Here is a 52,997-nt window from a genome sequence, read left to right as displayed (position 1 = left end):
CAATTCTTCCCGCGCATGCTGGTGGAAATTGCCCGCGCCGAGGAGCAGGTCGAGCTGGAATTGTATCTGGTGGAGGCGGGCGCTTGCGCCGAGGCCGTGGTGCAGGCGCTGGTGCAGGCCGCCGAGCGCGGTGTGCGGGTGCGCTGCCTGTTCGATGATTACGGCAGTCTCGCGTTTACCCTGCACCTGCGTCAGCGCCTGATTCAGGCCGGGGTCGAACTGCGATTCTACAATCGCCTGAGCTGGCGGCGCTGGGTCGGTAACTTCTATCGTGATCACCGCAAACTGCTGCTGGTCGACCAGCGTCTGGCATTCGTCGGCGGCACCGGTGCGACCGATGAATTCTGGACGCCGGAGCAGGACAGCAGCGAGTGGCATGAAGTGATGGTGGAGATCAGCGGCCCGCTGGTGCTCGACTGGCAGATACTGTTCGACCGCCAATGGATCGCCAACCGCCATCGCCGGGCCTGGAAACCGTCGGCGCATGTCGGCCTGCCACGCCTGCCCAAGATGCCGGACATGGGCGAGGGCATGGGCCGCGTGGCCTATGCCGACGCGCGCCAGCATCGCGACATTCTGCAATCGCTGTTTCGCGCACTGAACAGCGGGCAAAAGCGCATCTGGATGGCCACCCCGTATTTCCTGCCGACCTGGAAAATCCGCCGCTCGCTGCGCAAGGCTGCGGCCCGCGGTGTCGACGTTCGGCTATTGCTCACCGGGCCGCGCACCGATCACCCGTCGGTACGCTATGCCGGCCATCGCTACTACCCGCGTCTGCTCAAGGCCGGGGTACAGATCTTCGAATACCAGCCGTGCTTTCTGCACTTGAAAATGGTCTTGGTGGACGAGTGGGTAAGCATCGGTTCGTGCAACTTCGACCACTGGAACCTGCGCTTCAATCTGGAGGCGAATCTGGAGGCACTGGACCCGTCGTTGACGGCAGCGGTGGTGCAGAGTTTCGAGAAGGATTTCGGCCTGAGCCAGCAGGTCAGTCTGGAGGAGTGGCAGCGCCGGCCGTTGTGGCGGCGAGTGAAGCAGCGGATCTGGGGCTGGGTGGATCGGGTGGTGGTCAACATTCTCGATCGGCGTGGATAACCGCCGGACACCATTCCCCTGTAGGAGCTGCCGAAGGCTGCGATCTTTTGATCTTGCTTCTGGTTTAGAAACCCAAGATCAAAAGATCGCAGCCTGCGGCAGCTCCTACAGGGTGTACACCATCCCAATGCAGGAGCTGCCGCAGGCTGCGATCTTTTGCTTTTAACGGTTACAGCAACTCAAAACTCTGCTGCGTCACATCCTGCGAATCCAGGCCGATCTGCACGTTGAACTTGCCAGGCTCCGCCGCGTACTTGAGCTGGGCGTTGTAGAACTTCAGGTCATCCTCGGTGATGGTGAAGTGCACGACTTTCTGTTCGCCGGCCTTGAGCATGATTTTCTGGAAGTTCTTCAGTTCCTTCACCGGGCGGATCATCGAGCCGGTGACGTCCTGAATGTACAGCTGCACCACGGTTTCGCCGTCACGTTTGCCGGTGTTTTTCAGGGTGACACTGGCGTCGAGCTTGCCGGTGGTATTGAGCGTGGTCGACGACAACGCCATGTCACTCAGGGTGAACTGGGTGTAGCTCAAGCCGTAACCGAACGGGAACAGGGGACCGGTGGTGTCATCGAAATACTGCGAGGTGTAGTTGCCCGGTTTGCCCGGCGTGAACGGCCGACCAATGCTCAGGTGGTTGTAATAGGTCGGGATCTGGCCCACGGAACGCGGGAAGGTCACCGGCAGTTTGCCCGATGGGTTGTAGTCGCCGAACAGCACGTCGGCAATGGCGTTGCCGCCTTCGGTGCCGCTGAACCAGGTTTCCAGAATCGCATCAGCCGACTGGTTCTCTTCGAGAATGGTCAGCGGGCGGCCGTTCATCAACACCAGTACCAGCGGTTTGCCGGTGGCTTTCAGGGCGCGGATCAGCTCGCGCTGGTTTTCCGGGATATTCAGGTCGGTACGGCTCGAGGATTCGTGGGACATGCCACGGGATTCGCCCACCGCAGCAACGATCACGTCAGCGTCCCTGGCCGCCTTCACCGCTTCGTCGATCAGCACGTTAGCCGGGCGCGGGTCATCGACCACTTCCGGCGCATCGAAGTTGAGGAAGTTGAGGTAGTCGAGGATTTTCTTGTCGCTGGTGATGTTCGCGCCACGGGCGTAGATCAGATTCGCCTTGTCGCCGATCACCGAGCTCATGCCGTCGAACAGCGTGACCGACTGCGCAGGTTTACCCGCAGCGGCCCAACTGCCCATCATGTCGATGGGGGCCTTGGCCAATGGGCCGACCAGCATGACTTTCGCGTCTTTCTTCAGCGGCAGGGTGTCGTTCTGGTTCTTCAGCAACACCATGCTGCGACGTGCCACTTCACGGGCCTCGGCGCGGTGCAGACGGCTTTCGGCGTAGGTGTCGGCCGGATCATCCTCGGCCTTGCCGATGCGCAGGTACGGGTCCTTGAACAGGCCCATGTCGTACTTGGCAGCGAGCACTTCGCGCACCGCGTTGTCGATGTCTTTCTGTTCGATCTCGCCGGACTTCAGCAGCCCCGGCAGCTCTTTGCCGTACAGGGTGTCGTTCATGCTCATGTCGATGCCGGCCTTGATCGCCAGCTTCGCCGCTTCACGACCATCGGCCGCCACGCCGTGCTTGATCAGTTCGAAGATCGCCCCGTGGTCGCTGACAGCCAGGCCTTTGAAGCCCCAGTCCTTGCGCAGCAGGTCGTTCATCAGCCAGGTGTTGGCGGTGGCCGGAATGCCATTGACCGAGTTCAACGCCACCATCACCCCGCCAGCACCGGCGTCGATCGCTGCGCGGTACGGTGGCAGGTAATCCTGGTACATCTTCACCGGGCTCATGTCGACGACGTTGTAGTCGCGACCACCCTCGACCGCGCCGTACAAGGCGAAGTGCTTGACGCTGGCCATGATGCTGTCGGCGGCGCTCGGCGTGTCGCCCTGATAGGCCTTGACCATCACTTTGGCGATGCGCGAGGTCAGGTAGGTGTCTTCCCCGAAACCCTCGGAGCTGCGGCCCCAACGCGGGTCGCGGGAGATGTCGACCATCGGCGCGAAGGTGATGTCGAGGCTGTCGGCGGCGGCCTCTTTGGCGGCAATACGCCCGGACTGACCGATGGCGTCCATGTCCCAGCTCGATGCCAGGGCCAACGGAATCGGGAAAATCGTACGGTGACCGTGGATCACGTCGTACGCAAAAAACATCGGAATCTTCAGGCGACTGCGCATCGCCGCGTCCTGCATCGGACGGTTTTCCGGACGGGTGATCGAGTTGAAGGTACCGCCGATGTTGCCGGCGGCGATCTCTTTGCGGATCAGTTCGCGGGGCATTTCCGGGCCGATGCTGATCAGGCGCAACTGGCCGATCTTTTCATCGAGGGTCATTTGCTTCATCAGATTGCTGATGAACGCGTCCTTGTTTTCCAGGGGTACCGGGGTCGTGGCGGCCAATACTTGATGACTGGCCAGGCTGACGAACAGACCCAGCAAACACAGCTTCTTCATGAATTTTTTTCTCAAGGGCCCAAACGGCAATGCAATGCCGGCCAGCCAAAAGTTAGGGAGCGACTATTGTTGTTCGGGTGCAGGCTCAAAATGACCGAGCCGAAAACGCCCACCGACCGTCGGCAGCGTTAGCGCAGGGCCTCTTTTTAGCCCATCGGCCCGATGCAATCCAGTGGCGTGGCCGATTATGCCCCAACCGTCGATGCAGAAGGTTTCACGGTCGGTTTTTTATGGAATACGCCAGGGAGCATCATTGTGATGAATGTCAGTCCAACCTACCGCTCGCGTTTGCAGGTCGCCACGCTGCTGGTGATGGCAACGCTGTTGACCGCGTGCGGCATCAACAACATTCCGACCCTCGACGAACAGGCCAAGGCGGCCTGGGGCCAGGTCCAGAACCAGTATCAGCGCCGTGCTGACCTGATCCCCAATCTGGTGGAGACCGTCAGAGGCTACGCCAAGCATGAAGAAGCGACCCTGACCGCCGTGGTCGAGGCGCGGGCCAAGGCGACGTCGATCCAGGTCGATGCCAGCACCCTCGACAACCCGGAAAAACTCAAGCAGTTCCAGCAGGCCCAGGATCAGTTGAGCGGTGCGCTCAGCCGTCTGATGGTGGTCTCCGAGCGCTATCCGGACCTCAAGGCCAACCAGAACTTCCTCGCCCTGCAATCGCAGCTTGAAGGCACGGAAAACCGGATTGCCGTGGCGCGGCGCGATTTCATTCTGGCGGTGCAGAAGTACAACACCGAGATCCGCACCTTCCCCGGTCGGCTCTGGCACAGCGTGATGTACAGCGACCTGCCGATTCGCGAAACCTTCGAAGCCACCACCCCCGGTGCGGAAAAGGCCCCGGAAGTGAAGTTCTGATTCGAGGTTGCCATGCGTGTGTTGAAGATAGGCCTGGTGCTGATGCTGTGGCTGTTCGCCCTCAGCGCCCGGGCCGAGTTGACGTTCCCGGCGCTGAGCGGGCGGGTGGTGGACGAGGCGCAGATGCTCGAGCCCGCAGTGCGCGCGCAGTTGAGCCAACAATTGCAGGCTCACGAGCAGGCGACCGGTGAGCAACTGGTGGTGGTCACGGTGCCTGATCTGCAGGGCACCACCATCGAGGATTATGGCGTGCAACTGGGCCGGCACTGGGGCATCGGCCAGAAAGACAAGAACAACGGCGCGCTGCTGATCGTTGCCCGTGACGAGCGCAAACTGCGCATCGAGGTCGGTTACGGACTGGAGGATCGGCTGACCGATGCGCAGTCTTCGGTGATCATCCATCAGGTGATCACCCCGGCGTTCAAGGCCGGCAATTTCAGCAAGGGCATCAGCGACGGTGTGGCGGCGATGCTGGTGGTGCTCGGCGGCAATCCGCTGGACGAGCCGTCGACGGTGTATGAGTCGAGCGGCGATCCGCAGAGCGATTTTGTCTCGCGGCATCCGCTGTTGTTCGTTTTTCTGGTGGTGTTGTTCATCCTGACCGTGTTTGTCTGCCAGATGCTCGGTATCCTTCCCGCCGGCCGTGGCGGCTCCGGAGGCGGGGGCGGTTTCGGCGGTGGTGGATTTGGCGGCGGTGGCGGAGGCGGAGGCGGAGGCTTCAGCGGCGGCGGGGGCAGTTTCGGCGGCGGCGGTTCGTCCGGCGGCTGGTGAACACACAACAATAATGATCAGGCATTTTTCGACATGGCATTACTGAGCGAACACGAACAACGCAAAGTCGCCGAGGCGATCGCCCGGGTCGAGCGCGACACCGACGCCGAACTGGTGACCGTGCTGGCGGCCCGTGCCGATGACTACGCGTACATTCCGCTGCTGTGGGCCAGCCTGCTGGCGCTGCTGGTGCCGGGCATCGTCCATTACCTGAGCGGCTGGCTGACCATGCACAGCCTGTTGCTGGTGCAGTGGGGGCTGTTCATCGTCCTGTGCCTGCTGTTTCGTCTGCCGAAAATCACCACTCATCTGATTCCGCGGCGGGTGCGGCACTGGCGGGCATCGAACCTGGCGCGGCGGCAGTTTCTCGAACAGAACCTGCACCACACCGTCGGCAGCACCGGGATGCTGATCTTTGTCTGCGAGGCCGAGCGCTACGTGGAGATTCTGGTGGACGAGGGGATTTCCCGGCGGCTGGACAACAGCAGCTGGGATGCGATTGTCGCCGCGTTCACCGAGCAGGTACGCCAGGGCCGCACGCTTGAGGGGTTCGTGACCTGCATCGAGGCCTGTGGTGAACTGCTCAAAGTGCATGTGCCAGTGACGCAGGTACGCAATGAATTGCCCAATCGGTTGGTTGTGTTGGGTTGAGTCTCTGGGCGCAGTCATCCCCCTGTGGCGAGGGAGCTTGCTCCCGCTGGGGCGCGAAGCGGCCCTGAACCCGGTAAACGCGGTTTGTCTGGAGTAAGTAGTCGCCTGTTTTAACGACTGCTGCGCAGCCGAGCGGGAGCAAGCTCCCTCGCCACAGAAGCCCAGGTGTACTGGGTTGTTGTGCCGTTGGGTAAATAAGAACGTGTCCCCAACCCCCATCCCCCCTAAAATACCCGCCATTCCCGTTTCGCCCCGCCCGAGGCCGTTTGTTCATGTCCGTTACCGCCCCATCCGCGCCGTCCGCCAAATCGGCGCCCGATCATCACGCCCAGTTCATCGAGCTGCTGCAAACCAGCCTCGAACAGAACGGCTTCATCAAGCTGGTGCTGGCCAAGTACGTGGGGGAAGAGGCGGATCTGCAGCGGGTCATCATCAAAGCGGTGACAGTCAAGACGCAGCCCAACCTGTCGTTCGTCTATCGCTACAAGACCCGTGATATCACCAAAAACCTGCCGCTGAGCGAAGGCGTGGCGGTGATTGCCGAGCTGTTGCCGGCGGCGTTCAAGAATGCGCATTTGCTGACCGTGACCGACGAAGCTCAGCTCGAATACAGCAAAAAGGGCAAGTCTTCGCTGTTCAAGAGCAAACCTCAGCAATTGCGTGAAGCGCCGTCTGCCGAGCACAACCGCGAGAAAAACCGCTTTCTCGACCTGAGCCGGCCGTTCCTCAAGGACCTGGGCGTGACCAACGCGCAGCACGAGCTGATCCCGGCGATGTCGCGCAAGTGGAAGCAGATCAACAAGTTCATCGAAGTCTTCAGCCACGCCCTGACCTCGTCACCGCTGGCGCTGGACAAACCGGTGCGGGTGGCGGATTTCGGTTCGGGCAAGGGCTACCTGACGTTCGCGATTCACGATTACCTGCGCAACACGCTCAAGGCCGAAGGCGAAGTCACCGGCGTCGAGTTGCGCGAAGAAATGGTCAACCTGTGCAATGCAGCAGCAGCGAAACTGGAGCACCCGGGGCTGGTGTTCAAGTGCGGTGACGTACGCAGCGTGGCGCCGAGCGAACTGGACGTGATGATCGCCCTGCATGCCTGCGACATCGCCACCGACTACGCGATTCACACCGGCATCCGCTCCGGTGCGTCGATCATCATGTGCTCGCCGTGCTGCCACAAACAGATTCGCCTGCAAATCCAGAGCCCGGCGCTGCTCAAGCCGATGCTGCAATACGGTTTGCACCTGGGGCAACAGGCGGAAATGGTCACCGACAGCCTGCGTGCGCTGTTCCTCGAAGCCTGTGGTTACGAGACCAAAGTGTTCGAGTTCATCTCGCTGGAACACACCAACAAGAACAAGATGATCCTCGCGGTGAAACGCGCCGAGCCGGTGGATCCGGCGCAACTGCTGGTGAAGATTCAGCAGCTCAAGGACTTCTACAACATCAGCGAGCACTGTCTGGAAACCCTGCTGCGCGCCGATGGCTTTCTCGTCTGACACCCTGATACCGATCCGACACGAAACCCTGTAGGAGCTGCGGCACGCTGCGATCTTTTGATCTTTAAAAGCAACATCAAAAGATCGCAGCGTGCCGCAGCTCCTACAGGGTTATGTACTCGCCATCCGAGGGGCGGTGGTCATGCCGTGGCCGGTTGAGCGGGGCGCACGGCGGTCTTGCGCCCGAGCATCACGGTCGCAATCACACCACAGGCAAACACCCAGGTGATCGGCTCGACATGTTCACCAAAGAACAGCGCCGAAAACGCGATGGTGAAAAAGATCTGCAGCAACTGGATCTGACTGACCCGCGCAATCCCGCCCATCGCCAGCCCGGCGTACCAGGCGAAGAAGCCGAGAAACTGCGAGAACAGCGCCACGTAGCCGAACGCCCACCAGGTCTTGGTCGACACCGCGCCGTGATGCTGCAGCGCCAGGTACCACACCGGGCCGATCAGCAGCGGCGTCGACAGCACCAGCGCCCAGCAGATCACCTGCCAGCCGCCCATTTCCTTGGCCAACCGGCCACCCTCGGCATACCCCAGACCGCCCACGGCAATCGCGCCGAGCATCAGCAAGTCACCGGCCTGAATGCTCCCGGCACCGGTGTAAAGCGCATAACCGAGCACCAGCGCACTGCCCAGTGCGGCGCAGGCCCAGAAGGCTTTTGACGGACGCTCGTGGGACAGCCACGTGGCATACAGCGCCACGCACAGCGGCTGCAACCCGTTGACCAACGCGCCGTGGGACGCCGGCAAGGTCTGCATGGCCCACGCCGACAGCACCGGAAAGCCGAGGATCACCCCGGCGATCACCAGGCTCAGGCCTTTGACTTGCTGCCAGCTCGGCCACTTCTCGCGTCGCCACAACAACAGCGCCGCCGCCGGAACCGCCGCAAACAGCGCGCGGCCGAGGCCGTTGAGCAGCGGATGCAGTTCCTGCACCACGATGCGGGTGAAGGGCAGGGTCAGGCTGAAAATCACAACCCCGAGCAGGCCGAGGGCCATGCCGGTGTTTTCGCGCGAGGACATGATGAGAACCAGAATAGAAGGTGGCAGGGGATTGCCTTAATCAAGCCATAAGCCGGGGCATTCGGGCTGGTACAGCCAAGCAAAGAGTTATCCATACAGTTGGATCCCTGTGGCGAGGGAGCTTGCTCCCGCTGGGCTGCGAAGCGGCCCCCGCTTTTTTCAGGAAAACTGTGCAAACAGGTTTTGCGCCTGCTGCGCAGTCGAGCGGGAGCAAGCTCCCTCGCCACAAAGGCGGGGAGGTGTAGTAGCCGGTTGTTACCCGCCCGAACGGATAAGGTCTACCTTGAATACTCCTGCAAGCCCTTTCCCCAGAGGAGTCCACCCCATGGCCGCGAAAAAAATCCTGATGCTGGTTGGCGACTACGTCGAAGACTACGAAGTGATGGTGCCGTTCCAGGCCCTGCAAATGGTCGGTCACACCGTGCATGCGGTGTGCCCGGACAAAGCTGCGGGCAAGACCGTGCGCACCGCGATCCATGACTTCGAAGGCGATCAGACCTACAGCGAGAAACCCGGTCACCTGTTCGCGCTCAACTTCGACTTCGCCAAGGTCGCCGAGGCCGATTACGACGCACTGCTGATCCCCGGCGGACGTGCGCCGGAGTACCTGCGCCTGAACGAGAAAGTCCTGCAACTGGTGCGCGCCTTCGACAAGGCCGGCAAGCCGATTGCCGCGGTCTGCCACGGTGCGCAATTGCTGGCGGCGGCCGGCGTGCTCGAAGGTCGCGAATGCAGCGCCTACCCGGCCTGCGCCCCGGAAGTGCGACTGGCGGGCGGCACGTTCATCGACATCCCGGTGACCGACGGCCACGTTCAAGGCAATCTGGCGACTGCGCCAGCATGGCCGGCGCACCCGAACTGGCTGGCCGGGTTTCTCGGCCTGCTCGGCACCAAGATCACCCTGTAACGAGGATTCGCCGATGTGCGAGCTCTACGTCAAGGCCGACCCTATTCTCTACGAATCCCGCTCGCGCTCGCTGCGCATCTGCGGCGTGGTGACGACGCTGCGCCTGGAAAACCAGTTCTGGGACATCCTCAGCGAAATCGCCGACGTCGATGGCATGACCACCAACCAGTTGATCGCCAAGCTGTATGAGGAGGTGATGGACTATCGCGGGGAAGTGGTGAATTTTGCTTCGTTTTTGCGGGTGAGTTGTACGCGGTATCTGAGTCAGCGGCGGGTGAGTGCGCCGGAGTTGTCGGTGGTGCGGGCGGGGGTGAAGTAGCCGATTGCGGGTTGACCCTTTCGCGAGCAAGCCCGCTCCCACAGTAGATCTCCACAGAGCACAGTCTCCAATGTGGGAGCGGGCTTGCTCGCGAAGAGGCCGGGACAGGCGACAGAGTTGTGGAGCTGGTCTTTACTCTGAAGCGCAAAACCTCTCAACCGCCAAGGAGAATCGAGCATGTCCGGATGGTACGAAGTGAGCAAAAGCAGCAACGGCCAATTCAGGTTTGTACTGAAGGCCGCCAACGCCGAAACCATTCTCACCAGCGAGCTCTACACCACCCGCGCGGCTGCCGACAACGGCATTGCTTCGGTGCAGACCAATAGCCCGCTGGATGAGCGCTACGAGAAGAAATCGACGAAGGATGGCCACCCATACTTCAACCTCAAGGCCGCCAACCACCAGATCATCGGCAGCAGCGAGTCGTACTCTTCCGACGCCGCGTGTGCCAAAGGCATCGCCAGCGTCAAGGCCAACGGCCCGAGCAAGGTGATCAAGGACAAGACCTTGCCGGTGCTCTGAAAAACACTGAAGACCAAAAATGTGGGAGCGGGCTTGCTCGCGAAGGCGTCGTGTCAGACGGCATATCCGGTGACTGATCCACCGCCTTCGCGAGCAAGCCCGCTCCCACATTGAGTTTTGCGTATTGCCGGATGGATTAGCGCAGGGTCTTGAGGATCGCTTGTAGCTGACCTCGCCCGGTCTCACTCAACGGAAACACCGGCAATCGCGGATTACCCACCTCCAGCCCGGTTTCACGCAATCCGGCCTTGATCGTCGCCGGCAAACCGCCCTTGAGGATGAAATCCAGCAGCGGCAACTGGCGGTAGAACAACTCCCGCGCCCGCTGCAGATCGCCGGCAAGCGTTGCCGCGTACAGATCCAGATTCAGTTGCGGGATCAGGTTCGGCGCGGCGGTGCACCAGCCCTTGGCCCCGGCGGCAAACGCTTCCAGTGCCAGCGGGTTGCAGCCGTTGTAGAACGGCACCTGACCCTCGCCGAGCAATTGCAGCTTGTGCATACGCTGAATATCGCCGGTGCTTTCCTTGACCATGGTCACGTTTTCCACGCCATTGACGATGCGCAGAATCAGCTCGACCGACATGTCGGTGCCGCTGGTGGCCGGGTTGTTGTAGAGCATGATCGGCACGCCGATGCTGTCGCCGATGGCGCGGTAATGCGTGAGGATTTCCGCTTCGCTGAGCTTCCAGTACGAGGCCGGCAACACCATCACCACGTCGGCACCATGGGCTTCGGCGAAGCGCGCGCGGCGCACGGCGTTGGCGGTGGTCAGGTCGGAGACGCTGACGATGGTCGGCACCCGTTTGGCCACGTGTTTGATGCTGAACTCGGCAACCTGATCCCACTCGGCGTCGCTTAGGTAAGCGCCTTCGCCAGTGCTGCCCAGCGGGGCGATGGCGTGGACGCCGCTGTCGATCAGACGATCAATGGATTGGCCCAGCGCGGCTAGATCAAGGCCTTCGCCATGGGCGTCGAACGGGGTGATGGTGTAGCCGATGATGCCGTGAATGTTGGACATGATGAGTCTCCGGAAAAAGCTGAAATCAGTTCAGGCAATCGGCGTGCTGGCGCAGGTTCTGCCGGGCGTAGTAGTTGAAAGCGGCGGCGTGGCGCTTGGGTTTCGACACCCAGTCATGGGCCTCGCGACCCAGTTGCGGGATGATCGGCTTGATCGTCCCGGCGGCCATTGCCAGCAACTGAAGTCTGGCGGCGCGCTCGATCAGTTGGGCGATGACACAGGCCTCTTCGATCGTGCTGCCAGTCGACAGCTGGCCGTGGTGCGACAACAGGATCGCGCGTTTTTCGCCCAGGGCACCGGCGATCAGTTCGCCTTCTTCGTTGCCCACCGGCACCCCCGGCCAGCCTTCGAGAAACGCACAGTCCTCGTACAGCGGGCACAGGTCCATGTGGGAAATCTGCAGCGGCACTTCCAGCATCGACAGCGCGGCAATGTGCGTCGGGTGGGTGTGGATGATGCAGTTCACGTCCGGCCGGGCACGGTAGACCCAGCTGTGGAAACGGTTGGCCGGGTTGGCCATGCCGTGACCTTCGAGCACTTCCAGGTCTTCATTGACCAGCAGCAGATTGCTCGCGGTGATTTCATCGAAACCCAGGCCCAGTTGCTGAGTGTAATAGGTCCCCGGTTGCGGGCCACGGGCGGTGATTTGTCCGGCCAGACCGGAGTCATGCCCGCTCTCGAACAGGATCCGGCAGGTCAGCGCCAGCTTTTGCCGGTCAGTCCACGTATTATCCGCCAGGGTGTTTTGCATCTGGGTCAGTGCTTGCTTGACCAGTTGCGCTTTGGGTAGTGCTAATGTCTTGGCCATGTCTGTGTCCTTTGGGTGATTGCAAATGACACGAAAGAGCCTATATGACACAAAGTGTCATAGGCAAGCATGAATTGTCGTTTCCTTGATGGAATAACTGCTGCGCATGTCTATCCGTTTGAAATTATTGAGAAAAAAACTTGGCGTAACGCTTGAAGCACTGGCGGAAAAATCCGGCATGACCAAGAGTTATCTGTCGAAAGTAGAGCGCGGGTTGAACACCCCGTCGATTGCGGCCGCGCTGAAACTGGCGAAGGCGCTGAACGTGAAGGTCGAGGAATTGTTCTCCGAAGACAACGTCAGCCTCGACAGTTACAGCCTGGTGCGCAGCCATGAGCGCCAGTCACTGGCGGCCAACGATCAGAGCCCGGGGTATGCGGTGCTGGCGCATCAGGTCAGCGAACGCAACCTGTTGCCATTCATCATCTACCCGCCGCGCGAATTCACCGACAAGACCTTCAAGGAGCACTTGGGCGAGGAGTTTCTGTTCGTCCACGAAGGGCAGGTGGAAGTGGATTTCATGAACGAGCGGGTGTTGCTCGAACGCGGCGATGCGCTGCATTTCAATGCGCAGAAACCACACCGGATCAGATCGGTGGGCGAGGTGCAGGCGCAGTTGCTGGTGGTGGTGCACAGCTCGGAAGAATGAACCTTAAAATCAAAAGATCGCAGCCTGCGGCAGCTCCTACACCGATATCTGTAGGAGCTGCCGCAGGCTGCGATCTTTTGATCTTGCTTTAAATCTCGACCGGCACCGAAAGCTTCGGATTGCCCAACGCATGCGTCTTCGCATCAAAGAACCGCAACACAACCCCGGTACCCTCAAACACCTTCGCGTAATGGCGTTTCTGATGCTGAATGAACGCCGCACTGCGCGGATAAATCGAGATCGCCACACTCGCCGGTTTCGCCAGGCGCAAGGCCCTCACGATGTGAGCATCCTGTTCGCCCAGCGCATGCCCGAAGATGCACAGGTTCTGCGCGTGCCCCAATAGCTGCTCATAGCAGAACGACAGATAATCCGAACTGCGGATGGTCTTGAGCTTGTCCGCGCTCGGTCCTTCGTTGACGAACAGCGGCACGTCGTCCAGCGTCTTGATCGTGTTGTTGATCGCGAAACTGCCGAGCAGGGTGCCCTCGGTCGAGGTCAGTTTGCGCGCGGTGCCGTCCTGATTGCGCACCAGGTGCAGACCACCGTGCAAGTACAGCAGACGCGGTTTGGCGCTGGCGCTTGCGCTCAGATCAAAACTGGCGTCGGGGCCGTTGAACAGGTCGTCGATGGTCTCGCTGCGGTGCTGGATCGCCCAATAGCTCAGCAGGTCGTAATTGGTGGTGAACACCGTGCGATAACGCGCCAGTTCTTCGTTGAGCATGGCCAGGGTCGAGGCCTGCACCAGTCGCCAGGGAATGTGCACCGCGTGCACGGTGTTGATCAGCGCTTCCTTGATCGCGTAGTAGCGATTGCGCGGTGCGGCCGAGCTGACCGCCAGCGCCTTGTTGACCCGGCTGGTGGTTTTCAGCGCACCGAGTACCTGTTCGAAGCTGCGCGTCTGCATCGCATCGAACACACTCAGTTCCGACGGGCTCAGCGGTTTCTCTTCCACAGTGCGCGCGTTTTCGAACAGCGAGTCGTAGCCGAAATCGTCCCACACCGCGCGGCTGGCGCCATTGCCTACCAGCAGACCGTTGAAGTCAGCGCTGGCGCGCAGGGCGTTCCAGTCTTCGAGGGTGGCATTGACATCCAGAAAATCGCTCATTGCTTGGCACATCTCAAAACATAGGGGCTGATGGACGGCGACTTTATCACGAGCGGGCATTGAGCCAGATCAACATCGACCGTGACCGATCGGTCGATCCTGTGCACATCCGCCGGATCGGTGCAGTCGATTCGGCCCCAGTCAGGAGACGCGCATGAGCAGCACCTTTTTCATTCCGGCGGTAAACATCATGGGCAACGGATGCCTCGACGAGGCCATGCTTGCGATCCGCAACTACGGTTTTCGCAAGGCGCTGATCGTCACCGACGCGGGGCTGGCCAAGGCCGGCGTGGCGGCCATGATCGCCGAGAAACTGGCGATGCAGGACATCGACTCGGTGATCTTCTACGGTGCCAAACCGAACCCGAGCATCGCCAACGTCGAGGCCGGACTGGCGCTGCTCAAAGACAGTCGCTGCGATTTCGTGGTGTCGCTGGGCGGCGGTTCGCCCCATGACTGCGCCAAGGGCATCGCCCTGTGCGCGACCAACGGCGGGCAAATCCGCGATTACGAAGGTGTCGATCAATCGAGCCAGCCGCAGTTGCCGCTGATCGCCATCAATACCACCGCCGGCACCGCCAGCGAGATGACTCGTTTCTGCATCATCACCGACGAATCCCGTCACGTGAAAATGGCCATCGTCGACCGCAACGTCACGCCGCTGCTGTCGGTCAACGACCCGGCGCTGATGGTCGCCATGCCGAAAAGCCTGACCGCCGCCACCGGTATGGACGCGCTGACCCACGCCATCGAAGCCTACGTCTCGACTGCCGCCAACCCGATCACCGACGCCTGTGCGCTGAAGGCCATGACCCTGATCAGCAACAACCTGCGTCTGGTCGTGCGCGACGGCAGCGACCTCGCGGCGCGAGAGAACATGGCCTACGCGCAGTTCCTCGCCGGCATGGCGTTCAACAACGCATCGCTCGGCTACGTGCACGCCATGGCCCACCAGTTGGGCGGTTTCTACGACTTGCCCCATGGCGTGTGCAACGCCGTGTTGCTGCCGCACGTGCAGACCTTCAACGCGTTGGTCTGTGCCGAACGCCTGACTGACGTCGCCCACGCCATGGGCGCGGACATTCGTGGCTTCAGCCCGGAGGAGGGCGCCCAGGCGGCGATCAACGCGATCCGTAGCCTGGCCAAAGACGTCGAGATTCCCGGCGGCCTGCGCGAACTCGGCGCCAGGCTCAGCGACATCCCGGTGCTTGCCAGCAACGCGCTGAAAGATGCGTGCGGCCTGACCAACCCACGAGCGGCGGATCAGCGGCAGATCGAGGAGATATTCCGTAACGCGTTTTGAGAGGCGCCGTCCTGATATTTTTAGCCGAGCTCACTGGCCCCTTCGCGAGCAAGCCCGCTCCCACAGTTGAAATGCGATCAACTGTGGGAGCGGGCTTGCTCGCGAAGAGGGACTCGTCAACGCCACAAAAACATGCGTTCTCACATCAGCCAACCGCTGCGACATTCCTCTCAAACACCCCATTAAACTGAATCAACACCACCCCGCCAATCAGCAGCAACGCGCCCAACACCCGCGACATCGTCAGTTGCTTCTCCACCAATCCAAACAGCCCGAAGTGATCGAGCAGCATCGAAGCAATCACCTGCCCGGCCAACGCCAGCGCAACAAACCCGGACGCGCCGAGCCTGGGCAGCAACATCACCGCCAGCGCCACAAAACACACGCCAAACGCACCGCCAGCCCACATCCACAACGGCGCCTTGCTGATAAACCCTAACGATGGCAGCGGCAGGCGTAACGCCAGAATCACCGGCAACAGCACCAGCACACTCACCAGCAACGAGGCCAGCGTCGCCCAAAGCGGATGGCCGAGTCCGCGCGCCAGATTGCTGTTGATGGCACTCTGAAACGGCACCACCGCGCCGGCGAACGCGGCCAGCAGCAACAAACCGGCCCAATGCAACGTACTCATGATCAAACTCCTACAGGTTTTACTGGACTCTAGGGTATTCGTCGCGCAGATTTAAATTCCGTTTTGTCATCCAGAACATGCACAAGATGAATGATCTGCGCCGTATCGATCTCAACCTGCTGGTGGTCCTCGACGCCTTGCTCAGCGAGCAACATGTCACCCGCGCCGCCGAGCGCCTGCACCTGAGTCAACCGGCGGTCAGCCATGCGCTGGCGCGTCTGCGCGACTTGCTTGGTGATCCGCTGCTGGTGCGCGCCGGTTCGACGCTGGTGCCCACGGCACGGGCGCTGGAAATGGCCGCGCCGCTCGCAGAAGTGTTGGCCCAAGTGCAGTCGCTGCTGGCGCCGAACACTTTCGATCCGGCCACTGCGCGACGGACTTTTCGCGTGGCGATGTCCGACTACGGCGCGGCCATCATCCTGCCCAGGCTGATCCGCACCCTGCGCCGCGAAGCGCCGGGCATCGACCTGCAAATCAGCCACGCCAGCCGCGAGGGCATGCTCGAAGGTGTGCTCAACGGCGACATCGACGTAGCCGCCGGGGTGTTCCCGGAAATGCCCAACGAATTGCGCAGTAGCGTGCTGTTCGAAGAACGCTACGTCTGCCTGCTGGATCGCCGCAGCTTGCCGGCCGACGGCGTACTGGATTTGCCGACCTACCTGTCCCGCCCGCACGTGTTGCTGGAAATGCGCGGCAGCGGCACCCCGGAAATCGAACGGGCGCTGACCTCATTGCGCGAACGCCGCCGCGTCGCCATCAGCCTGCCGCACTGGAACGTCGCGCCGCAGTTGATCAGCGGTACGGATTTGATTCTCACCGTGTCGTCACGCAGCGTGCGCGAGATTGATCAGCAGGAACTGATTGTGCTGCCGCCACCGTTCGAGATTGCGCCGTTCACCTTTGTGCTGGCGTGGCACAAACGGCGAGGCGGGGATCAGGCGTTGAACTGGTTGAATCGCAGGATTGAGGAGGGGATAGAACGATCCGGGATCCGTGATTGAGAGTGCGCTACCAAGTGCGCGGAGCAAGCCTGCGAGTATGAAAAACGCGCAGAACCTGAAGCCGGCCCTGACGAACCCGGTACGGAATCAGATAGGGGCGATCAGGGAGCGACCATTCTCTGGTTCCGGGCAAACGTCCCTCGCGCCCGGAGGCAGGAAAGCGGGCAAGGTGATCGACGCAGTCGAGAATGGCTTGAACAAACTCTGAGGCTGCCTGCGGATTTTCAATCGCGATGTAGGCCGCTTCGTCATCGAGATTCCTTAGTGCGGTACGCAGCCACTCAACGCGCATTGGCATTCCATTTGTCGGCGATCGCCCTGACGTCATCGGCAGAAGCGAAATCACCGGCATCGGCTTCGTTCAGCGCTTTGTTGATTTCTTCGATTTGCCAGGCTTCACGCGCCAGGTATTCGCGCAATGCATCGACTGCCAGATAGGACTTGCTGCGCCCGGTCGCTTTAGCGAGGTTGGCCAGCGTATCTGCAATTTCGTCGGGAAGCCGCAAAGACATGACGGACATGATGATCTCGGTGTAGTGGTTTGTAGTGCAACATACTACAGCGTCATACTTGACCCAGCCTGCCATTCGTCTAAAGGCTTCGCACAAGACTTTTATCAAGGAAGAACCATGACCTGCAGAAACACCTTCATCCTGGCTTTTGCATTCCTGGCCATCACCCCCCACGCCCACGCGGCCTGCACCACAAAGAGTTTCGACGGCAAATCCATGTCGCGCTGCAACGTCTGGCTGGCCTTCCCGAGTCAGGCGATTTCGGTCAAGTCCACCTATCTTGCCGACGCCGCTGGCGACGATGCCGGGGCGTTCGATCTGGAGCTGGCGCTGCTCAATGCGAGCAACGCCAAACCGATCGCCACCTACCATAAACCGGGCGCCTACAACTCTGATGCCGTGCGCCTGGATGATGTGCGCATCGACACGGCGCGCTACCGTTTGACGCCGGATATCCGCGCTTTTGGTCTGCGCGCGAAGTTCGTTCACAGTTCCCATGCCATTCCCTACGAAAAAACCGATCTGGCGCTGTATGTTCGCGAGGGGGACGAGTTACGTCCGGTGCTTGAAGGCCTGGTGGTCTTCAAGGACAACGGTGAGTTCGTGAATGACTGCGAGGGCTACAGCAAAAAAATCCGCAGGACCCTCGAGATCGCTCCAACAAGCCACAATGGTTTCGCCGATCTGATCGTCACCACCACCGGCAGCAAACTGAAAAACACCAAGTCCGGCAATCAGTGCGTTTCGACAAACACCGATTTGAAGAAAAAACAGCTCACCCTGACTTACGATGGCCAGCAGTACAACGTCCCTGAAGACCTCAGAGGTTACTGACCCATGCTCACCGGCCTCAACCACCTGACGCTCGCCGTCCGCGATTTGCCCCGCAGCCTGGCGTTCTATCGCGAAGTGTTGGGTCTGCGCGTCGATGCCACATGGGACACCGGTGCCTATCTGTCGCTGCCGGGGTTGTGGTTATGTCTGTCGCTGGATGCGCAGCGCAGCGCTGAGCCGTCTGTCGACTACACCCATTATGCGTTCAGCCTCGCTGAGGCGGATTTCCTGCCGTTCGTGCACCAGCTGAAAGCAGCGAATGTGCGGGAATGGCGGGACAACCGCAGCGAAGGTGCGTCGTTCTACTTTCTTGATCCCGATGGCCACAAGCTGGAAGCACACGTCGGTGATCTCGCGTCGCGACTGGCAGCCTGTCGGTTGAAACCGTACTCGGGCATGCGTTTTTACGACGCGTCATGATCAGACGCTATCGGCTGATATAGACTGGCCATCATTTGTACTGGCGCCGGCAGGTTTTCCATGACTCCATCGCTGTTAATGGCCGTTCTGGCCTCGGGTTTCATCTACGGCATCACGCCAGGGCCGGGCGTGCTGGCGGTGTTCGGCATTGGCGCGGCGCATGGGCGCCGGGCCGGGGCGGGGTTTCTTTGCGGGCACCTGCTCGGTGATGTGGTCTGGTGCAGCACCGCGCTGATCGCCATCGTCGGTGCCCGGGAGATCGGCAGCACTGCGTTCGATGTGCTGGGCGTGCTCAGTGGCTTGTACCTGTTTTGGCTGGGCTGGCGCGCAGTGCGGGCCAAACGGCGCAGCGAAGATCAACCCCAGGGTGCGGCGCGTCAGCCGTTCTGGCACGGCATCCTGTTCGGCCTGACCAATCCCAAGGCGTATCCGGTGGCGGTCGCGACCTTTACCGCGCTGCTGTCGAGCCGCGCCGAACTGCTCAACTGGTCGATGCTGCCGGCGCTGATCGCCTTGAGCTTCCTCGGCGGTTTGCTGGCCTACGCTATCCTGATCGGCGTGGTTGGCGCCCGACGAGTGCGCACGCTGTATCAGCGCCACGAGCTGCTGATCACCCGGTTGTGTGGCGTGATGTTCATCGGATTTGCCGTCAACGCGCTGGTGCATGCGCTGCCGGGACTGCTGCCGAACAAGGCTTGAAAAAATGTGCAGGGATGCGTGAGCAAAGGGTCAGGGATGGTTGAACAGTGCTGCATTGTCCGGACACCCACGCAGAACCATGGAAAGCCGAAATTCCGCGCCGTTGGCGAGTTTCATCGACCTGTTGCTGGACGCAGTGTGCGCTGTCGACAAGCAGGGTCGTTTCGTTTTTGTCAGCGCCGCCTGCGAGCGTATTTTCGGCTACACGCCGGATGAGTTGATCGGTCGGCAAATGATCGAGCTGGTCCACCCGGCAGACCGTCAGCGCACCTTGGCGGCGGCCAACGACATCATGGGCGGCGAACCCAAGCACAATTTCGAAAACCGTTACGTGCGCAAGGATGGGCGCATCGTGAATATCCTCTGGTCGGCGCGCTGGTCGGAGGTCGATCAATTGCGCATCGCCGTGGCCCGCGACATCACCGAGCGCAAGCAGGCGGAATCGCGTCAGGCTGCGCTGTATGCGATTTCCGAAGCGGCGCATGTCGCTGAAGACTTGCTGGCGCTGTTCAAACGCATTCACCTGATCATCGGCGAATGGCTGCCGGCGCTGAATTTCTCCGTGGCGCTGTACGACGAGCATTGTGCGCAGCTGAATTTTCCCTATCACGTCGACGACCACGAATTGCAGCCCGAGCAACCGGGCACCGTCACCGGGCGCCTGTGTGCGGAGGTCATCCGCAGCGGTCAGCCGATTCTGCTGACGCCGGACAGCCCCGACGCCTCACCCCACTTTGCGGCACTGGTGGCGGGGCAGGATTCACCGTGCTGGCTCGGTGTGCCGTTGAATTCAAAAAACGGCACCATCGGCGCGCTGATCGTCAAAAGCCTGCCGGGCGACGCGCGTTATACCGAACAGGACAAGGAACTGCTGCAATACGTCTGCGCCCAGGTCGCGACGGCCATCGAGCGCCAACAACTGCACGCACGGCTCAAGCGCATGGCGCAGTACGACCAACTGACCCAGTTGCCCAATCGCGGGTTGCTCAAAGACCGCCTCAAGGCTGCGCTGGCCGGTGCCCGCCAAGCATCGGGAAACCTGGCGCTGCTGTACGTCGACCTGGATCGCTTCAAGCAGGTCAACGACACCTTTGGCCATGCGGTCGGCGACATGCTGTTGCAAACGGTGGCCAGTCGGCTCAAGGGCTGCGTACGCGATACCGACACCGTGGCGCGCATCGGTGGCGACGAGTTTGTGGTGCTGCTGCACAGCGTTCACGCCGCTGAAGATGCCGACATCGTGGCCGGAAAAATCCGCCAGGTGCTGGTGCAGCCGATGCGCCTGGACGGCCACAACCTGCACATCGAGCCGAGTATCGGCGTGGCCCGTTACCCCGAGCATGGCCGCGAGGAACAGCAATTGTTCCGACATGCCGATCAGGCAATGTACGCCGCCAAACGCCTCAATCATCGGGCGGTGGATATCTGAAAAACTGCGTGCCGTTCGTCGCGGCGCGGGCAACTTTTCTAAACCTTTATCGGTCCGGCAATTCTCAATCTAGGCGGGCACCTGCTCGCCAACGATCAACACCAAGAGGAAGAGAATCATGCCTAATTCAAGAAACTCGAACTCGGGAAACTTCGCCAACGATCGAACCAAGGCCTCTGAAGCCGGTCGCAAAGGTGGGAAAACCACCACCACGACAGTCGACAAAGAGCCTGCGAAAACCGAAATGGGCCGCAAGCCTGCGCAGAAGTCGAAGTAGTCGGTGAGGTAGTTTTGATTGAGAGGCGGGGGCGCAAGCTCCCGCTTAAATTTGCACAGAAGGAGGGCGCGACCATGAGCCGGATGGCCACCCAGATACGTCGTTTCAGTTTTGCCACATTGTTGGGATTGTTCGCTGGCAGTGCCTTCGCCCAGTCGCCTGCCGATTTCATCAACGATGCGTCCGCCAAAGGCATGGCCGACATCGAAGCCAGTCGTCTGGCGCACCAGAAATCCGAATCCAAAGAGGTCAAGGATTACACGATCGTCGTGATCAATGACCGCACCACGGCCAACCAGCATCTGGCGAAGATCGCGAAGAAACTCGACCTGCCGGTCGCGCCACGTGAAGAAATCGCCGACAAGGCCAAGACCATGATCCCGCAGGTCAAAGACGGCGAAACCTTCGATCAGGCCTACGCAGCGAGCCAGGTGAAAGCGACCGAAGAGGCCATCCAGCAGATCCAGCAGGAAGCGCAGTCTACCGACGTGCCGGAAATCAAGGCCTTTGCCGACGAGACACTGCCCAAGCTGCAAAGCCATCTGGAGATGGCCCGGGCGCTGCAAGCCAGCCGCTGATCCCGCCTGCAAATCAAAAGATCGCAGCCTGCGGCAGCTCCTACACCAATAAATGTAGGAGCTGCCGCAGGCTGCGATCTTTTGATTTTTTAACTTTACTTAGCAGTCATTCAAATCCTGCTTCGGCTTGCTCTTCTCCCCCAGCCCATCGAGATTGAACACCTCGCTTTCCCCCAGGCTACGGTAGTGCTTGCGCAGCGCCTCCAGTTGCTTGAGGTCCAGCGATTCCAGCCCGAGCATCGCGTTCTGCGCTTCCTTGTTCACCCGCAACAACTCATCAAGCTTCAGATGCAGGATGTCGGTATCGCGGTTCTGCGTGTTCTGGATCAGAAACACCATCAGAAAGGTGATGATCGTGGTCGAGGTGTTGATGATCAGTTGCCAAGTGTCGTTGAAATGAAAAATCGGCCCACTCAACCCCCACAGAAAAATCAGGATCAATGCGCCCATGAAGGTTTTCGGGCTGCCGGCCCAGAGGGCCAGGGTCTGGGAGATTTTTGCGAATTTCATTGCGGTGTTCCTTATTGGGAGAGCTTGAAGTTCAGACATCCGGGGCGCGATGAAAATTCTACTTACAAATGAAACCTGCCAATCATTGCGAGCAAACAGACACCCTTTGCAATACGCCTCTCTGGAACTGCCCGCAGCGCTGCCTGTATTGTGACGAACCGCAGGAATGTCCCGACAGGAGAACGCAATGAGTTGGTCCGCCAAACAATACGTCGCTTTCGAAGATGAACGCACCCGCCCGGCCCGTGATCTGCTGGCGGCGATTCCCACGGTTCAGGCGCGATCAGTGGTAGATATCGGTTGCGGCCCGGGTAACTCCACCGAGCTGTTGGTGCAGCGATTTGAGTCGGCGCAGGTTCTGGGTCTGGACAGCTCGGCAGACATGATCGCCGCCGCGCGCAAGCGCCTGCCGCAGTTGCAGTTCGAGGTCGCGGAAATCAATAGTTGGGCGGATCAAGGGCCGTTCGATGTGATCTTCGCCAACGCAGTGCTGCAGTGGTTGCCGGATCACGCGACGTTGTTGCCGGCGCTGGTGGGTAAGCTTTCGGACGGTGGCAGTCTGGCGATCCAGATGCCGGACAACCTCAACGAGCCTTCCCATCGACTGATGCGCGAAGTCGCCGCCAAGGGCCCTTGGGCCGCGAAGCTGGCTGGCGCCGCCGGGCAGCGCACCGAGATGGCGAGTGCCAGCGAGTATTTCTCGATGTTACGTCCGCACTGTTCGCGGGTCGATGTGTGGCGCACGACTTATCACCATCAACTGCCGGGCGGGGCGGCGGGGGTGGTGGAGTGGTTCAAGGGCAGTGGTTTGATTCCGTTCTTGAATCCGCTGACTGCAGAGGAGCGGGCGCAATATCTGCAGCAGTATCTGGCGGCGGTTGCCGAGGCTTATCCGGCGTTACCGGATGGTTCGGTGCTGTTGCCGTTTCCGCGGCTGTTTATCGTCGCGACTCGCTAAAGGCAAACACCAATTCTGTGGCGAGGGAGCTTGCTCCCGCTGGACTGCGAAGCAGGCCCAGGATCTTCGGTGCGCTTCGCGCCCCAGCGGGAGCAAGTTCCCTCGCCACAACGTATATGCCGCGTGTTAGCGCTGCACCGCCACCAACATCATCATCGGCCGCTCCCGCTCTTCAGCCAGCGCCGGTTGCGCGGCCACTTCTGCATCGCTTGGCCCCCATTCGTTGACATGGCGAATGGCAAAACCCGCCGCGATCAACGAATTCAACAGTGTGCCCATCGTGCGGTGCTGCTTGATCACACCGTCGGCCAGCCAGTTGGTCACCCGTTCGCCTTCCAGTTGATAACTGTCCAGCGGCCAGCGCTTGCGTCCGTTGCTGTCGACCAGCCAGCCTGGATTGCGCGGGGCCATGAAGATCGGGTGTTCGATGGAAAACACAAAATGCGAACCCGGTTTCAGCGCTGCGTACAGATGAGCGAACAGCCCTGGCAGGTCCTTGATGTAATGCAGCGCCAGCGAGCTGTAGGCCAGATCGAAGCTGCAGGCCGGCAGGTCGAGTTGTTCAAGGTCGGCGCGTTCGTAGCGGATGTTCGCCGCCGTGGTGGTTTCGCGCGCACGTTCCAGCATCTTTTCCGAGACATCCAGCCCCAGCACATGGGCGGCGCCGTGCTCACTGGCCCAGCGGCTGAACCAGCCATAGCCGCAGCCGAGGTCGACCACATTCAAGTCGTGCAGCGATGGCAGCAACGCCTTGAGCGCCGGCCACTCCGGCGCGGCATCGAGGCCGCCGATGGAGCGGTTCATCTGGCTGTAACCGTGGAAAAATTCCGGGTCGTCGTAAATGTTTTGCGTCATGGGGGAAGTGCTCTTTTGAGTTCGGTCATCAGCGGCACAGTGGCCGCGCCATGGAGTCCCTCGAAAGTCAAAACGCGTATTCGTCGATGGCCGCGCAGGGGGAGGGTGGTGGGTGATGGGGAAATGCTAGCGGAGGGCCGGATTTGCATTCAACCTTGCTGCAAGACCTTCAACGCTGCCGAAGCGAGAAACCCCGAACGGCTTTTCTCTTCCGGGTGATGAAGCACGTATTCATCAATGCGGTTGAGCAGATAGCCGGGCAGTGTGATATTGAGTTTCTGCGCTTTGCCGAGGTATTTGGTGACGTCAATATCAACTACTGCCCAGGCACAGCCGGCGTACTGCGGGTTTGCGACGTGCACGCCAAGCTTGCTGGCTGGCGGGATCGGCGCACAGTCCTCGGCCAGAATTTCGAAATGCCCCTCAATGGCTTCGCGAGCCATTGCGACGGCATCATCCATATCATCGCCGGCAGAAAAACAGCCGGGAATGTCTGGTACTTCCACCCCCCAGGCGTGTTCTTCATCACCTATTGAAATTGCGATTGGGTAAAGCATGTTCGTGGTCCTCCTGGACGCTCTCGGCGGAGTGAATCAAAGCAGTGCTTGTTTCAAAATGCTGATGGCCGTTTTTTTCAGCAGGTCCTTCTTCGGATGCGGCACGGTCACCAGTCCAGACTTTATGGGATGTTTAAAGTGATGGTGACTGCCTCTGACCCGCACCAGATACCAGCCGTCTGCGACGAGTTGACCGATTAGAAAGCGGCTATTCACAACACCTCCTTGTGGTGTGCTTGGTGGGTACTATAACTACGGATTTTTTTTGATCAACACCATAACCACCGAGCGGTCATTTTCCTTTGTCCGAGTCAGTGGCAAGAACCAGTCTAGGCTGGGGCGTGAAGTGGAGGCGACGGGTATGTTGCAGGCCTTTACGAACCAATGTGGCAAATCCCGGACACAAAAAAACCGGCCCTTTAGGCCGGTTTTTCTGTTCCTGCATCCCCCGTCATAACACGACGTGAGACCTGATTGAGTGGAGCGGGTAGAGGGAATCGAACCCTCAACTAAAGCTTGGGAAGCTTTCGTTTTGCCACTAAACTATACCCGCTCAGAGCGGCTGACTTTGTACCAGAGTCGGGCGCGGATTTGAAGTTTTTCTTTTGTTCGCAGCGCGTTACAGCATTGAAAACGGTCATTCACGGGCGAATCTGCAGGTAATCAGCGCTGATTTTTCAGCCCCGCAGACTCGCTCGCGACGACCCTTCTTCAAATGGCCAGTGCATGGTGATCCTGGACGAACGAGTAACGCGTTCGACTCGACTGTTGTGACGGTTTCAGGAAACCGAGCAGGGCGTTCTGGCTATCGCGGCATGCAGCCTTGTGCTCCATGTCGAGAAAATGCCCGGTGGCCTGCAGCGTGGTGAAGGTGCTTTGTGCCACGTGGTTGCCAAATATCCGTGCGTCTTCGGCGGCGGTGTACTCATCCCATTCGCCGTTGAGGAACAGCACCGGCACGTTGATCTTTTTCGCCGCATTCAGATAGCACTGACGATCGCTGTGCAACACGTCGTTGATGTGGAAGTGCATCTGCCCGTATTCGTGCTCGGCCAGGCTGCTGACGTGGCGATAGTTGAAGCGTTTGAACAGTGACGGCAGGTGTTTGCCGATGGTGTTGTTGACCAGATGCCCGACGCGGTCGCCATCGCGCTGGCCGAGGTAATCGACACCGCGCTCCAGGTAATCCAGCATGTGCGCGTTGATCACCGGCGAGAACGAACTGATCACGGCTTTTTCGATGCGCCGCGGCTGGTGGGCCAAGGCAACCAGGGTGGCCGCACCACCCCAGGAAAACGACAGCACGTGTTCGGCGCCGAAGTGGTCGATCAGCTCCAGCAGGATCTGCCCTTCGACTTCCTTCGTCAGATGTTTCTCGTGGCGGTTGTGGATTTTTGACCTGCCCGCGTAGGGCTGGTCGTAGCAAACCACGTTGAATTGCGGGTGCAGATTTTTCACGGTTTGAGCAAACGACGCAGTCGTGGCCATCGAGCCGTTGACCAGAATGATGGTCTTTTCTGCGGCGTCTGCGCGATAGAACTCCGTGTAAACCCGATACTGACCCTGTATATCCAGCACAGCGATTTCTGGCCTCATGTCATAAGACTCCTGGCAAGCAAGCGGGTATGCGCGCAAATAGAGATTGCACGAGCTTTGTGACAGGTAGGCATACGCCTGGAGTTTGGGGCCCATGTCGATCCGGAACGGCAGGTCGACGGGTATTATTATTGGCGGGCAGTCTGCCGGGGGAGGTGGAGCCTTTGAGGCTCTCTACCGGCAAAAAGGTTGCTTTGATGTATGGCGTGACTCATCGGTCACAATTTGGCCGACGTCCTGATTCAAGCAGTGGGAGAGGAATCGCGCAAGTGCCGTTGGTAAATTGTTCGACAACTTCTGCTGAGCGGTCGGCGGCTTAGAACAAATGGATCTCTTCGGTGCGCAAAGCGCGGTACTCGCCCGGTTTTAGCGCGTTATCGAGCAACAGCGGACCCATGGATTCGCGGTGCAGGCGCAAGACTTTGTTGTTGAAGTGACCAAACATGCGCTTCACCTGATGGTAACGACCCTCGACGATGCTCAGGCGCGCCACTCTCGGGCCGAGCACTTCGAGCTGCGCCGGTTGCGTGGTCAGGTTTTCGAAGGCGAAGTAAATGCCCTCGGCAAACGTGACTGCATACTCCGGCCCGATCTCCTGTTCGGTCTCGACGTAATAGACTTTCGGCAATTTGGTTTGCGGCTGGGTCAGGCGCCGCGACCAGCTGCCATCGTTGGTGATCAGCATCAGCCCGGTGGTGTTGAAGTCCAGACGACCGGCGATGTGCAAATCGTCCCTGTCCGGTTCATGGATCAGATCCAGCACGGTCGGGTGCTGCGGATCGCGGGTGGCGCTGACGCAACCCGGCGGCTTGTGCAGCATGAAGTAGCGTGCCGGTTTGCCGAGTTGCAGGACTTCTTCGTCGACTTCGACGCGGCTGAATTCCAGCACCTCGCTGAGCGGGTCGCTGACGACTTTTCCGTCGATCCGCACGCGCTTTTCCACCAGCAACAGGCGAACCTGTTGACGGTTGTAGCGGGGCAGGTTGCTGAGAAAGCGGTCGACGCGCATGGTCAGGAATCGGCGGACAAAGGGCCGCGCATCTTACGGGATTGGCCGCGCCGCTGCTTGCAGTTGCGCTTCGACCTGAGCGCAGCGCGGGCACAGGCAGGATTGATTGCGCAGTTCGGCCGGCAGCGCTTCGAGCACTGCCGGGTCGATGCTCACGCCATAGCACCAGCAGGCCTGGTCGGCAGTGCGCGGGTCGGCCAGGGTGCAGTCGTTGCGCGCGCCGCAGGCCGGGCAGAGGTCGGGTTTAATGTCGGATTCAGGCATAAGTCGAGTAAGGCATTTCCACGCAGGTGCGGTTACGGCCGGTTCGTTTGGCCCGGTACATTGCATGATCGGCCCGGGACAGCAGCGTGTGCAAGGTGTCATCCGCTTGCAGGGTGGTGGCGCCGATGCTCACGGTCAGACTCAGGCTGTGGCCATCGTAGGAATACACCTGTTGTTCGACGTGTCGGCGGATCTTCTCGGCAATCTTCTGAGCGGTGTCGCCGTCGGTGTCCTTCAGCAATACGATAAATTCCTCACCGCCCCAACGGCAGACAATGTCGGAATGGCGCAGGCAACTTTGCAGATCCCGGGCAAACCCGATCAGCACCTGATCGCCGGCCATGTGCCCGTAGGTGTCGTTCAATGTTTTGAAGTGATCAAGGTCGAGCAACAGCGCTGTCAGGGGTTTCGACTCGCGCTGCGCTTCGTGCAGGGCCTGTACGGCGAGCAGGTCGAAGCCACGGCGATTCGGCAATTCAGTGAGGCTGTCGAGCGTGGCCTGCGTCTGAATCTTGCGCTGATAACGCCGGATCACCCGATTGAGCAGGGCCAGCACGCCCAGCGTCACCAGCAGGCAGATCAGCAGGTTGAGGTACAGCGACTGGCGGATATCACTGAGCGCGCCGTCCTCGCGTTTGTCGACAAACAGATACCAGTGCAGCTCCGGGATGTAACGCACGTTGAGGAAATGCCCCTGGCCCTGCGCGGAATATTCGTAGCTGCCGCTGTGTGGTTTGGGCAATTGGCTGACCAGGCTTTTCATGTTGGTGAGTTCGCCGAGGCTCTGGCCGATATGCGCACCTTCCGGTCCACCGCTGGCGCCGGTGAGCACCAGTCGCCCGAAGCCATCGACGAAGTACACACTGCGTTGATAACGCTGCTGGTATTTGTCGATCAGTTTGATCACCGCGTCCACTGTCAGGCCCACGCCGGCCGCGCCGATGAAGCGGTTGTCGTAGTCGTAGACCTTGTAGTTGATGAAGAAGGTCAGGTTGTCCTTGTTGGCCAGATCCGGGTCGACGTTAATCTCGTAGGGATCTTTCATGTCACGTACACGAAAGTACCAGGCGTCGCGCGGTTCATCGACTCGGACCTGCTTGAGCACCCCTTTGGCGTGGTAGTAGGTGTGGCTGCTGTTGGAGACGAAGAACGCGGTGTATGCACCGTAATGCGTCATGACCTCGTCGAGGTAACGGGTCATCTGCACCGGATCTTTTTCGCCGTTCACCACCCAGTCGCGCATGAAGGTGTCGCGCGACATCATCGAGGAAATCAGGATCGGTCTGACGAGGTCTTTCTGGATTTCCGAATAGACCGTGTCGGACGTCAGCGGCAGTTCGGTGTTGATGATGCTGTCGCGGATCGACGCCCGCGAGGCGTAATAGCTGAGTAACGAGGTGGCGAGGAAGCCGGTGCCGAGCAGAGCGACCAGTATCAGGACCAGCGAGCGTTGTGAGTACAGCGCAGATCTGTGCGGCATGGGCGGTTCCGTTGGCAGATGAGCCGATGGCAGCATTCTAATGGCACTGCCGGGAAATAACTGCTCCATGCGCGGCGCGAATGGTCGTTCCTGTATTTCCGGGCATTTGCACCGTTCAACGGAGGGAGCGGGCTTGCTCGCGAAGGCGGTTTCCCAGACGCATGAAGTTTGATTGGCCCACCGCGTTCGCCAGCAAGCGCGCTTCCACAGGGGATTCTCAGGGGGAGTGACACCGCTGATCTGAAGCTTGGCCGAGTCCGGCACTTGCCCCGGGCCTGACAGTCAAAACTGTGTCGGCTGCGCTGTCCTGCTGCGGTCGTGGGTCTTTCAGGAGGCCGTCATGCGTGTTCAGAAACTGTTTCGTCGAGTGTTGCTCGGTGCAGTGCTCGGGCTTGGGCTGTCCGGATGTTATTACTACGGGCCGCCCGCCGATGTTTACTACGCCGCTCCCTACTACTATCCAGGCTACTACTCACCTTATTACTACGGCGGATATTACGGTCCGCGCTACTACGGCGGCGCCCGTTACTATTACGGTGGTTACGGCTATCGCGGTGGTTATGGACGCGGTTACCACGGCGGCGGCTATCACGGTGGACACCACTGAGCGGCGGCTGAATGACAGTGTTTTGCAAATGAACAGGATTTCATCAATCACATGTTTCAACTTGTTACGGAAGCGCACCAGATTCCGAAAACGCTGTCAGATATTTCGTCAGTCACCGAATAAACGACTGATGCCTGCCAGCGTCGCTGGTGCGGCTACCCGCGGTCCAGGAGGCCGCCATGTATCGACGAATTCTTCTACTTGCTGCGATGATGTTTTCCGTTGCCGGTTGCGCTCCCTACTCCTACGCAGACAGTTATTACAGCTCGGAGGTCTACACTTCACCCGCTCCCGCGTACTACAACACTGGCGGCACGTATTACAGCGGTGGCAGCACCTATTATTCGGCCCCGCGCTATTACCAGGCGGCCCCGCGTTACTACCAACCGGCTCCGCGTTATTACTCGGCGCCGCGCTACTACCAGCCAGCGCCGCGCTACTACGAGAGCCGTCGCTGGCACGACAATGATCGCGGGCGCTGGGACGGCCACCGCGGCGGTGGTTGGGACCGTGACCGTGGCGGCCGAGATCATCACGGTAACCGCGGTGACCACGGCGGGCGAGGCGGTCGCTGGTAACCATCCGCGAACAAAAAAGCGGCGCATTGAGCGCCGCTTTTTTGTGCCTGCGATTTGCCGGGCAATCAGTAAACCGTGAGATCCGCCAACGGATGCCGACCTTCCCAGACCTTGTGAAAATGCGCCTCGACCACTGCATCCGGGACCTTGTTGATATCCGGCCAATGCCAGTGCGGTTTCTGATCCTTGTCGATCAGCCGCGCCCGAACCCCTTCGCTGAATTCCGGGTGCCGGCAGCAATTGAGGCTCAAGGTGTATTCCATCTGAAACACTTCAGCCAGCGACAGGTAGCGGGCGCGAAGGATCTGTTCCCAGACCAGATACGCAGTCAGCGGTGAGCCTTCGCTCATGGTTTTCGCAGCGCGGGCGATCAGCGGATCACTGCTGTCACGTTGCAGGCTGATGGCTTTCCAGGCGCAGGTGACGTCGCTGACGTCGAGCAGTTCGTCGATCTGCTGGCGGCGCGGCAACCACTGCGCCTCGGGCATCTGCTCCACGGCTTCCTGTTGCAGGGCCTTGAGCAGACTGTTGAGCTGCATGTCGGTCTGCTCCTGCCAGTTGAGCTGCAGCAGGCCTTCGATCAGCTGCGGTTGCTGTTCGTCGAGCAGGAAGCGGTCGGCCAGATCCAGATCAATCGCATCGCGACCATTGATGTGCGCACCGGTCAGACCGAGGAACAAGCCGAGCTTGCCCGGTAACCGCGAGAGAAACCAACTGGCGCCGACGTCCGGATACAGCCCAATGGTGATCTCCGGCATCGCCAGGCGACTGCTCGGTGTGACGATCCGCGTGCTCGCGCCTTGCAACAGGCCCATGCCGCCGCCGAGCACGTAACCGTGGCCCCAGCAGATCAGCGGTTTGGGGTAGGTGTGCAGGCTGTAGTCCAGGCGATATTCGGCGGCGAAAAACTGCGCGGCCAGTGGCGGGACTTCACCGGGGTGGGCGCGGCAGGCTTCCACCAGACTGCGCACTTCGCCGCCGGCACAGAACGCTTTGGCACCGTTGCCGCGCAGCAGCACGCAGACGATTTGTGGATCCTTGGCCCAGGCATTCAGTTTGTCGCTCAGGGCGTTGATCATCGGCAAGGACAGCGCGTTGAGCGACTTTTCAGCATCCAGGCTGGCGATCCCTATGCGGGCGCCGTCGGTGCCGGTGAGTTCTTCGAAGTGCAGATTCATCGTGACCTCGATCGGGAAATTGAGCGTTCAGTATGATCGCTGTGTGGGAAAGTGCCGGATCTGCGTCAGATCAATTGACAAGCGTGGTCGGCTTTCCTAGGGTTCGCCCCATTGTTTTTGCCGGGTATGACCATGACTGCTGACGACCGTATCAAACTCGAACCGAGCTGGAAGGAGGCACTGCGTGCTGAATTCGACCAGCCTTACATGGCAGAGTTGCGCACTTTTCTGCAGCAGGAGCGGGCGGCCGGCAAGGAGATCTATCCGCCGGGACCGCTGATTTTCAACGCGCTGAATTCGACGCCGCTGGATAAAGTCAAAGTGGTTATCCTCGGTCAGGACCCGTACCACGGCCCGGGCCAGGCCCATGGTTTGTGCTTCTCGGTGCAACCGGGCGTGCCGGCTCCGCCGTCGTTGGTCAACATCTACAAAGAGTTGAAGCGCGACCTGAATATCGACATCCCCAACCACGGCTACCTGCAAAGCTGGGCCGATCAGGGCGTGCTGATGCTCAACACCACCATGACCGTCGAGCGCGCCAATGCCAACGCGCACAAGGATAAGGGCTGGCAATTTTTCACCGACCGGATCATTGAACTGGTCAGTGAACGCCAGCCACATCTGGTGTTCATGCTGTGGGGCGCGCATGCGCAGAGCAAGCAGAAGCTGATTGATGCGACCAAGCATTTGGTGCTGACCTCGGTGCATCCGTCGCCGCTGTCGGCTTATCGAGGGTTCCTCGGTTGCGGGCACTTTAGCCGGACCAACAAGTTTCTCGAGCAGAATGCTGAGGCGCCGATCGAGTGGCGTCTGCCGCCGGTCTGATCGGCTGAGTAAATCTGTGGCGAGGGAGCTTGCTCCCGCTCGGTTGCGCAGCAGCCGCAAAACCTGCGATTTCGGTGTGCCAGAAGCACCCGGTTCAAGGATGTCGGGTCTGCTGCGCAGCCCAGCGGGAGCAAGCTCCCTCGCCACAGTGACTCGGTGTTACTCGGGATTACGGTTCCAATATTTGAACAACGGCTCCGCCAGAAACAGTACAAACAACAGCCGCATCACCTGCATCGCCGTCACCAGCGGCACCGACAGCTGCAGGGTCTCCGCCGTCAGGCTCATTTCGGCGATCCCTCCGGGCATCATGCCCAGCGTCAGCGAACGCAGATCCAGATGGGTCAGTGCACTCAAACCCAAAGCCGCCAACGTCGCGATCAACATGGTCAGTGCCGTGCCGATCAATGTGCGGCCCATGAATGACGGCGCGCGGCGGAAGAACTGTCGATTGAAGTGACAGCCCAGGCCGCTGCCGATCAGCCACTGACCGATCTGGCTACCACCATCCGGCAGGCCGATGTGCAAATCCCAGGCAATGCTCACCGTGGCACTGACCAACAACGGTCCGAACAGCCAGGGATTGGGTTGACGCAAACGCTGCCAGAGCCAGGCGAGCAGGGCACCCGCAGGAAACAGAATCGCCAGCCAGCGCCAATCGACGTTGCCGGCGTGAGAAATCGGCGTGCCGTCGCCCAGCAGATATTTGAACGCGGCCGGCACGCACAGCACCACCACCAGCACCCGCAGACTCTGTCCCGCCGCGACATGGCTGAGCAGCGCGCCATTGCGCGCGCCGAGGTTGACCATCTCCCCGGAGCCGCCGGGCATGCTCGAGAAGAATGCCGTGGCGCGGTCTTCGCCGGTGCGGCGCATCAACCACACGCCAACCACCGCCGACAAGCTGGTGACCAGTGCACCGAAGAAGATCAAACCGAAATGACTCAGCACCTGCTCCATCACCACCGGGGTGAAGTGCAGGCCGATGCCGATGCCGACGATCCATTGGCCGCATTTGCGCCCGCCGGGGATTTCCGTGAGTTGCCACGGGGTCAGGCAGCGCACCAGGATGATCGCCAGTAACGAGCCGACCATCCACGGCAGTGGCCAGCCGATCTGGCTGGCGATGAAACCGCCAAGCAGACCGACCAGCGGGGTGGCCCACCAGCTTCTGAGGGAGGAGCGATCAGACATCAGCGATGGCGCGTTGCGCTGCCGAGCGTTTGCGCCAGATGCGCAGCAGCGGCATCAGCAACATGATCGCGGTCAGGACCCAGACGCCGAAGGTGATCGGGCTCGACCAGAGGATTTCCAGCGCACCGTTGGAGATCGACAACGCGCGACGCAGGTTCTGCTCCATCAACCCACCGAGAATGAACCCGAGCAGCACCGGCGACAGCGGGAAATCCAGCTTGCGCAGGATGTAACCGAAGATACCGATGCCGACCATCAGGAACAGGTCGAAGGTGGTCGCATGCACCGCGTACACGCCGATCCCGGTGATGATCGCGATCACCGGCACCAGTGCCCAGTTCGGCACGGCAAGGATGCGGGTGAAGATGCGGATCATCGGGATGTTGAGGATCACCAGCATGATGTTGGCGATGAACAGCGAAGCGATCAGGCCCCAGACGATGTCCGGTTGTTGTTGGAACAACAGCGGCCCCGGGGTGATGTTGTACAGCGACAGTGCGCCGATCATCACTGCGGTAGTGCCGGAACCGGGTACGCCGAGGGTGAGCATCGGCACCAGCGCGCCACAGGCTGAAGCGCCGATCGCGGTTTCCGGAGCGGCGAGGCCACGGGCGTCACCCTGACCGAATTTACCGCCAGTACCGGCGATACGTTTTTCGGTCATGTAGGCCACGGCACTGGCCAGCGTCGCGCCGGCACCCGGCAACACGCCCATGATGAAACCCAGCAAGCCGCAACGGATGTTCACCACGAACACCGACGCCGCTTCCTTGAAGTTGAACATCATGCGCCCGGTGGCCTTCACCGCTTCCTGACCGCGATGGGTTTTTTCCAGCAGCAGGAGGATTTCACTGACCGAGAACAGCCCCAGCACCAACACCACGAACTGGATGCCGTCGGTCAGGTGAATGTTGTCGCCGGTGAAGCGGTACACGCCGCTGTTGGCGTCGATGCCGACGGTCGACAGGAACAGCCCGATCAGCGCCGCAATAAAGGTCTTCAGCGGTCGATCGCCGGCCATGCCGCCGAGGCAGACAATCGCGAACACCATCAACACGAAGTATTCCGCCGGGCCGAACGCAATCGCCCATTTCGCCAGCAACGGGGCGAACAGCACCATGCCGCAAGTGGCGATGAACGCACCGATGAACGAACTCCATGCCGACAGCGACAGCGCCACACCGGCCAGGCCCTGACGCGCCATCGGATAACCATCAAGAGTGGTCATCACGGTCGAGGCTTCGCCCGGAATGTTCAGCAGGATCGAACTGATCCGCCCGCCGTATTCACAGCCCAGATACACCGCCGCCAGCAGAATCAGCGCCGACTCTGGCGGCAGGCCGAGGGCGAACGCGATCGGGATCAGCAGGGCTACGCCATTGATCGGACCCAGGCCCGGCAACAGCCCGACCACGGTGCCGATCAGCGTGCCGGTCAGGGCCGTGACCAGGTTGTACGGACTCAGCGCAACGCCGAAGCCCTGACCCAAATAACCGAGAGTATCCATATCAGTTCTCCAGAACGTCGAGCAGGCCCAAAGGCAGCGGCACGTCCATCAGACGGTCGAACAGCAGGTACAGACCGATGGCCATCAGCGTTGTCACCACGATGCTGGGCAGCCAGCGACCGCCGTACAGGCGTGCCATCGGGATGCCAATCAGGATGCTGCTGAGGATGAAGCCCAGCGGTTCGAACAGGCCGGCGAACACCAGCAGCAGGACCACGCAAATGCCGATTTTGGTCAGGGTTTGGCGATCCAGCGGTGGCTCGTCTTCGCTGTGTTTGATCGGCGCCGGGCGGAAAACCATGTACAGCAGCGCCACGCCCATCAGGCCGAGCATCAGCAGGGGAAAGGCACGCGGGCCGACTGGTTCATAAGAAAAAGCTGCTTGATACGGCCACGCCATCAGGGCCAGGCCGACGCAGGCCAGCAATAGCACCGAGGCGAAAATGCGTTGTAAGAGCATGGGAAACTCCTGTGCCGTGGCCTCGATGCGCGAGGCCGCAGCCGCTAGACAGAGACGATCACTGGATCAGGCCGAACTCTTTGGCCAGCACTTTGTAGTCCGCCACCTGTTTCTTCACGTAGGTGTCCAGCTCCGGGCCGGTCATGGCGAACGGAAACAGTTCACGCTGATCGCGCAGCTTGGCGAACTCATCGGAGGCCAGCAGTTTATCGAAGGCGTCTTTCCACCACGCGTAGTCCTCGTCGCTGACTTTGGGCCCGAGGTAGAAGCCGCGCACCACCGGCCAGACGATGTCGTAGCCTTGCTCGCGAGCGGTCGGGATGTCTTTCATTTCCGGCTCGTCGAGGCGTTTTTCAGCGAACACCGCGAGCAGACGCATGTCGCCACTCTGGATGTGCGGCATGGAGTCGGAAATGTCCGTGCTGCCGACCTGGATGTGACCGCCGAGCAGTGCAGTGGCGATTTCGCCGCCGCCTTCGAGGGCGACGTAACGCAGGTCACGCGGGTTGATCCCGGCAGCCTTGGCGATCAGCGCGGTTTGCATCCAGTCCTGGCTGCCGACGGTGCCGCCGGAACCGATGACCACGGAACTCGGATCTTTCTTCAGGGCTTTGACGAGATCGTCGAGGGTCTTGTAGGGCGAATCGCTTTTCACCGCGATGGCGCCGTAGCTGGTGCCGACGGCGGCCAGCCAGCGCACGTTGGTCTCGTCGAAACGACCGAACTTGCCTTGCGCCAAGTTCAGCAACGAACCGCTGGACCACGCTACCAGCGTGCCGGCGTCGGCCGGACGCTGAGCCACGACCGCGTTATAGGCCACCGCGCCGACACCGCCGGGCATGTAGGTCACGCGCATCGGTTTGGTCAGCAGCTTTTCGTTGACCAGCGCGCTCTGCGCCAGTTTGCAGGTCAGGTCAAAACCACCGCCGGGGGAGGCAGGGGCGATGCATTCCGGGCGTTTCGGTTCGGCCATCAGTTGGCCGGCGAACAGCATGACGCCAGCGGCCAGAGCAACTTTACGCAGTGACAAATTCATTGGTTTCTCCACGGTTTCTTGTTGTATGAGTTTCTGTAGGAGCTGCCGAAGGCTGCGATCTTTTGATCTTCAACTCCGGCATTTCAATCAATTACCAAAGGGCAACGCTATAGCTCACCAGCAGCCGCACTTCATCGGCATCGCGGGCGGAGTAGTTGGAACGGTAAGTGGCATTGCGCAGACGCACGGCGACATCCTTCAGCGCGCCGCTTTGTACTACATATTTGATCTCGGTGTTGCGCTCCCACTCTTTGCCTTCGTCGCCGTTCTTGAGTCTGATGTTGTCACCGCTGAGGTAACGGCTCATGAACGACAGGCCGGGGATGCCGAGGCGCGCGAAGTCGAAGTCGTAACGCGCTTGCCATGAGCGTTCTTCAGCCCCGGCGAAGTCGTTGATCTGCACGAAGTTGACCAGATACGGGTCGCTGCCATCGACATACGGGAATGCGCTGTCGCCGGACATGTGCTGATAACCGGCAGTGAACTTGTGGCCGCTCAGCGCATAGCTGATCAGACCGTTGAGCGAGCGGTTGTCGATCTCGCCACCACGGGCCGCGCCCTGATCGTCACTGACCGCAAAGCGCAGGTCGGTGGCGAACGTGCCCGGACCCATCGGCCGCGAGGCGACCATACCGAAGAAGTGCTGGTTGTAGACTTCATCGAGTTGGGCGAAGTGGTAGCTGCCGGTGATCTTGTCGGTGAACTTGTAGTCCACGCCGGCAAAATCGAAATGCTTGCCGGCCACGGTGCCGGCGAAACGGCTGTTCTTGTTGTTGAGGGCGATGTCTTCGAAATCGGTGCTGTCGCGATCCTTGGCTTTCTCCAGACGCCCACCGGTGAAGGTCAGATTCTTGATCTCTTTGGAGGTCAGCAGACCGCCTTCAAAGGTCTGCGGCAGGATGCGTCCGTCGTTCGGTTTGAGAATCGGCAGTTCCGGAATCAGGCTGCCGATTTTCAGTTCGGTGGCGGAGATTTTCACTTTGCCGGTCAGGCCGACTTTCGAGTATTCGTCAGCCGCACGCCCGTCATCGTGGGTCGGCAACAGGCCGGTGCCGGTGCGATCCGGGCTCGAATCAAGTTTGACCCCGAGCATGCCCAGCGCATCGACACCGAACCCCACGGTGCCGTCGGTGTAACCCGATTGCAGGTTGAGCATGAAACCCTGCGCCCATTCATCACGCTTGCTTTGCTGGGCGCTGGTGCCGTCGCGAAAGTCACGGTTGAAGTACATGTTGCGGGTTTCGAAGGTGGCGGAACTGTCTTCGATGAAATCGGCGTAGCTCAGCGGCGAAAAACCGGCGAGGGCAGCAGTGCTGGCGAGGGTGGCGTGGCGCAAACGAGATGGACGAACAGGCGTAAGAGCCTTGGTCTGCAAGGACGGCATGCGGGTGTACTCCGTTTATTGTTCTTATTGGTCGAAAACGCTTCGAGGCGTTTTGCGTAACGCTGTGTGGCAGCAGCGACGGCAGTCGAAACTGTCCGTGACCGGACTCTAACCACCCAACCTTTCGCTAACCTTTCAGCCGGATTTCGCGGTTTTCGGGCTTCACAGCGCCGGTTGCGGCTGTAAACTCCGCGGCAAAGAGTGGCGTCGGCCATCCCTGAATGAGGTAGAGATCCATGCGTGTTCTGCTCGTCGAAGACCATTTGCAACTGGCCGAAAGCGTCGCCCAGGCGCTCAAGAGCACCGGTCTGACCGTGGACGTGTTGCACGATGGCGTGGCCGCCGATCTGGCGCTGGGCAGCGAGGAATACGCAATGGCGATTCTCGATGTCGGCCTGCCGCGCATGGACGGTTTCGAGGTGCTGGCGCGCCTGCGCGCACGTGGCAAGAATCTGCCGGTGTTGATGCTGACGGCGCGCAGCGATGTGAAGGACCGGGTCCACGGCTTGAATCTCGGCGCCGACGATTACCTGGCCAAACCGTTCGAACTGACCGAACTCGAAGCGCGGGTCAAAGCCCTGCTGCGGCGCAGTGTGCTCGGTGGCGAGCGTCAGCAGCGCTGCGGCGTGCTGGCCTACGATCTCGACACCCGGCGCTTCAGCCTCGGCGAAGAACTGCTCACGTTGACCTCTCGCGAACAGGCGGTGCTCGAGGCGTTGATCGCCCGCCCGGGACGGGTGATGAGCAAGGAGCAACTGGCTGCGCAAGTGTTCGGGCTCGACGAAGAAGCCAGCCCCGACGCGATCGAAATCTACGTGCATCGCCTGCGCAAGAAACTTGACGGCCAACCGGTGGCGATCGTGACCTTCCGTGGCCTCGGTTACCTGCTGGAAAGCCGCGATGCATAAGCCCAGCAGCCTGCGCTGGCGGTTGCTGTGGAACCTCGCGTTGTTGCTGGTGGTGTTGATGCTCGCCAGTGGTTTGAGCGCTTACTGGAACGGGCGCGAAGCCGCCGACACGGCCTACGACCGAACCCTGTTGGCCTCGGCGCGGACCATCGCCGCCGGCCTCTCGCAACGCGACGGCACCCTCAGTGCCGATGTGCCTTACGTGGCCCTCGACACCTTCGCCTACGACAGCGCCGGGCGGATCTATTACCAGGTCAACGACATCCATCAAAAGCTGATTTCCGGTTACGAAAACCTTCCCGGGCCGCCACCCGGCACCCCTCGAACCGACAGCTATCCGGCGTTGGCGCGGTTCTATAACGCGACCTATCGCGGGCAGAACGTGCGTGTGGTCAGCCTGCTCAAAGCGGTGACCGAGCCGAACATGAACGGCATGGCGGAAATCCGTGTCGCCGAAACCGACGAGGCGCGGGTCAGCATGGCGCGCAGTCTGGCCGCCGATACGCTGCTGCGTCTGGGCATGCTCGCCATCGGTGCGTTGTTGCTGGTGTGGTTTGCGGTGAGTGCCGCGCTGCGCCCGCTGGAGCGTTTGCGCACGGCGGTGGAGGAGCGTCAGCCGGATGATTTGCGGCCGCTGCCGCTGGTGGAAGTGCAGCACGAATTGTGGCCGCTGGTACGCGCGCTCAATCACTTCACCGAACGCTTGCGCGGGCAGTTCGAGCGACAGGCGCAGTTCATCGCTGATGCCGCACACGAACTGCGTACGCCGCTGGCGGCGCTGAAGGCGCGGCTGGAGCTGGGGCTGCGTTCGGCTGAGCCACAAACCTGGCGCGAGACCCTGGAGTCTTCGGCGCAGAGCACCGATCGTCTGACTCATCTGGCCAATCAATTGCTGTCGCTGGCGCGGGTGGAAAACGGTGCCCGGGCGATTGCCGAGGGCGGCGCGCAGTTACTCGATCTGAGTCAGCTGGCCCGCGAGCTGGGCATGGCCATGGCGCCGTTGGCACATGCTCGCGGGGTGGCGCTGGCGCTGGAGGCGGATGAGCCGGTGTGGCTGCGCGGTGAGCCGACGTTGCTCAATGAGCTGCTGAGCAATCTGGTGGACAACGCTTTGGCGCATACGCCACCGGGCGGCAACGTGATTCTGCGGGTCGCGGCGCCGGCGGTGCTTGAGGTTGAAGATGACGGGCCGGGGATTCCGCTGGAGGAGCGTGATCGGGTGTTTGAGCGTTTCTACCGGCGCAATCAGCAGGTCGCGGGTTCAGGGTTGGGGCTGGCGATTGTCGGTGAGATCTGCCGGGCGCATCTGGCGCAGATTACCTTGCATGATGGCGAACAGGCCGGTTTGAAGGTTCGGGTGAGTTTTATTGCCGGATAGCAGCCGAGATGGCTTTTGTGGCGAGGGAGCTTGCTCCCGCTCGGCTGCGCAGCAGTCGTGATCCCTGAGTGCACGGTTTGCCTGTTGAAGGTAGGTCACCTGGTGTTGGGGCCGCTTCGCAGCCCAGCGGGAGCAAGCTCCCTCGCCACAGGTCAGTAAAACATCGTCCGCGATTCTTCCAGATCCGCGCACAGCGCCTTGTTCTCCGGGTCGATGCCAAGCTTCCTGAACGCCGGCACACTCAGCGGATCAATCCGTGCAATCGGATGCTCGCTGTCCTTGTGGCAATACAGGCTCGCCACTTGCACCAGATCGACGTAATCGATGTGCGCCGAGTCGCGTTTGAAATTCAGGTACAGCCCCGGCAACGCCACCAGCTGCTCGGGAAATTCCCAGACCCGCAGCAGCTTGTCGCCCAGCAGCGGATGAATGTGGTCGATCACATGGTTGAGGCTGACCGGATCCGCCAGCAGTTCGTAATGATCTTCGGCGTAGGTCAGGATCGGCAGCACGCCGATCTGATGCACCAGCCCGCCCAATGCCGCCTGATCGGGTTTGAGCTGAGTGTGACGGCGGCACAAGGCATAGCTGACACCAGCGATTTCCAGACTCTTGCGCCAGACTTCGCGCATCTTCTGTTCGACCACTTCGGAGCGGGCGTGGAAAATCTGTTCCATCACCAGACCGATCGCCAGGTTGCTGCTGTAATTCACCCCCAGCCGGGTGATCGCGGTGTGTAGGTCGGTAACTTCCTGGGTCGCGCGCAGTAGCGGGCTGTTGACCACTTTGATCAGGCGCGCCGACAGCGCCGTGTCGCGGCCAATCACTTTGCTCAGATCGCTGACGCTGATCTCCGGGTCTTCGGCGGCCTTGCGAATTTGCAGGGCCACTTCCGGTAATGTTGGCAGAACCAGGTCATCGTTATCGATGGCCTCAACCAAATCCTGTTGGACCTTATCCGCCAGCTCGCTCATGTAGATTCTCTAGGGTGTTGCATCAAAAGCTGCGATCAGCGCTGGATTTCGCGGTCGCGATCCAGTTCGTAGGGCAGGTCGAGCAAATGCAGGGCTGGCCCTTCGAGGGCGCCCAGGTGCAGATCACCCGCTTCGGCAGCTTCGGCCTGCAACACCGCCAGCAGTTCAATTTTTTCTGCGGCGCGGGCAGCAATCACCACTTCGCCGATGGCGCTGTTGTGGCTGGGGGCGAACAACGGGGTGCCCGGTTCCGGTAGTTCGGCCGCGTCCAGTTGCACGCGATAGAGACGACGCTTGAGCTTGCCCAGGTACTGCATGCGCGCGACGATTTCCTGGCCGGTGTAGCAACCTTTCTTGAAGCTCACGCCACCGACGGCCTGCAGGTTGAGCATCTGCGGGATGAACAGCTCGCGGGTGCTCGGCATGACCTGACCGATACCGGCGCGAATCTGTCCCAGCAGCCATTGGTTCAGCTCGCCTTCGGGCAGGGCGGCGGCCAGTTTGGCCTTGATGCCATCGGCTTGATCAACTGGTGCCCAGAGTTCGGCGCGATCCGGCGAAACGCGAATCGCGATCAGGTCTGCGTTACGCACCACGCTGTCGGTCTCGCTCGGCAGGTCCAGACCCAGGCTGGCCAGCGCCTGGTCGCCGTGCTCCAGGCCAAAACGCACCCAGGCGGCGCTTTCGTCGGTCAATCTGGATTTAGAGAACACCGCGTACTTTTTCAGGTCCGCCAGTTGTGGCTCCAGCAGTTCGCTAGCCATTGCCAGCAGCACGCCGTCACCTTCGAGCAGAATGCGGAAGCTCGACTGCATCCGGCCTTTTTGCGTGCAGCGCGCGCCCAGGCTGGCCTGGCTGTCGCTGAGGTAATTGATGTTGCAGGTCAATTGGCCTTGCAGGAATTTGCCGGCATCCACGCCGCGAACCGCGAGTACGCCTTCATGAGACAGGGTGCAGAAAAAAGCAGAATCGGCCATGGGTCATCGCAGGGTAAAAAGTCTGGGGCACATCATAAGGGGGCGTTGTTGAAATGGGTAGTTGATAAAGGATCGGTGGTGCCCGACCAAAGCCGACTGTGCGACCCGCGCCGGGGCTGTATACTGCGCGTCTATTTGAGGAGGGCTCCATGGTCGAACAAGTTGAACTCAATCGCCTCTTCTGGCACAGCCGCCGCGGCATGCTGGAACTTGACGTGCTGCTGGTGCCGTTCGTGAAAGAGGTCTATCCGCACCTCAATCAGGTCGATCGCGACTTGTATGTGCGTCTGCTGACCTGTGAGGATCAGGACATGTTCGGCTGGTTCATGGAGCGCAGCGAGTCCGAAGACCCTGAGCTGCAGCGCATGGTCCGGATGATCCTGGACCGTGTTCAGCCCAAGTAATACGTTCGAATGCCGCTGGCATGCCTCACGGCAGTTGCTGGCGGCTTATCTGTTGGCCCAGGCGTTCGCGCTGGGTGTGTTGTTTCTCCTGTCGATTCCACTCTGGGCCAGTCTGCTCGGGGTTTTCGCCTGTCTGCTGCACGCTGCGTGGGTGTTGCCACGGCAGATTCTGCTGAATCACCCGCAGGCTTTTTGCGGATTGCGCCGCGACGCCGATGGCTGGCAGTTGTGGAATCAGGCGCGCGGCTGGCAAGCCGTACAGCTGCGCCCCGACAGCCTGGCGTTGCCGTTGATCGTGGTGCTGCGCTTTCGTTTGCGCGGCGAGCGGCGGGTGCGCTCGATCTGTGTACCGCGAGACTCGCAGGCCGCGGATGTGCACCGACGCCTGCGAGTGCGGCTCAAGTTCAGCCGGCGTAGGTGGGCGGCACCAGAATAGTGTCGAGCGCCTCGGGCAGCAGGTTCGGGTAGTCGAGGGTGTAATGCAGACCGCGACTTTCCTTGCGCTCCATGGCTGAGCAGATCATCAGTTCAGCAACTTGTGCCAGATTGCGCAGCTCGATCAGGTCGCGGCTGACTTTATAGTTGCTGTAGAACTCGTCGATCTCGTCCAGCAACAGACGCACGCGGTGTTGCGCCCGTTGCAGGCGCTTGTTGGTGCGTACGATGCCGACGTAGTCCCACATGAAGCGGCGCAGTTCGTCCCAGTTGTGGGCGATGATCACGTCTTCGTCGGAATCGGTCACCTGGCTGGCGTCCCACTCGGGCAGGGCGGTTGGCGCGGTGACGTCATCCAGTTGCGCCAGAATGTCCGCTGCCGCCGAGCGGGCATAGACGAAGCACTCAAGCAGCGAGTTGCTGGCCATACGGTTGGCGCCGTGCAGGCCGGTGAAGCTGGTTTCGCCGATGGCGTACAGACCCGGCACGTCGGTGCGACCGTGCTGGTCGACCATCACCCCACCACAGGTGTAGTGCGCCGCCGGTACGACCGGGATCGGCTGTTTGGTGATGTCGATGCCGAAGCCCAGGCAACGCTCGTAAACGGTCGGGAAGTGGCTTTTGATGAAGGCTTCAGGCTTGTGGCTGATGTCGAGATAGACGCAGTCGACGCCCAGGCGCTTCATTTCATGGTCGATGGCCCGGGCGACGATGTCCCGTGGTGCCAGTTCGGCGCGTGGGTCGAAGCGCAGCATGAACCGCTCGCCGTTGGGCAGTTTCAGGTGCGCGCCTTCGCCACGTAGTGCTTCTGTGATCAGGAAGCTCTTGGCTTGCGGGTGATAGAGGCATGTGGGGTGGAACTGGTTGAATTCCAGATTCGCCACTCGGCAGCCCGAACGCCAGGCCATGGCGATGCCATCACCGCAGGCACCGTCGGGGTTGCTGGTATAGAGGTAGACCTTGGCGGCGCCGCCGGACGCGAGGATCACGAAGCGCGCGCCGTAGGTGTCGACTTCGCCGGTCGCGCGATTCAGCACATAGGCGCCGAGGCAACGCTCGCCGTCCATGCCCAGCCGGCGTTCGGTGATCAGATCAACGGCAACCCGTTGTTCCAGCAGCTCGATATTGCTGCGTTTTCTGGCCTGGGCGAGGAGGGTGGTGAAAATCGCTGCGCCGGTCGCGTCGGCGGCATGGATGATGCGCCGATGGCTGTGGCCGCCTTCACGGGTCAGGTGGAATTCGAAACCGCCGTCTTCGGTCCCGGACTGTTCGTCACGGGTGAAAGGCACGCCCTGGTCGATCAGCCACTGGATGGCTTCGCGGCTGTGCTCGACGGTAAAACGCACCGCGTCTTCATGGCACAGACCGCCGCCGGCGTTGAGGGTGTCGTCGACGTGGGATTCGACAGTATCGGTATCGTCCAGCACGGCAGCGACACCGCCCTGGGCCCAGTAAGTCGAACCGTTGGCCAGATCACCTTTGCTCAATACGGCAATGCGCAAATGACCCGGCAGGGTCAGCGCGAGACTCAAACCGGCAGCGCCGCTGCCAATGACCAGAACATCGTGTTGAAACTGTTGGCTCATTTCAGGATTCCGCTCAAAGCGACCCGGATCGGGGTTGGCGCAAGACAGCTGGATCGGCGAGTCAAGACAGCCACACAGCCCACTAGTATATAGAGGGGTGGAGCGGCACAATAGCCGGGCTCGTATGGCATTGTGAAACTACTGTGACGACAAAAGCTTGACGTTTCGTCGGAGGTTTTTTTCCGTCGTTTTGGGAAAAGGCGACTGTATCGAAGATGAAACAGGCTTTTTCAGCACTCGGTCGCTCAATGTCGCTTCAGCACGGCTATAAATAATTGGAACTTTTGCCAGAGGCCCAAGATCAATAGTCAGTTGCCAGAAGCACGGGACAGTGTCGGCTTCAATGCAGAACCTGCGTTTGGGTTTTTGCCGGCGAACCGATGACAAGATTATTCGCGCAGCCGGTTCACACCGCGCTGCGTTTTTCGTGCGTGCCAAATCAGAGCTCGCAGGAAACTTGCCTGGAGGGGGAGAACTTTTGCGAAAAGCCCGAGTCTATGTTTGCAAGTCTGGTCGTTTAGTTATGCAAGCCTCCTCCATGCTTATCGAGGAGTGTTCATGCTAACCCAGGAAGAGGATCAGCAGCTGGTCGAGCGCGTTCAGCGTGGCGACAAGCGAGCTTTCGATCTGCTGGTGCTGAAATATCAGCACAAAATTCTCGGGTTGATCGTGCGTTTCGTGCACGACACCCATGAAGCCCAGGATGTGGCTCAGGAAGCCTTTATCAAGGCCTACCGAGCGCTAGGAAACTTTCGCGGGGACAGCGCGTTCTATACGTGGCTTTACCGCATTGCCATCAACACGGCAAAAAACTATCTGGTTTCACGCGGCCGCCGGCCGCCGGATAGCGATGTAAGTTCTGAAGACGCGGAGTTCTACGACGGCGATCACGGCCTCAAGGATCTCGAGTCACCGGAACGCGCATTGCTGCGGGATGAGATCGAAGGCACCGTCCATCGAACCATTCAGCAACTGCCAGAGGATTTACGTACGGCTTTAACTTTACGTGAATTCGATGGTCTGAGTTACGAGGACATTGCGAGCGTCATGCAGTGTCCGGTGGGTACCGTGCGCTCCCGGATTTTCCGCGCTCGGGAGGCCATCGATAAAGCCCTGCAGCCGTTGTTGCAGGAAAACTGAGACAGCGGCGACAGCCAAGAGAGGAACGCCATGAGTCGTGAAGCCCTGCAGGAATCGCTGTCCGCAGTGATGGATAACGAAGCGGACGAACTGGAATTGCGTCGAGTGATCAATGCACTTGACGATGTTGAAACCCGTGAGACCTGGGCTCGTTATCAGATCGCTCGGGCAGCCATGCACAAGGATCTGCTGCTTCCGCGTCTGGACATTGCTGCGGCAGTATCTGCTGCGCTGGAAGACGAAACGGCTCCAGCCAAAGTATCCCGTGGCCCTTGGCGCAATCTCGGTCGTCTGGCCGTTGCGGCATCGGTGACCGTTGCAGTCTTGGCCGGTGTGCGCCTGTACAACCAGGACGAGATCGCTGGTGTCGAGTTGGCCCAGCAGTCGAACCAGCCTTCGCTGGTTGCGCCGCAGGTCAAAGGCCCGGCTGTTCTGGCAGGCTACAAGGAAAGCTCGGAAGCGACCGGTCCGATGGCCAATGGCGTACTGCAAGGTCAGCCAGGCTGGCACGATCAGCGTTTGCCAGGCTATCTGCGTCAGCATGCTCAGCAGGCTGCACTGAAAGGTACTGAAAGCGCTCTGCCTTATGCGCGTGCGGCAAGCATGGAAAACCGTTAAGGAGGATCATGCGCGCCATACCTCTACTTTCGCTTCTGCTTAGTGGCTGGTTCATTGTTCCAGCCCATGCCGACGAGGCCCAGGACTGGTTGACCCGTCTGGGCCAAGCCGAGCAGCAGCAAAGCTTCCAAGGTACTTTCGTTTACGAGCGTAATGGTAGTTTTTCTACCCACAATATCTGGCATCGTGTCCAGAATGGTCAGGTCCGCGAGCGCTTGATTCAGCTCGACGGCTCGGCACAGGAAGTCGTGCGCATTGATGGACATACTCAATGCGTCAGCGGCACCCTGGTTGCGGGGCTGGGAGATTCTTCCGGCTCTACCGCTCGTTCGCTTGATCCCCAAAAGCTGAAAAACTGGTATGACCTTGCTGTTATCGGCAAGTCGCGCGTGGCCGGGCGTGATGCGGTCATCGTATCGCTCACGCCTCGTGACCAGCATCGCTATGGTTTCGAGTTGCACCTGGACAAACAGACCGGATTGCCACTCAAGTCGCTGTTGCTCAATGACAAGGGCCAGTTGCTCGAGCGCTTCCAGTTCACCAGCCTTGATACCGCTGATGTCCCGTCAGACAAAGACTTGCAGGCGGGTAGCGAATGCAAGGCCATCACCCTCGACAGTGACAAGGCTTCAGCCGTCAAGACGGCTCAGGTCTGGCATTCAGACTGGCTGCCGCCAGGCTTCGAATTGACCAGCAGCACCTCGCACAAAGACCCGGAAACCAAGACTCAGGTCAGCAGCCTGATGTATGACGACGGGCTTGCGCGTTTCTCGGTGTTTCTGGAGCCGTTGAACGGTGCAACAGTCACCGATACCCGCACGCAGTTGGGGCCGACGGTCGCTGTTTCCCGTCGCCTGACCACGCCTGAAGGCGAGATGATGGTGACGGTGGTCGGCGAGATTCCAATCGGCACCGCCGAAAGGATTGCTTTGTCGATGCGTAACGATGGCGCTGCAACCAGCAAGCAGTGAGCTGATTTCAGTCATTTCCACTTCTTTGTCGAGACGTAGATGAAATGTTTGCTCAGCATTTTCATTTGCAAATCACCCAAAAGTTTTTTATAGGTCAGAGCCTCACGGCTCTGGCCTTGTCTGTTGTTCCCGGAACAAAAATGCCGGCCCGCGGTTCCCGGTGTTCCTTGCTCCATATCGCTTAACCCTGCTCGTCGTAACGGGAGCTGTATGTCGATACTTAGCTTGAAGTCTTATCTCTCCATTTTCGCCACCGTGCTGGTGCTGGGTCAGGCGGTTCCCGCTGCTCAGGCGGCCGACCTGCCGGACTTCACCCAGCTGGTTGAACAGGCCTCGCCTGCGGTGGTGAACATCAGTACCACGCAGAAGCTGCCGGATCGCAAAGTGAACCAGCAGATGCCTGATCTGGAAGGCTTGCCGCCGATGTTGCGCGAGTTCTTCGAGCGTGGCATGCCGCCTCAGCAGCGTTCGCCACGCGGTGATCGCCAGCGCGAGGCGCAATCGCTGGGTTCGGGTTTCATCATTTCCTCTGATGGCTACATCCTGACCAACAACCATGTGATTGCCGATGCCGACGAAATCCTCGTGCGTCTGGCGGATCGCAGTGAAATGAAGGCCAAGCTGATCGGCACTGATCCACGTTCCGATGTGGCCCTGCTGAAAATCGATGGCAAGGATCTGCCGGTGCTCAAGCTCGGCAAGTCCCAGGACCTGAAGGCGGGTCAGTGGGTTGTGGCGATCGGTTCGCCGTTCGGCTTTGACCACACCGTGACTCAGGGCATCGTCAGCGCCGTTGGCCGTAGCCTGCCGAACGAAAACTACGTGCCGTTCATCCAGACCGACGTGCCGATCAACCCGGGTAACTCCGGTGGTCCGCTTTTCAACCTGAACGGTGAAGTGGTCGGGATCAACTCGCAGATCTACACCCGTTCCGGTGGCTTCATGGGCGTCTCGTTCGCCATCCCGATCGACGTGGCCATGGACGTTTCCAATCAGCTGAAAAGCGGTGGCAAGGTCAGCCGCGGCTGGCTGGGTGTGGTCATCCAGGAAGTGAACAAGGATCTGGCCGAGTCGTTCGGTCTCGATAAGCCGGCCGGGGCGCTGGTTGCGCAGATTCAGGATGACGGTCCGGCAGCCAAGGGCGGCCTGCAAGTGGGCGACGTGATTCTGAGCATGAACGGTCAGCCGATCGTCATGTCCGCCGACCTGCCACATCTGGTGGGTGCGCTGAAAGCGGGCGCCAAGGCCAACCTCGAAGTGATTCGTGACGGCAAGCGCAAGAATGTCGAACTGACCGTCGGCGCGATTCCGGACGAAGACAAAGAGCTGGCAGCACTGCCGAAATCCGGTGCGGAAAGCAGCAGCAACCGCCTCGGTGTGTCGGTGGTCGAGCTGACTGCCGAACAGAAAAAAACCTACGACCTCAAGGGTGGGGTGGTGATCAAGGAAGTTCAGGACGGTCCTGCGGCCCTGATCGGTCTGCAGCCGGGTGACGTGATCACGCACCTGAACAACCAGGCCATCGGCTCCACCAAGGAGTTCGCCGAGATCGCCAAGGCACTGCCGAAGAATCGTTCGGTGTCGATGCGCGTTCTGCGTCAAGGCCGGGCGAGCTTCATCACCTTCAAACTGGCTGAATAACCCGGTTGCGGTGAAATAAAAACCGCCTCGAAAGAGGCGGTTTTTTTATGCCTGAAACTTTTATGTCGCTGATGAAAACTCAGCCCATCATGTCCTTGATCATGCGCTCCTGCTCCATCAGCTCACGCTGGCGCGCGTCAATCCGCGAGGACAGCGGGAAGTTGCTGCCAGCCTTGCGCTTGGCAAAGTCGAGCTGCTGGATCGCCTGACGATAGTCGCCCACCAGCGCGAAGTATTCGGCGCGGGCCTGATGCAGACCAATGATGTTCCCTGAGAGGCCACGGGTTTCGGCGACCTGATACCAGACATCCGGATCGTTCGGGCGGGATTTGAGCAGGCCTTCGAGCGCTTTTTCCGCATCGGCGGTGCGATTCTGTTTCAGCAGCAGATCGACCCGCACCTGATTCAACGGGTAGTTGGCCGGATACTGCGTGAGCATCCGGTCAACCCGGGTTTGCGCATCCGGCAGGCGACTGTTGGTGATGTCCAGGTCGATCTGCGCAAGGTTGTAGATGATCTCGTTCGGCGACTTGGCCAGCAGTTGTTTGAGGTTCTCCCGCGCTTCATTGAGCTGACCACCCTTGATCTGGGCGATGGCCAAGCCGTAGCGCGCCACATCGTTCTTCGGGTTTTCGTCCAGTTGCGCGCGGAAACGCTTGGCGCCCAATCCTGGGGTTTCCTCATAGATCAGTTGCACGCGGGCACGAATCAGCTGATAGCGCATGCTGTCTTCAATGCCGCCCGCTGGCGCTTGTTCGGCACGGTTGCGGGTGTCGGCGATACGCGATTCGGTCACCGGGTGAGTCAGCAGAAATTCTGGGGGCTTGGCATCGAACCGATACTGGCGCATCAGTCGTTCGAACATGGTCGGCATCGAACGCGGGTCGTATCCGGCCTTTTCCAGGTTGAGGATGCCGATGCGGTCGGCTTCTTGCTCGTTCTGGCGCGAGAAGGTGCGTTGCGACTGAATGGCTGCGGCCTGTGTACCGGCGATGGTCGCGATCCCGGCATCACCGCCCCCGGCGGCGGCAATCACGATCCCCGCCAGCAGCGCGGCCATCATCGGCACCTGCATGCGCTGCGAAGCTTCTACCCCGCGCGCGAAGTGGCGTTGAGACAAGTGAGCCAGTTCGTGGGCCAGCACCGAGGCGTATTCACCTTCGGTCTGCGCGTTGAGGAACAGCCCGCCGTTGACCCCGACCACACCACCCGGCGCCGCGAAGGCGTTGAGTTGCGGGCTGTTGATCAGGATGAATTCCAGGCGCCGGTCGGTCACCTGGCTGGTTTCCACCAGCTTGTAGACGCTGGACTCGACGTAGTCCTTGAGCTGCGGGTCGTTGAGTTGTGCAACCTGACTGCGCAACATCGCCAGCCAGGCGCGGCCCAGCTGGTATTCCTGTTGCGGCGAGACAATGGCAGAACTGGCGTCGCCAAGTGACGGCAGATCGTCGGCAAAGCCCGGTGAGGCGAGCAGGCAAGCGAGCGTCAGCAGGGTAGGGCGCAGAAATGTCATGCACAAAGCCTTAGAAGACAAAGACCTTACTGTAGCCGGACACCGGGCTTGCGACCAGATATTCTAGGCGCCTCAACCACCTGAACCGGAGTGACGCAATGACTGACGCTGTAGCCCATGACTGTGAATTGGACGCCAGTGGCCTGAATTGCCCGTTGCCGTTGCTCAAGGCCAAAATGGAACTCAACAAACTCCCCAGAGGCGCCGTGCTCAAGGTGATCGCCACGGATGCGGGCTCGCAGCGCGACTTCCGCACCTTTGCCCGTCTGGCCGGTCATACGCTGCTGCGCGAAGAAGACGAAGCGGGCGTCTACCGTTACTGGTTGAAAAAAGCCTGAAACCGACAGCGTAAAAAGACCTAAGGATTATTGATGTTCAAAGTGTTACGCGACTGGATTCAGCGCTACTTCTCCGACGAAGAGGCAGTGGTGCTGGCAGTGCTGCTGTTTCTTGCCTTCACCGCGGTACTGACCCTCGGCGGCATGCTCGCGCCGGTATTGGCCGGGATGGTGCTGGCGTATCTGATGCAGGGACTGGTGCTCGCCCTTGAGCGTATGCGCGTGCCTGGTGCGGCGGCGGTGGGTCTGGTGTTTGCGCTGTTCATGGGCGTGTTGCTGGTGTTCATCGTGGTGGTCTTGCCGCTGCTGTGGCATCAGTTGATCACGCTGTTCAACGAGCTGCCGGGCATGCTCGCCAAGTGGCAGTCGCTGCTGTTGCTGCTGCCGGAGCGCTATCCGCATCTGGTCTCCGATGAGCAGGTGCTGCAGGCCATCGAAGCGGCGCGTGGCGAAATCGGCAAGTTTGGCCAATGGGCGCTGACCTTCTCGCTGTCGAGTCTGCCGTTGCTGGTCAACATCATGATCTATCTGGTGCTGGTGCCGATCCTGGTGTTTTTCTTCCTCAAGGATCGGGCCATGATCGGCGAATGGGTGCGCGGTTATCTGCCCCGTGAGCGTGCGCTGATCACCCGCGTGGCGCAGGAAATGAACCGGCAGATCGCCAACTACATTCGCGGCAAGGTCATCGAGATCGTGATCTGTGGCGGTGTGACCTACATCGCCTTCGTCGCGCTTGGGCTCAACTATGCGGCGCTGCTGGCGTTGCTGGTCGGGGTGTCGGTGGTGGTGCCGTATGTCGGCGCGGTAGTGGTGACCGTGCCGGTGCTGCTGATTGCGTTGTTCCAGTGGGGCTGGAGCGATCAGTTCATCTATCTGATGGCGGTCTACGGGATCATTCAGACCCTGGATGGCAACGTGCTGGTGCCGTTGCTGTTTTCCGAGGCGGTCAACCTGCACCCGGTAGCGATCATCTGCGCGGTGCTGTTGTTTGGCGGGCTGTGGGGATTCTGGGGAGTGTTCTTCGCGATCCCGCTGGCGACGCTGTTCAAGGCAGTGCTGGATGCGTGGCCGCGCAAGGAGCCGGTGGTGGCTCCATTGCTTTAGAACCGAATTATTCGCTGAGGCTTATGGCCCCTTCGCGAGCAAGCCCGCTCCCACATTTGAAATGCATTCCAAATGTGGGAGCGGGCTTGCTCGCGAAGGCGTCAGTGAAAACGACGTAGAAATATCAGGCTTTATTCAGGGCCTGAGCAGCAGCCAGCACCGCATCCACATGCCCCGGCACTTTCACGCCGCGCCATTCCTGACGCAGTACACCGTTCTTGTCGATCAGGAACGTGCTGCGATCAACGCCCAGGTATTCCTTGCCGTACAGCTTCTTCAACTTGATCACGTCGAACAGCTGGCAGACGGCTTCGTCCTTGTCGCTGATCAGCTCGAACGGAAACTCCTGCTTGCACTTGAAATTCTCATGGGATTTCAGGCTATCGCGTGAAATGCCGAAGATTTCCGTGTTGGCAGCCTGAAACGCCGCGTATTGATCACGAAAACCCTGACCTTCGGTGGTGCAACCCGGGGTGCTGTCCTTCGGGTAGAAATAGATCACCACTTGCTTGCCCTTCAGGGCGGACAGGCTGACGGTCTGCCCGCTGGTGGCAGGTGCTTCGAAATCCGCAACCGGTTGGTCGATGACAACGGCCATGAAAGCTTCCTTACATTGGGTTTTGTGGGCGCCAAGGCTCGATCAGGGCATCCAGGTTCATTGCGTCGGCGAAATCCAGGAACTGGTCGCGCAGCCAGCTGATCTGGGTGCCGGCCGGCAGCGTCACGGTGAACGTGGCGTTGAGCATGGTGCCGCCGGTCTGTGGTGCCTGATAGGTATCGCAGGTCAGGTTTTCCAGCTCGACGTTGTGATCCATGAAGAACTGGCACAGCTCATTGATGATGTCCGGGCGATACGCCGAACTGACATAAGCCACATATGGCAAGGCCTGCGGGCGGTTTTCCAGCGCCGCGCTGCGCACCACGTTGACGGTAAAGGCGTGACGCTTGGCCAGGCCCGACAGGCTGCCTTCGAGGCGGGCCAACGCGTCCCAGCTGCCGGAGACTTCCAGCACCAGGGCGCTGCATTCGCCATGGCGAGTCAGGCGGGAGGTGACGACGGCGCAGCGATTTTCATGGCTGGCGCGGCACAGGACGTTAGTCAGCTCCATGGGGTTGGCGCCAAGGGCACTGATGACAAGGAATTGTTCGCGAACTGTGGGGGTGGACATGCAGCATTCCTAAAGCGATGAGCGGTCGGTAGGTCGATGGGCGTTGGCCGTCGGGATGAGTCTGCGCGTGCCCGTTCAGAAAGCCCCGGGCCGTGGCTCGCAATTCGCTCCAATAAAGGCGGAGCGTGCAGCAGCGACACTGGAACGGGGCCTGGGAGGCCGAAAGGGGAGGCTGGAACCCGGCGTACAAGCGGATCTGTACCGATCAAAGTCTGAAGGGTAGCGAAAACCGACGCCAAGGGGAATGGCGGCGCAGTACTTCGCTTGTGCAAGCATCTTGGCGCCAGTACCATTACCGCTCTCTTTTTCCGGCAGGAGCGGTTTCATGATTGCGGGCAGTATGGTGGCACTGGTCACTACCATGGATGCACAAGGGCGTCTTGACTGGGACAGCCTCAGCAAACTCTTGGACTACCATCTCAAGAACTGCACCAATGCCAATGTCTCGGT

Annotated in this window: 60 protein-coding genes and 1 tRNA gene (1 of these 61 only partly in view); 32 read left to right on the top strand and 29 right to left on the bottom strand. The window is 60.3% G+C overall.

Annotated features, from left to right (window positions below; genetic code table 11):
- On the top strand, positions 1-1,095 hold the 3' portion of the coding sequence (locus ACIOUG_RS05380; RefSeq protein WP_401063111.1) for a phosphatidylserine/phosphatidylglycerophosphate/cardiolipin synthase family protein. Its footprint begins 63 nt before the window's first position; only the last 1,095 of its 1,158 coding nucleotides appear in the window; its start codon lies off the left edge, out of view; it ends in the stop codon at positions 1,093-1,095.
- Between the two features lie 169 nt (positions 1,096-1,264).
- Here the strand turns inward: ACIOUG_RS05380 and bglX are convergent, their stop codons facing one another.
- Positions 1,265-3,556 carry a beta-glucosidase BglX gene (gene bglX / locus ACIOUG_RS05375; RefSeq protein WP_401063109.1) on the bottom strand — a complete coding sequence of 764 codons (2,292 nt, stop codon included), beginning with the start codon at positions 3,554-3,556 and terminating at the stop codon, positions 1,265-1,267.
- A 258-nt stretch (positions 3,557-3,814) separates the two neighbouring features.
- On the opposite strand from bglX, the gene ACIOUG_RS05370 reads away from it, so the two are divergent.
- From ACIOUG_RS05370 to ACIOUG_RS05355, 4 genes are all read left to right on the top strand, one after another.
- Complete coding sequence (locus ACIOUG_RS05370; protein ID WP_226501539.1) at positions 3,815-4,423, top strand: LemA family protein; 609 nt, start codon at positions 3,815-3,817, stop codon at positions 4,421-4,423.
- A 12-nt stretch (positions 4,424-4,435) separates the two neighbouring features.
- Positions 4,436-5,194, top strand: a complete 759-nt coding sequence (locus ACIOUG_RS05365) for a TPM domain-containing protein (RefSeq protein ID WP_401063106.1) — start codon at positions 4,436-4,438, stop codon at positions 5,192-5,194.
- Between the two features lie 33 nt (positions 5,195-5,227).
- Positions 5,228-5,845 carry a TPM domain-containing protein gene (locus tag ACIOUG_RS05360; protein ID WP_401063103.1) on the top strand — a complete coding sequence of 206 codons (618 nt, stop codon included), beginning with the start codon at positions 5,228-5,230 and terminating at the stop codon, positions 5,843-5,845.
- Between the two features lie 272 nt (positions 5,846-6,117).
- Complete coding sequence (locus tag ACIOUG_RS05355; protein ID WP_401063101.1) at positions 6,118-7,344, top strand: class I SAM-dependent methyltransferase; 1,227 nt, start codon at positions 6,118-6,120, stop codon at positions 7,342-7,344.
- 140 nt (positions 7,345-7,484) lie between these two features.
- On the opposite strand, the gene ACIOUG_RS05350 is transcribed toward ACIOUG_RS05355, so the two are convergent.
- Positions 7,485-8,375 carry a DMT family transporter gene (locus tag ACIOUG_RS05350; protein WP_401063099.1) on the bottom strand — a complete coding sequence of 297 codons (891 nt, stop codon included), beginning with the start codon at positions 8,373-8,375 and terminating at the stop codon, positions 7,485-7,487.
- Between the two features lie 325 nt (positions 8,376-8,700).
- Between ACIOUG_RS05350 and ACIOUG_RS05345 the strand changes: the two genes are divergently transcribed.
- The 3 genes from ACIOUG_RS05345 to ACIOUG_RS05335 all read left to right on the top strand — a co-directional run bounded on the left by ACIOUG_RS05345 (position 8,701) and on the right by ACIOUG_RS05335 (position 10,123).
- Positions 8,701-9,282 (top strand): DJ-1/PfpI family protein, encoded by a 582-nt coding sequence (locus ACIOUG_RS05345; protein WP_401063097.1) that lies wholly within the window; start codon positions 8,701-8,703, stop codon positions 9,280-9,282.
- A gap of 13 nt (positions 9,283-9,295) precedes the next feature.
- A complete protein-coding gene (locus tag ACIOUG_RS05340; protein WP_401063094.1) occupies positions 9,296-9,601 on the top strand; it encodes a ribbon-helix-helix domain-containing protein in 306 nt (101 codons plus the stop codon).
- A gap of 177 nt (positions 9,602-9,778) precedes the next feature.
- Complete coding sequence (locus tag ACIOUG_RS05335) at positions 9,779-10,123, top strand: YegP family protein (protein WP_401063092.1); 345 nt, start codon at positions 9,779-9,781, stop codon at positions 10,121-10,123.
- Between the two features lie 136 nt (positions 10,124-10,259).
- On the opposite strand, the gene ACIOUG_RS05330 is transcribed toward ACIOUG_RS05335, so the two are convergent.
- Positions 10,260-11,144 carry a dihydrodipicolinate synthase family protein gene (locus tag ACIOUG_RS05330; RefSeq protein ID WP_401063273.1) on the bottom strand — a complete coding sequence of 295 codons (885 nt, stop codon included), beginning with the start codon at positions 11,142-11,144 and terminating at the stop codon, positions 10,260-10,262.
- A 22-nt stretch (positions 11,145-11,166) separates the two neighbouring features.
- A complete protein-coding gene (locus ACIOUG_RS05325) occupies positions 11,167-11,949 on the bottom strand; it encodes an aldolase (protein ID WP_401063089.1) in 783 nt (260 codons plus the stop codon).
- 106 nt (positions 11,950-12,055) lie between these two features.
- On the opposite strand from ACIOUG_RS05325, the gene ACIOUG_RS05320 reads away from it, so the two are divergent.
- The gene (locus ACIOUG_RS05320) at positions 12,056-12,598 is read left to right on the top strand and encodes a helix-turn-helix domain-containing protein (protein ID WP_027614428.1); all 543 of its coding nucleotides are present in this window, start codon (positions 12,056-12,058) and stop codon (positions 12,596-12,598) included.
- Positions 12,599-12,686: 88 nt separating this feature from the next.
- Here the strand turns inward: ACIOUG_RS05320 and ACIOUG_RS05315 are convergent, their stop codons facing one another.
- Positions 12,687-13,706 (bottom strand): DUF4917 family protein, encoded by a 1,020-nt coding sequence (locus tag ACIOUG_RS05315; protein WP_401063087.1) that lies wholly within the window; start codon positions 13,704-13,706, stop codon positions 12,687-12,689.
- Positions 13,707-13,860: 154 nt separating this feature from the next.
- Between ACIOUG_RS05315 and yiaY the strand changes: the two genes are divergently transcribed.
- Positions 13,861-15,009 (top strand): L-threonine dehydrogenase, encoded by a 1,149-nt coding sequence (yiaY, locus tag ACIOUG_RS05310; RefSeq protein WP_401063085.1) that lies wholly within the window; start codon positions 13,861-13,863, stop codon positions 15,007-15,009.
- A gap of 145 nt (positions 15,010-15,154) precedes the next feature.
- Here yiaY and ACIOUG_RS05305 read toward each other — a convergent pair whose 3' ends face one another.
- Entirely contained in the window at positions 15,155-15,643 is a 489-nt protein-coding gene (locus tag ACIOUG_RS05305) for a DMT family transporter (RefSeq protein ID WP_401063083.1), read from the bottom strand.
- A gap of 77 nt (positions 15,644-15,720) precedes the next feature.
- Here ACIOUG_RS05305 and ACIOUG_RS05300 point away from each other — a divergent pair, with 77 nt between their 5' ends.
- Entirely contained in the window at positions 15,721-16,644 is a 924-nt protein-coding gene (locus ACIOUG_RS05300; RefSeq protein WP_401063081.1) for a LysR substrate-binding domain-containing protein, read from the top strand.
- Between the two features lie 7 nt (positions 16,645-16,651).
- Here the strand turns inward: ACIOUG_RS05300 and ACIOUG_RS05295 are convergent, their stop codons facing one another.
- On the bottom strand, positions 16,652-16,936 hold the full coding sequence (locus ACIOUG_RS05295; protein ID WP_401063079.1) for a type II toxin-antitoxin system RelE/ParE family toxin: 285 nt from the start codon (positions 16,934-16,936) through the stop codon (positions 16,652-16,654).
- Positions 16,926-17,165: a CopG family ribbon-helix-helix protein gene (locus ACIOUG_RS05290; RefSeq protein WP_401063077.1), complete on the bottom strand. Its 240-nt coding sequence runs from the start codon at positions 17,163-17,165 to the stop codon at positions 16,926-16,928. The genes ACIOUG_RS05295 and ACIOUG_RS05290 overlap by 11 nt, the downstream gene beginning before the upstream one ends.
- Before the next feature lie 108 nt (positions 17,166-17,273).
- Between ACIOUG_RS05290 and ACIOUG_RS05285 the strand changes: the two genes are divergently transcribed.
- From ACIOUG_RS05285 to ACIOUG_RS05260, 6 genes are all read left to right on the top strand, one after another.
- A complete protein-coding gene (locus tag ACIOUG_RS05285; protein WP_401063075.1) occupies positions 17,274-17,990 on the top strand; it encodes a hypothetical protein in 717 nt (238 codons plus the stop codon).
- 3 nt (positions 17,991-17,993) lie between these two features.
- Positions 17,994-18,410 carry a fosfomycin resistance glutathione transferase gene (fos, locus tag ACIOUG_RS05280; protein ID WP_401063073.1) on the top strand — a complete coding sequence of 139 codons (417 nt, stop codon included), beginning with the start codon at positions 17,994-17,996 and terminating at the stop codon, positions 18,408-18,410.
- A 60-nt stretch (positions 18,411-18,470) separates the two neighbouring features.
- Positions 18,471-19,109, top strand: a complete 639-nt coding sequence (locus ACIOUG_RS05275; RefSeq protein ID WP_401063070.1) for a LysE family translocator — start codon at positions 18,471-18,473, stop codon at positions 19,107-19,109.
- Between the two features lie 79 nt (positions 19,110-19,188).
- The gene (locus ACIOUG_RS05270; protein ID WP_401063068.1) at positions 19,189-20,538 is read left to right on the top strand and encodes a diguanylate cyclase domain-containing protein; all 1,350 of its coding nucleotides are present in this window, start codon (positions 19,189-19,191) and stop codon (positions 20,536-20,538) included.
- Positions 20,539-20,656: 118 nt separating this feature from the next.
- Positions 20,657-20,815 carry a KGG domain-containing protein gene (locus tag ACIOUG_RS05265; RefSeq protein WP_003222499.1) on the top strand — a complete coding sequence of 53 codons (159 nt, stop codon included), beginning with the start codon at positions 20,657-20,659 and terminating at the stop codon, positions 20,813-20,815.
- Positions 20,816-20,889: 74 nt separating this feature from the next.
- The gene (locus tag ACIOUG_RS05260; protein ID WP_007963247.1) at positions 20,890-21,393 is read left to right on the top strand and encodes a DUF4142 domain-containing protein; all 504 of its coding nucleotides are present in this window, start codon (positions 20,890-20,892) and stop codon (positions 21,391-21,393) included.
- Between the two features lie 99 nt (positions 21,394-21,492).
- Here the strand turns inward: ACIOUG_RS05260 and ACIOUG_RS05255 are convergent, their stop codons facing one another.
- The gene (locus tag ACIOUG_RS05255) at positions 21,493-21,903 is read right to left on the bottom strand and encodes a low affinity iron permease family protein (protein ID WP_003222503.1); all 411 of its coding nucleotides are present in this window, start codon (positions 21,901-21,903) and stop codon (positions 21,493-21,495) included.
- 187 nt (positions 21,904-22,090) lie between these two features.
- Between ACIOUG_RS05255 and tam the strand changes: the two genes are divergently transcribed.
- Positions 22,091-22,861 carry a trans-aconitate 2-methyltransferase gene (gene tam, locus ACIOUG_RS05250; RefSeq protein WP_401063064.1) on the top strand — a complete coding sequence of 257 codons (771 nt, stop codon included), beginning with the start codon at positions 22,091-22,093 and terminating at the stop codon, positions 22,859-22,861.
- A 126-nt stretch (positions 22,862-22,987) separates the two neighbouring features.
- On the opposite strand, the gene ACIOUG_RS05245 is transcribed toward tam, so the two are convergent.
- From ACIOUG_RS05245 to ACIOUG_RS05210, 8 genes are all read right to left on the bottom strand, one after another.
- Positions 22,988-23,716, bottom strand: coding sequence for a class I SAM-dependent methyltransferase (locus ACIOUG_RS05245; RefSeq protein WP_401063061.1), 729 nt, complete (start codon positions 23,714-23,716; stop codon positions 22,988-22,990).
- Positions 23,717-23,865: 149 nt separating this feature from the next.
- Positions 23,866-24,273 carry a type II toxin-antitoxin system HicB family antitoxin gene (locus ACIOUG_RS05240; protein WP_401063058.1) on the bottom strand — a complete coding sequence of 136 codons (408 nt, stop codon included), beginning with the start codon at positions 24,271-24,273 and terminating at the stop codon, positions 23,866-23,868.
- Between the two features lie 36 nt (positions 24,274-24,309).
- Complete coding sequence (locus ACIOUG_RS05235) at positions 24,310-24,489, bottom strand: type II toxin-antitoxin system HicA family toxin (RefSeq protein ID WP_401063056.1); 180 nt, start codon at positions 24,487-24,489, stop codon at positions 24,310-24,312.
- Between the two features lie 263 nt (positions 24,490-24,752).
- A tRNA-Gly gene (locus tag ACIOUG_RS05230) sits at positions 24,753-24,826 on the bottom strand.
- Between the two features lie 158 nt (positions 24,827-24,984).
- Positions 24,985-25,869 (bottom strand): alpha/beta fold hydrolase, encoded by an 885-nt coding sequence (locus tag ACIOUG_RS05225; protein ID WP_401063053.1) that lies wholly within the window; start codon positions 25,867-25,869, stop codon positions 24,985-24,987.
- Positions 25,870-26,185: 316 nt separating this feature from the next.
- Positions 26,186-26,878, bottom strand: a complete 693-nt coding sequence (locus tag ACIOUG_RS05220; RefSeq protein WP_401063051.1) for a pseudouridine synthase — start codon at positions 26,876-26,878, stop codon at positions 26,186-26,188.
- Between the two features lie 33 nt (positions 26,879-26,911).
- Positions 26,912-27,142 carry a cysteine-rich CWC family protein gene (locus tag ACIOUG_RS05215; RefSeq protein ID WP_401063048.1) on the bottom strand — a complete coding sequence of 77 codons (231 nt, stop codon included), beginning with the start codon at positions 27,140-27,142 and terminating at the stop codon, positions 26,912-26,914.
- Positions 27,135-28,622: a diguanylate cyclase gene (locus tag ACIOUG_RS05210; RefSeq protein ID WP_401063045.1), complete on the bottom strand. Its 1,488-nt coding sequence runs from the start codon at positions 28,620-28,622 to the stop codon at positions 27,135-27,137. The genes ACIOUG_RS05215 and ACIOUG_RS05210 overlap by 8 nt, the downstream gene beginning before the upstream one ends.
- Positions 28,623-28,962: 340 nt before the next feature.
- Here ACIOUG_RS05210 and ACIOUG_RS05205 point away from each other — a divergent pair, with 340 nt between their 5' ends.
- A complete protein-coding gene (locus ACIOUG_RS05205) occupies positions 28,963-29,229 on the top strand; it encodes a hypothetical protein (RefSeq protein WP_003222522.1) in 267 nt (88 codons plus the stop codon).
- 179 nt (positions 29,230-29,408) lie between these two features.
- Positions 29,409-29,807 carry a hypothetical protein gene (locus tag ACIOUG_RS05200; protein WP_007963255.1) on the top strand — a complete coding sequence of 133 codons (399 nt, stop codon included), beginning with the start codon at positions 29,409-29,411 and terminating at the stop codon, positions 29,805-29,807.
- A 65-nt stretch (positions 29,808-29,872) separates the two neighbouring features.
- Here the strand turns inward: ACIOUG_RS05200 and ACIOUG_RS05195 are convergent, their stop codons facing one another.
- Positions 29,873-30,985: an enoyl-CoA hydratase/isomerase family protein gene (locus tag ACIOUG_RS05195; RefSeq protein WP_401063042.1), complete on the bottom strand. Its 1,113-nt coding sequence runs from the start codon at positions 30,983-30,985 to the stop codon at positions 29,873-29,875.
- A 132-nt stretch (positions 30,986-31,117) separates the two neighbouring features.
- On the opposite strand from ACIOUG_RS05195, the gene ung reads away from it, so the two are divergent.
- Positions 31,118-31,810 carry a uracil-DNA glycosylase gene (gene ung, locus ACIOUG_RS05190; RefSeq protein WP_401063039.1) on the top strand — a complete coding sequence of 231 codons (693 nt, stop codon included), beginning with the start codon at positions 31,118-31,120 and terminating at the stop codon, positions 31,808-31,810.
- A gap of 159 nt (positions 31,811-31,969) precedes the next feature.
- On the opposite strand, the gene ACIOUG_RS05185 is transcribed toward ung, so the two are convergent.
- From ACIOUG_RS05185 to ACIOUG_RS05165, 5 genes are all read right to left on the bottom strand, one after another.
- Positions 31,970-33,004 (bottom strand): AbrB family transcriptional regulator, encoded by a 1,035-nt coding sequence (locus ACIOUG_RS05185; protein WP_367083604.1) that lies wholly within the window; start codon positions 33,002-33,004, stop codon positions 31,970-31,972.
- On the bottom strand, positions 32,997-34,511 hold the full coding sequence (locus ACIOUG_RS05180; protein WP_401063037.1) for a tripartite tricarboxylate transporter permease: 1,515 nt from the start codon (positions 34,509-34,511) through the stop codon (positions 32,997-32,999). Before ACIOUG_RS05180 ends, ACIOUG_RS05185 begins: the two co-directional genes overlap by 8 nt.
- Position 34,512: 1 nt before the next feature.
- Positions 34,513-34,971, bottom strand: coding sequence for a tripartite tricarboxylate transporter TctB family protein (locus tag ACIOUG_RS05175; RefSeq protein WP_201135575.1), 459 nt, complete (start codon positions 34,969-34,971; stop codon positions 34,513-34,515).
- Positions 34,972-35,029: 58 nt separating this feature from the next.
- Positions 35,030-36,007 (bottom strand): Bug family tripartite tricarboxylate transporter substrate binding protein, encoded by a 978-nt coding sequence (locus ACIOUG_RS05170; RefSeq protein WP_401063034.1) that lies wholly within the window; start codon positions 36,005-36,007, stop codon positions 35,030-35,032.
- Between the two features lie 91 nt (positions 36,008-36,098).
- Positions 36,099-37,391 (bottom strand): OprD family porin, encoded by a 1,293-nt coding sequence (locus ACIOUG_RS05165; protein ID WP_401063031.1) that lies wholly within the window; start codon positions 37,389-37,391, stop codon positions 36,099-36,101.
- 236 nt (positions 37,392-37,627) lie between these two features.
- Here ACIOUG_RS05165 and ACIOUG_RS05160 point away from each other — a divergent pair, with 236 nt between their 5' ends.
- Both ACIOUG_RS05160 and ACIOUG_RS05155 read left to right on the top strand, forming a co-directional pair.
- Positions 37,628-38,299, top strand: a complete 672-nt coding sequence (locus tag ACIOUG_RS05160) for a response regulator (protein WP_003222545.1) — start codon at positions 37,628-37,630, stop codon at positions 38,297-38,299.
- Entirely contained in the window at positions 38,292-39,677 is a 1,386-nt protein-coding gene (locus tag ACIOUG_RS05155) for a sensor histidine kinase (RefSeq protein ID WP_401063029.1), read from the top strand. Before ACIOUG_RS05160 ends, ACIOUG_RS05155 begins: the two co-directional genes overlap by 8 nt.
- A gap of 152 nt (positions 39,678-39,829) precedes the next feature.
- On the opposite strand, the gene ACIOUG_RS05150 is transcribed toward ACIOUG_RS05155, so the two are convergent.
- Together ACIOUG_RS05150 and ACIOUG_RS05145 are read right to left on the bottom strand one after the other, a co-directional pair.
- Positions 39,830-40,651: an HDOD domain-containing protein gene (locus ACIOUG_RS05150; RefSeq protein WP_401063026.1), complete on the bottom strand. Its 822-nt coding sequence runs from the start codon at positions 40,649-40,651 to the stop codon at positions 39,830-39,832.
- 35 nt (positions 40,652-40,686) lie between these two features.
- Positions 40,687-41,628 carry a YgfZ/GcvT domain-containing protein gene (locus tag ACIOUG_RS05145; protein ID WP_401063024.1) on the bottom strand — a complete coding sequence of 314 codons (942 nt, stop codon included), beginning with the start codon at positions 41,626-41,628 and terminating at the stop codon, positions 40,687-40,689.
- A 149-nt stretch (positions 41,629-41,777) separates the two neighbouring features.
- Here ACIOUG_RS05145 and ACIOUG_RS05140 point away from each other — a divergent pair, with 149 nt between their 5' ends.
- Positions 41,778-42,032, top strand: a complete 255-nt coding sequence (locus ACIOUG_RS05140; RefSeq protein WP_003222550.1) for a succinate dehydrogenase assembly factor 2 — start codon at positions 41,778-41,780, stop codon at positions 42,030-42,032.
- Positions 42,016-42,468 carry a protein YgfX gene (locus ACIOUG_RS05135; RefSeq protein WP_401063022.1) on the top strand — a complete coding sequence of 151 codons (453 nt, stop codon included), beginning with the start codon at positions 42,016-42,018 and terminating at the stop codon, positions 42,466-42,468. The genes ACIOUG_RS05140 and ACIOUG_RS05135 overlap by 17 nt, the downstream gene beginning before the upstream one ends.
- On the opposite strand, the gene nadB is transcribed toward ACIOUG_RS05135, so the two are convergent.
- Complete coding sequence (nadB, locus tag ACIOUG_RS05130) at positions 42,437-44,053, bottom strand: L-aspartate oxidase (RefSeq protein WP_401063020.1); 1,617 nt, start codon at positions 44,051-44,053, stop codon at positions 42,437-42,439. The two genes, ACIOUG_RS05135 and nadB, sit on opposite strands and share 32 nt — an antisense overlap.
- 558 nt (positions 44,054-44,611) lie before the next feature.
- On the opposite strand from nadB, the gene rpoE reads away from it, so the two are divergent.
- The 4 genes from rpoE (at position 44,612) to ACIOUG_RS05110 (ending at position 48,423) form a co-directional block, all read left to right on the top strand.
- Positions 44,612-45,193 (top strand): RNA polymerase sigma factor RpoE, encoded by a 582-nt coding sequence (gene rpoE, locus ACIOUG_RS05125; protein ID WP_003172477.1) that lies wholly within the window; start codon positions 44,612-44,614, stop codon positions 45,191-45,193.
- A gap of 30 nt (positions 45,194-45,223) precedes the next feature.
- On the top strand, positions 45,224-45,811 hold the full coding sequence (locus ACIOUG_RS05120; protein WP_401063018.1) for a sigma-E factor negative regulatory protein: 588 nt from the start codon (positions 45,224-45,226) through the stop codon (positions 45,809-45,811).
- Positions 45,812-45,819: 8 nt separating this feature from the next.
- Positions 45,820-46,782, top strand: a complete 963-nt coding sequence (locus ACIOUG_RS05115) for a MucB/RseB C-terminal domain-containing protein (RefSeq protein WP_401063016.1) — start codon at positions 45,820-45,822, stop codon at positions 46,780-46,782.
- A 210-nt stretch (positions 46,783-46,992) separates the two neighbouring features.
- Positions 46,993-48,423 (top strand): DegQ family serine endoprotease, encoded by a 1,431-nt coding sequence (locus tag ACIOUG_RS05110; protein ID WP_401063014.1) that lies wholly within the window; start codon positions 46,993-46,995, stop codon positions 48,421-48,423.
- A gap of 79 nt (positions 48,424-48,502) precedes the next feature.
- Here the strand turns inward: ACIOUG_RS05110 and ACIOUG_RS05105 are convergent, their stop codons facing one another.
- Positions 48,503-49,936, bottom strand: a complete 1,434-nt coding sequence (locus ACIOUG_RS05105) for a M48 family metalloprotease (protein WP_401063012.1) — start codon at positions 49,934-49,936, stop codon at positions 48,503-48,505.
- Between the two features lie 98 nt (positions 49,937-50,034).
- Between ACIOUG_RS05105 and ACIOUG_RS05100 the strand changes: the two genes are divergently transcribed.
- Together ACIOUG_RS05100 and ACIOUG_RS05095 are read left to right on the top strand one after the other, a co-directional pair.
- A complete protein-coding gene (locus ACIOUG_RS05100) occupies positions 50,035-50,274 on the top strand; it encodes a sulfurtransferase TusA family protein (RefSeq protein ID WP_401063011.1) in 240 nt (79 codons plus the stop codon).
- 33 nt (positions 50,275-50,307) lie between these two features.
- Entirely contained in the window at positions 50,308-51,378 is a 1,071-nt protein-coding gene (locus ACIOUG_RS05095) for an AI-2E family transporter (protein WP_027614463.1), read from the top strand.
- A 124-nt stretch (positions 51,379-51,502) separates the two neighbouring features.
- On the opposite strand, the gene ACIOUG_RS05090 is transcribed toward ACIOUG_RS05095, so the two are convergent.
- Both ACIOUG_RS05090 and ACIOUG_RS05085 read right to left on the bottom strand, forming a co-directional pair.
- On the bottom strand, positions 51,503-51,976 hold the full coding sequence (locus ACIOUG_RS05090) for a peroxiredoxin (protein WP_003222570.1): 474 nt from the start codon (positions 51,974-51,976) through the stop codon (positions 51,503-51,505).
- 10 nt (positions 51,977-51,986) lie between these two features.
- On the bottom strand, positions 51,987-52,547 hold the full coding sequence (locus ACIOUG_RS05085; protein ID WP_401063009.1) for a glycine cleavage system protein R: 561 nt from the start codon (positions 52,545-52,547) through the stop codon (positions 51,987-51,989).
- Positions 52,548-52,872: 325 nt separating this feature from the next.
- Between ACIOUG_RS05085 and ACIOUG_RS05080 the strand changes: the two genes are divergently transcribed.
- A partial coding sequence (locus ACIOUG_RS05080; RefSeq protein ID WP_401063270.1) for a dihydrodipicolinate synthase family protein occupies positions 52,873-52,997 on the top strand: 125 nt, incomplete at its 3' end.

Origin of the sequence: Pseudomonas sp. NPDC087803, from assembly GCF_044742995.1 — a bacterium.
Classification (GTDB): domain Bacteria; phylum Pseudomonadota; class Gammaproteobacteria; order Pseudomonadales; family Pseudomonadaceae; genus Aquipseudomonas.
This window is presented reverse-complemented; position numbering and strand designations above follow the sequence as displayed.

What these genes read in the sequence shown, in the direction of transcription:
- bglX (WP_401063109.1), bottom strand. Translation starts at nt 3,556, where the DNA reads ATGAAGAAGCTGTGTTTGCTGGGTCTGTTCGTCAGCCTGGCCAGTCAT.
- ACIOUG_RS05370 (WP_226501539.1), top strand. Translation starts at nt 3,815, where the DNA reads ATGAATGTCAGTCCAACCTACCGCTCGCGTTTGCAGGTCGCCACGCTG.
- ACIOUG_RS05365 (WP_401063106.1), top strand. Translation starts at nt 4,436, where the DNA reads ATGCGTGTGTTGAAGATAGGCCTGGTGCTGATGCTGTGGCTGTTCGCC.
- ACIOUG_RS05360 (WP_401063103.1), top strand. Translation starts at nt 5,228, where the DNA reads ATGGCATTACTGAGCGAACACGAACAACGCAAAGTCGCCGAGGCGATC.
- ACIOUG_RS05355 (WP_401063101.1), top strand. Translation starts at nt 6,118, where the DNA reads ATGTCCGTTACCGCCCCATCCGCGCCGTCCGCCAAATCGGCGCCCGAT.
- ACIOUG_RS05350 (WP_401063099.1), bottom strand. Translation starts at nt 8,375, where the DNA reads ATGTCCTCGCGCGAAAACACCGGCATGGCCCTCGGCCTGCTCGGGGTT.
- ACIOUG_RS05345 (WP_401063097.1), top strand. Translation starts at nt 8,701, where the DNA reads ATGGCCGCGAAAAAAATCCTGATGCTGGTTGGCGACTACGTCGAAGAC.
- ACIOUG_RS05340 (WP_401063094.1), top strand. Translation starts at nt 9,296, where the DNA reads ATGTGCGAGCTCTACGTCAAGGCCGACCCTATTCTCTACGAATCCCGC.
- ACIOUG_RS05335 (WP_401063092.1), top strand. Translation starts at nt 9,779, where the DNA reads ATGTCCGGATGGTACGAAGTGAGCAAAAGCAGCAACGGCCAATTCAGG.
- ACIOUG_RS05325 (WP_401063089.1), bottom strand. Translation starts at nt 11,949, where the DNA reads ATGGCCAAGACATTAGCACTACCCAAAGCGCAACTGGTCAAGCAAGCA.
- ACIOUG_RS05320 (WP_027614428.1), top strand. Translation starts at nt 12,056, where the DNA reads ATGTCTATCCGTTTGAAATTATTGAGAAAAAAACTTGGCGTAACGCTT.
- ACIOUG_RS05315 (WP_401063087.1), bottom strand. Translation starts at nt 13,706, where the DNA reads ATGAGCGATTTTCTGGATGTCAATGCCACCCTCGAAGACTGGAACGCC.
- yiaY (WP_401063085.1), top strand. Translation starts at nt 13,861, where the DNA reads ATGAGCAGCACCTTTTTCATTCCGGCGGTAAACATCATGGGCAACGGA.
- ACIOUG_RS05305 (WP_401063083.1), bottom strand. Translation starts at nt 15,643, where the DNA reads ATGAGTACGTTGCATTGGGCCGGTTTGTTGCTGCTGGCCGCGTTCGCC.
- ACIOUG_RS05300 (WP_401063081.1), top strand. Translation starts at nt 15,721, where the DNA reads ATGCACAAGATGAATGATCTGCGCCGTATCGATCTCAACCTGCTGGTG.
- ACIOUG_RS05295 (WP_401063079.1), bottom strand. Translation starts at nt 16,936, where the DNA reads ATGCGCGTTGAGTGGCTGCGTACCGCACTAAGGAATCTCGATGACGAA.
- ACIOUG_RS05290 (WP_401063077.1), bottom strand. Translation starts at nt 17,165, where the DNA reads ATGTCCGTCATGTCTTTGCGGCTTCCCGACGAAATTGCAGATACGCTG.
- ACIOUG_RS05285 (WP_401063075.1), top strand. Translation starts at nt 17,274, where the DNA reads ATGACCTGCAGAAACACCTTCATCCTGGCTTTTGCATTCCTGGCCATC.
- fos (WP_401063073.1), top strand. Translation starts at nt 17,994, where the DNA reads ATGCTCACCGGCCTCAACCACCTGACGCTCGCCGTCCGCGATTTGCCC.
- ACIOUG_RS05275 (WP_401063070.1), top strand. Translation starts at nt 18,471, where the DNA reads ATGACTCCATCGCTGTTAATGGCCGTTCTGGCCTCGGGTTTCATCTAC.
- ACIOUG_RS05270 (WP_401063068.1), top strand. Translation starts at nt 19,189, where the DNA reads ATGGAAAGCCGAAATTCCGCGCCGTTGGCGAGTTTCATCGACCTGTTG.
- ACIOUG_RS05265 (WP_003222499.1), top strand. Translation starts at nt 20,657, where the DNA reads ATGCCTAATTCAAGAAACTCGAACTCGGGAAACTTCGCCAACGATCGA.
- ACIOUG_RS05260 (WP_007963247.1), top strand. Translation starts at nt 20,890, where the DNA reads ATGAGCCGGATGGCCACCCAGATACGTCGTTTCAGTTTTGCCACATTG.
- ACIOUG_RS05255 (WP_003222503.1), bottom strand. Translation starts at nt 21,903, where the DNA reads ATGAAATTCGCAAAAATCTCCCAGACCCTGGCCCTCTGGGCCGGCAGC.
- tam (WP_401063064.1), top strand. Translation starts at nt 22,091, where the DNA reads ATGAGTTGGTCCGCCAAACAATACGTCGCTTTCGAAGATGAACGCACC.
- ACIOUG_RS05245 (WP_401063061.1), bottom strand. Translation starts at nt 23,716, where the DNA reads ATGACGCAAAACATTTACGACGACCCGGAATTTTTCCACGGTTACAGC.
- ACIOUG_RS05240 (WP_401063058.1), bottom strand. Translation starts at nt 24,273, where the DNA reads ATGCTTTACCCAATCGCAATTTCAATAGGTGATGAAGAACACGCCTGG.
- ACIOUG_RS05225 (WP_401063053.1), bottom strand. Translation starts at nt 25,869, where the DNA reads ATGAGGCCAGAAATCGCTGTGCTGGATATACAGGGTCAGTATCGGGTT.
- ACIOUG_RS05220 (WP_401063051.1), bottom strand. Translation starts at nt 26,878, where the DNA reads ATGCGCGTCGACCGCTTTCTCAGCAACCTGCCCCGCTACAACCGTCAA.
- ACIOUG_RS05215 (WP_401063048.1), bottom strand. Translation starts at nt 27,142, where the DNA reads ATGCCTGAATCCGACATTAAACCCGACCTCTGCCCGGCCTGCGGCGCG.
- ACIOUG_RS05210 (WP_401063045.1), bottom strand. Translation starts at nt 28,622, where the DNA reads ATGCCGCACAGATCTGCGCTGTACTCACAACGCTCGCTGGTCCTGATA.
- ACIOUG_RS05205 (WP_003222522.1), top strand. Translation starts at nt 28,963, where the DNA reads ATGCGTGTTCAGAAACTGTTTCGTCGAGTGTTGCTCGGTGCAGTGCTC.
- ACIOUG_RS05200 (WP_007963255.1), top strand. Translation starts at nt 29,409, where the DNA reads ATGTATCGACGAATTCTTCTACTTGCTGCGATGATGTTTTCCGTTGCC.
- ACIOUG_RS05195 (WP_401063042.1), bottom strand. Translation starts at nt 30,985, where the DNA reads ATGAATCTGCACTTCGAAGAACTCACCGGCACCGACGGCGCCCGCATA.
- ung (WP_401063039.1), top strand. Translation starts at nt 31,118, where the DNA reads ATGACTGCTGACGACCGTATCAAACTCGAACCGAGCTGGAAGGAGGCA.
- ACIOUG_RS05185 (WP_367083604.1), bottom strand. Translation starts at nt 33,004, where the DNA reads ATGTCTGATCGCTCCTCCCTCAGAAGCTGGTGGGCCACCCCGCTGGTC.
- ACIOUG_RS05180 (WP_401063037.1), bottom strand. Translation starts at nt 34,511, where the DNA reads ATGGATACTCTCGGTTATTTGGGTCAGGGCTTCGGCGTTGCGCTGAGT.
- ACIOUG_RS05175 (WP_201135575.1), bottom strand. Translation starts at nt 34,971, where the DNA reads ATGCTCTTACAACGCATTTTCGCCTCGGTGCTATTGCTGGCCTGCGTC.
- ACIOUG_RS05170 (WP_401063034.1), bottom strand. Translation starts at nt 36,007, where the DNA reads ATGAATTTGTCACTGCGTAAAGTTGCTCTGGCCGCTGGCGTCATGCTG.
- ACIOUG_RS05165 (WP_401063031.1), bottom strand. Translation starts at nt 37,391, where the DNA reads ATGCCGTCCTTGCAGACCAAGGCTCTTACGCCTGTTCGTCCATCTCGT.
- ACIOUG_RS05160 (WP_003222545.1), top strand. Translation starts at nt 37,628, where the DNA reads ATGCGTGTTCTGCTCGTCGAAGACCATTTGCAACTGGCCGAAAGCGTC.
- ACIOUG_RS05155 (WP_401063029.1), top strand. Translation starts at nt 38,292, where the DNA reads ATGCATAAGCCCAGCAGCCTGCGCTGGCGGTTGCTGTGGAACCTCGCG.
- ACIOUG_RS05150 (WP_401063026.1), bottom strand. Translation starts at nt 40,651, where the DNA reads ATGAGCGAGCTGGCGGATAAGGTCCAACAGGATTTGGTTGAGGCCATC.
- ACIOUG_RS05145 (WP_401063024.1), bottom strand. Translation starts at nt 41,628, where the DNA reads ATGGCCGATTCTGCTTTTTTCTGCACCCTGTCTCATGAAGGCGTACTC.
- ACIOUG_RS05140 (WP_003222550.1), top strand. Translation starts at nt 41,778, where the DNA reads ATGGTCGAACAAGTTGAACTCAATCGCCTCTTCTGGCACAGCCGCCGC.
- nadB (WP_401063020.1), bottom strand. Translation starts at nt 44,053, where the DNA reads ATGAGCCAACAGTTTCAACACGATGTTCTGGTCATTGGCAGCGGCGCT.
- rpoE (WP_003172477.1), top strand. Translation starts at nt 44,612, where the DNA reads ATGCTAACCCAGGAAGAGGATCAGCAGCTGGTCGAGCGCGTTCAGCGT.
- ACIOUG_RS05120 (WP_401063018.1), top strand. Translation starts at nt 45,224, where the DNA reads ATGAGTCGTGAAGCCCTGCAGGAATCGCTGTCCGCAGTGATGGATAAC.
- ACIOUG_RS05115 (WP_401063016.1), top strand. Translation starts at nt 45,820, where the DNA reads ATGCGCGCCATACCTCTACTTTCGCTTCTGCTTAGTGGCTGGTTCATT.
- ACIOUG_RS05110 (WP_401063014.1), top strand. Translation starts at nt 46,993, where the DNA reads ATGTCGATACTTAGCTTGAAGTCTTATCTCTCCATTTTCGCCACCGTG.
- ACIOUG_RS05105 (WP_401063012.1), bottom strand. Translation starts at nt 49,936, where the DNA reads ATGACATTTCTGCGCCCTACCCTGCTGACGCTCGCTTGCCTGCTCGCC.
- ACIOUG_RS05100 (WP_401063011.1), top strand. Translation starts at nt 50,035, where the DNA reads ATGACTGACGCTGTAGCCCATGACTGTGAATTGGACGCCAGTGGCCTG.
- ACIOUG_RS05095 (WP_027614463.1), top strand. Translation starts at nt 50,308, where the DNA reads ATGTTCAAAGTGTTACGCGACTGGATTCAGCGCTACTTCTCCGACGAA.
- ACIOUG_RS05090 (WP_003222570.1), bottom strand. Translation starts at nt 51,976, where the DNA reads ATGGCCGTTGTCATCGACCAACCGGTTGCGGATTTCGAAGCACCTGCC.
- ACIOUG_RS05085 (WP_401063009.1), bottom strand. Translation starts at nt 52,547, where the DNA reads ATGTCCACCCCCACAGTTCGCGAACAATTCCTTGTCATCAGTGCCCTT.